This is a genomic window from Bacteroides sp. RTP21281st1_H5_RTP21281_210402 (assembly GCF_040918965.1).
In the GTDB taxonomy this organism is placed as follows: domain Bacteria; phylum Bacteroidota; class Bacteroidia; order Bacteroidales; family Bacteroidaceae; genus Bacteroides; species Bacteroides congonensis.
The window spans coordinates 1-57,671 of sequence record NZ_JBCOWR010000008.1; the positions used below are offsets into that span (position 1 = coordinate 1).

Here is a 57,671-nt window from a genome sequence, read left to right on the forward strand (position 1 = left end):
TAATATATTAATAACCAATAATATAGAAAAGAAATAGCAAATAAGAATATAGTAATAAATATAATGCGTCTGCCCTGGTTCAATAAGACATCTCTATCGTTGCACTCCAGTGAACAGGCTCGTGTACTAGAGTGCACAGGTCTATCTACTCGAGTACACCGATCTGTTCACTAGAGTGGAACAATACGGATGAAGGCAGGAAAACACAATAATGTCAGTTGTAAGAGATATCTTATCTACCGACCTAACATACAAACTACGGCTATATTGCCTTCTACATATTAGTCTCTTGAAACAAAGACAAGCATAATATGCAGCATGAGAAATGCAAAACGAAGCATGAGAAATACCTTCTTTAAAGGCATTTTACAGCTATAAACTATGAGAAATGCATGTAAACATTTTAATTCTCATTCATTATACATCTGGTAATCAAACGAATACATTTCGCTATGAGAATATGAGAAACGATTTTGTTTTTTTATTCTAGTAGGCGCGACAGGGAATAAAACACCAATTTATCCTTTTCCTAACCGCTGTCGAAGCCACATACCTAAAAAACGGTCGCTAATAGAATAAAGTCCATTATTCTCCATAGTAATCAAATCATTATCCAATAATCTCTTCGCCGCAGATTGTACAGAACTAGCTGAAGGCAAATTATATTTCTTAATAAATGCTCCAGACTGTATCTTATCGACTTTCCCTTCACAAGCCAAAGCCTTTAGTAATCCACGTTGCTTTTCAGGTATGCCATAATAAATTGATTCGTAGATTTCTCCATTGTCATCCAACTTCTTTTGGACAGCTTTCCGAATAATCTCACGGGTACAAACATCTATCGTCATATAATATGCCAAATAGAATACATTTTGCATGTACCAAGTATGCCCCTCAAACAACTCATAGACATACTCAATATCTTCCGCTGCAATCTGCTTACCGGCTTCATTAAAATGCCGGATAACAAATTCACTATACTTTTCCAAAGGAATAGGTTTCAGGCTCATTACGGAAGCACTATGATAAAACGGCTTGGAAACACTAAAAAACATATTTTGCAACATATGTCTCTGGCTGCCCGCAAAAATAAATGAAGCATTGGTGCAATGCTGAACATGTGTACGAAGCAAAGCCTCAGTATTAGTTTCAGGATACTTGCTTATTTGTTGAAACTCATCTATTGCAACAACACATCTTTTATTCGAACTATTGATATAAGAGAATATTTCGTCCAATGTCCGCTGGGGATCTTTGATATCTCCAATACCAAAAGAGGCTTCCAACTGTCCTAATGAATCAAAGCTGATACGAAATTCCAAAGAACGAACTATGCGACAAAACGCTTCTATAGCATTCTTTCCTTTTGGCTTCAACACCTCGCAGATTTTATTGCCCAAAAGTACAACAAAATCCGACAAATTCAGTGTAGAATAGATATCAATAAAAAAGCAATAATAGTTGTCACGAAGTACCGATTGATTGAAACAGTGAAGTATCAATCCTGTCTTTCCCATACGACGGGGAGAAATTAAAACCTTATTATTCCTACCCTCCACATCCATTATAACTTCTGCACTTTCTTGCTCTCTATCACAAAAATACTCCGATGACACATAGCCCGAAGTAATAAAAGGATTCTGATTCATAAAGATTACGTTTATTCTTTGCCTCAAAGATAACTATTTCTTTATTATCATGCAAAAAGAATGATGCAAAAAGAATGATAACCTATAATCGACAGGATATTATCTTACACTTCTTCACACACCGGCATATCCATCCCTTTATACACTACCACAATCTTATGCAATTTCGTAGTGCCGACAGCCCGTTTCACAGTCTCCGTTTCCGCATAGCGGTTGGCTTGTTCGATAGCTTCCTGCCGCAGCGCCTCCACACGGCTTTCGGAATCCTTATATTTTGCATACTTCAATTCAACAATATAACTATGCGTCATATCAGAATAGATATCCAACAAAGGGCATAGAAATATATCGGCATAGCCCGCCTGCGTGTCTTGCTCGGATATGGGACGATAAAAGCGGTTCTGCGCTGTCATGGCAAGGGTGAAGCCGTGGACAAAAAATTCACCTTTCTGTTTGTCACGTTGGGAAGCGTAGCGTTTCAGACAGTCGGCAATGTATCCGAAATAGGCTTTCCATTCGCCATCGTAAGCAAGTCGACTGGCAAGTTCACTCTTCTCATAACTGCTGAAACTTAGATCTGCGTCATTGTATGTATTCAGCAGATAGGTATAGAGTTGTTCCTGAACCACTTGGTTAGGGATGGTCAGCTTAGTCTCTCCTCTATGTAATCCGCTGATAGTAAGCATACCGAAATAGTAGAGCAGGCTCACAAAGTTGTCAGGATTGGTGATGCTGACAGCAGGGAAACCTTTCTTCAACTCTCCGGTGATATAGCCCTGACTTACTAAAGTCTGGACAACAGAAGCATCGTGGGCAAACTCCTTGTCCTTACGGATAAGCATACGCAATTTTTCGTAGTCGATACGGATATTATCTTCTACCATATCCCGTGGCGCCTTACCACTCATAATATAGTTCTTAACAAAATAGAGTACCATATTAGAGTTATACATCGTGGTATCACCGTAACATTCCTGCGCAAAACAATAGTTGTCATACCACGGTTTCATTATTCCTATCAGTTCATCTACAGTATGTCGGAAAGGACTGTTTGTCGAATAGTAAGTCAGCATTTCGCGCACTTCCTCTTCAGTGAATCCCATCATTTCGTTAAATTCGGATGTAAGCGAATAATTGGTGCCGATATTGAATCCGCTAGTCAAATCGTCCATCGTCACGGGGCTGACGCCCGTTATGAAACAACGCTTGATACTGGAATAAGTACCTGCTTTTATCTTGTTGAAGAAAGCGCGGAGATAACCTTCGCCATGTGTTTCGTTGGTATAACGATACAGGCTTTCGGGGTCGGCAAGTATGGCATTGGTGAAGTGGTCGTACTCATCAATAAAAAGATAGATATCCTGACCGGCACGTTCACACTCATGACAAAGGAAGTCGAGCTGATTGACCGCCCCATCCTTTTCGTCCAGCCTTTCTTTAATACCTTGTGGCAGAAGGTCGGCATAAACTTCACAGAAATAGTCAAAACAGATTTGACAATGCGCATCCAGTCCTTCACGGTAGTTACTCAGTTCGCCGACAATGCCGGAGAAATTAAGATAAAGCACCAGATAACTATTACGGTCACGTGTAGGATACTTGCCTATATATAAGTCTCCGAAGAGTTCGTCAAACTTGTCTTTAGTACGTATATCATAATAGTGTTGCAGCACATTCAGCGTCAGGCTTTTGCCGAAACGTCGGGGACGGATGAAGAAAAAGAAACGGTCTGCCTGTTCTATCAGAGGTATGAAGTGGGTTTTGTCAACATAATAATAGTCCTCACGGCGAATTAATGCGAAGTTCATCATACCGTAGGGAATGCGCTTTCTGTCCGGAAACAAATATTTTTCCATTACTTTATGCTTTAAAGAAATAAGTACCTTGTAAATGACAGAAACAAAGATAATCTCTTTCTGCCATTCTCACAAACAAATGCACTTCCTTTTTGGTTTGCTCTTTCACAAAGGGGGAAATTATTCCAGACATGGTTTGTTTTTCATTTCGTAAGCACAAGCTCTCCCTTACGTCCGCCGCCCCGAAGAAACAGTTCATAAGTATTATTACCAGAATCTTTTACTTCCAGTATATCCAAATCCGTTGTTTTGGTTTGTTCCCCCCGGACAATTGTCCTAAGGATAGCGTCCGACTTCTTCCCGGTCGAAAGTCCGCCTTTCCATGTCAACAGATATTGTTTGCCTTCCACGATATTGGTAATGGCAACCTTTTCAGAAAATACGGTTACAGACCAGTTATTCGGCTGTTCCAGTTCTATGGTAATGTCCCAAATGAAATGGGGATTTATATTTATATCTGTATCCGTTCCTTCCGATAGAATTTCCTCTTTACTGCATGATATGGTAAAAGCACATAGCAGTAGCATGGCTGTCATTGTTCTCCAAAGCATATTCAATTGTCCGGTTATCATTGTTCTACTATTTTATAAGTCTGTATATTCCAGTATTATCTGACAATTTTCAGTTTGGCAATTCCACCATTATCTGTTGTCGCTTTTAAGTCTATCTCCCCGCTATATGAGGACAAATCTATCTGTCCTTCAGATAATGAGCACTCTTTTCCATTGACATAAAACCGGGTGAACGCTTCCGCCCCGACGCCTACTACTTTAGCTATATTTCCTTCAACATGGATAGCGGCTTCTTCCAACCAGTCGTAGGCAGTATCTTCATTTTCTTTCCCTATGAAACAGCCGAGTCCGGCATTACTCAATTTACTATCCGACTTTAACCGTAGAAAATCTATATCCGGAAGACTTCCGTCCGCTTTACGCGACAAAGTAAGTTGACCGGCATCCAAACTGATAAAATCATCATCTGTCACAGTCATTTCTATCGGAAGAAAAGAGTTATTGGCAATCTCACATTCCACCTGATTAACATCTATGATATGTTTTCCCGATGACCTCGGCTTATGGGACAAGTTGTTCTTTATGATATGTCCATATCCCGGCACGTCAACCGCTTCCAACGCAGTTTTCCTGTTCAGCATACAAAAGTTGGAAGGATTCTGATAACCGGTATTATTATACCAGGCTATTCCACCCAAGTGATGGTTCGCATAGAAACCCTTATTCTTATTCATATACGCAAGGCAGTATTGAACCACATGCATGGGAATCACAGCCGGCGCTTTCGGATTATCACTCATTCCATAGCCACCTGATTTAAAGCCGGTTCCGTCACCCGCCTTACCACCATCTTTCGTATATCCGTTCAAGAAAGACCAGCAATTCTCGATAGTAAAAGCTGCCTGACAGTTTATCAAATCGAATCCGTCGTCACTATTATACCATGCACGGCATCCTCGAAACACATTGCCTGTATATTGGGGAGAAGTGAGATGTCCACCGAATCCGTCGACGTTTCCACCTTTACCGCCGTCGGATATAGGGTCGTAATTATTATACGCATCACAATTCAGTATCAGATTATCTTTGCCTGTCACTATATAAAAACCGATAGCCATGCCGTCATGCATCGACAAATGCTCATAAATATTATTGCTTCCGCCTTCATTACGAAAACATTCGGACTGGGTATGACCTACGATAGTCACTTGCGTGCCTATGACCTCCATATTCCTGAAATGCAAATAAGAGCCGCTTACATAAAACACGATGACACGCTCATTATCGGGTTTTACTTCCGAAAGGTCAAATACAGGACGTTCATTCTTATAACCGGAATAACAGATTCGCTTATCCGCCCCTGTCCCACTTTTTGACATTTTAAATACCCGACTCCAGGTAGTGCTACCTGCCGTATAATGTTCCATTATTTCGGTTTCCGACACTTTGTATGTCCCTTGTCGGATATAAACCGTGTCTCCGGGCACTACTTTCGATTGCGCTTTGCCCAACGTAGCAAAAGGCTTGTCAATCGTTCCGCTGTTCGAATCATTTCCATTGGTGGCAACAAAGTAGTTTGTTGCCGGAAGACAAAGGTAGTATCCTATAAAAAGAAGAAAAAGAGTGATGCGTTTCATAGGTTGATGGAATTACTTGTAATTAATCTCAATCTTGCTGTCTATATTATCCATTTGCTGCAATTTGCTCTTATCTTTTACAGTCAGACGGATGTCCTGCAACTGGAAATTCTTTCCATACGTTATTTTTCCGACGGATTCGACTTCTGCGTCAATGTTGGACAGATAGAAATTCTCGATACGATGATTCTCATTCCAACCCGACGCAGAGATGAAGCGTTTCGCTCCGTCGGCTTTTATATGCGAAAAATACACATTGCGGAAATAAGGATAACCTTTTTCTTTCGGTTCGACAGGAGTCAGCATTGTAGTCCAGTGTGCGGGGATTTCTTTTCCTTCATACTCTTTGGGTAAGGCGGAATAGCTGTATTTCGGGTTCCAGTTCAAGTCGACAGCCAGGATACGGATTACGCTGTCAGCCTCAACACGTGTCATGTAGATATTTTCAACTGTTCCGCCACGGTTCATGGACGATTTCAAGCGTAAGGCAGTACCCGTTCCACAGGCTTTGAGGTCATATGCCAGTACGTTACGGATAGAGCCGGAAGTTTCACTTCCGCAGGTCAGCAATCCTGCGCCTTTGCGGGCGATGCAGTTGCGGACTACCACATTTTCCGTCGGACGGTTCACACGCAAACCGTCCGCATCACGGCCTGCCTTGATACAGATATTGTCGTCGTTGCAATCCACGTCGCAGTTTTCTATCAGAATATTGGTGGATGAATCAATGTCGATGCCGTCCGTGCTCGGGCCGTGTCCGCCTACATTATTATTAATGGTAAGTCCGCTCACCGAACAATGGTCTGAATAAAGTATTTGGCAAGCCCAAAATCCGGTACGTACCAATGTAAAGTCTTTCAGAGTAATATGTTTGCTGTTGGAAACAAGGATTCCCCGCACCCGCTTGCAGTCGTAGTCCACAATCCAACGCAAGTTTTTCTTTTCATATTCTTCGCGCATTGCCCAGTATTTATCCCAAAACACCTTTCCACGGCAATCAATGAAGCCTTCGCCCGTCAGAGCGGCATTTTCCGCATCCATTATATTGATAACGGCCGAAGGCCACGCCATCTCAATACCGGCAATGCGGGAAGGAAATTCCGGATAATCCTCTATATCCTCGCTTGCGAGTAAGGTTGTACCTTTACTAAGATGCAGGTTCACTCCGCTCTTGATGAACAGGGCGCCTATCTTATAGTATCCCGATGGAATAACTACCGTACCCCCGCCCTGTTGGTGGCAAGCGTCAATAGCTGCTTGAATGGCACGGGTACTGAATACTGAGGTATCATTCTGTAGTCCGAATTTCCCGGCATCCCATTCTGTGTTTCCCGGAGTTGTTTGTGCTCCTACCTGATCAGCCCATGATAAATCCGGTTTGGCGGACACACTTCCCCAATCATAAACGGGAGCTGCTTTTTCCGGAGCCGTAAAACCAATCAATGCCAATAGTACAATAGATAAAAGATATTTCATAATCACTTCTTTTAGTTCACGTTGCAAAATTATCGCATATCATACAAGAGGGCATGGACGGATGTACGTAAAAGATAGAAATTTATGTAGAGCAGACAATAAACATCAACAGATGCACAATTGTATATAGTCTTTGTACATTTCTCCATTACATGGATTCAAAAAAAGAGTAATTTTGCGGGAGAATAAAAAGACCGGATAATTAAAGTCCCAACTAAAGAAATAACTATCTTTGCCTGTATATAACACATATAAATCCACTATGAAGAAGAATGCATGGCTTATATTTTCACTTTTATTTCTTTATCTGTACCCGCTGTCAGCCTCGGTTGAAATCCGTTCGAACAAGCTGACCACCGGAGACGGGCTGGCAAATAATTCTATCCGCTACATGATGCAGGATAGTAAAGGGTTTATCTGGTTGGGGACTCTCAACGGATTAAGTTATTATGACGGCAATTCTTTCGTCAATATCTATCCGGACATCAACAATCCGCTTTCACTCGCCGACTCCCGCATCCGCAGCATGGAAGAAGACCCGAACGGATTCATGTGGATTTCGACGATTTCTTCTTTTATCAGTTGCTATGATTTGCGTCACGGTTGTTTCGTGGATTTCACAGGAAAGGGGGAATACAAGGAAAACTATTCCAAATTCATTATCAGTTCCGACAACTCGATATGGTTATGGCATAATCAGAACGGTTGCCGCAGGGTTGTTTACCAGAACGGCAAGTTCTCATCACAAGCATATAAGGAGAAATCGGGAAATCTTACGTCCGACCGTGTACAGTTCGTTTTGGAGAGCGCCAAAGGAGAAGTATGGATTGGCACAAACAAGGGACTGTTGAAGTATCACGACGGACAGACAGCCAATCTCGACCCGCAGGGGCAAAGTTGGGAACATATCATTTCCTATGACCAATATACCTGTATCATCACCAACAAGAACGAAATCTACCGTCACACCTATTCTGCGGACAAACTGGAAAAGGTAGCGTCACTGGCGGAAACGTTTGATGATGCCAGCCACGTCACAGGCAACTTCCTCTTGCAGGACAAATGGGTATTGTTCACAGCCAACGGCAGCTATATATTGGATATTCCTACCGGAAAACTAAGCCGTTATTCCGAACTGAATATCAGGAACGGAGCCGTCACCCGTGACAACAAGAAAAATGTATGGGTGCACAATTATACCGGAGATATCTGGTATGTCAACATAAGCACCGGAGAAATCAAGCCTTTCCGCTTCCTTTCTTCCAAACATATCGGCTACATCGACGTGGAACGTTACAGCATCGTGCACGACTCACGGGATATTCTTTGGATATCGACTTACGGCAACGGACTTTACGCTTATGAATTGCCGACAGGCAACTTGCAGCACTTCACCTTTGAAGTCAACCAGTCCAGCCATATCAATTCCAATTATCTCCAGTTTGTAATGGAAGACCGTTCCGGCGGCATTTGGGTAAGTTCCGAGTTTTCGGGATTGTCGCATCTGGAGATTCTGAACAAAGGCACGCAACGCCTTCACCCTAGCGGTGAAAACAGTTCCGACCGCTCCAACACCATCCGTATGCTCTTCCAGGCTCAAAACGGTAGTATCTACATGGCAAACCGCATGGGCAGCCTTTACGAATACAACCCTACCCTGACCAAAATAATCCGACAGGAAGACTTCACACACAACGTATATAGCATGAATGAGGACTCCGAAGGCAACCTGTGGTTGGGAATGAGAGGAATAGGGCTACGTATCGGCGCAAACAAGTGGTACAGGAACGACAGCAAAGACCCTCATTCACTATCCAACGACCAGGTTTACTCTATCTATCGGGACAAAAAAGGACGTATGTGGCTGGGCACTTTCGGCGGCGGACTGAACCTAGCGGTAAAGACAGCCGATGGTTATGAATTCAAACATTTCCTACAGGATAATTATGGCGAGAAGCGTATCCGTGTCATCGAAGAAGACAAGAACGGGCACATGTGGGTAGGAACCAATAATGGTGTCTACATCTTCCATCCCGATTCACTGATTGCTTCGCCCAAGAATTATGTGATATACAATCATGCCAACGGTACATTCCCCAGTAACGAAATCCGTTGCCTGATGAATGACGATAAAGGCAATATGTGGATTGGGACTGCCGGAGCCGGATTTGCGGTCTGCCGTCCGGAAGGCAATTATCAACATCTGACGTTCGACTGTTATGATATAAAAGACGGATTATCCAATGCCGTGGTGCAGTCTATCGTACAGGACAAGGACAACAAGATGTGGATTGCCACCGAATACGGAATCTCCCGCTTCACTCCGGCAACCAGACAAATCGAGAATCACTTCTTCTCCTCTTATACTTTAGGAAATGTATATAGCGAGAACACTGCCTGCGTCAGCAACGACGGCAATTTGTTGTTCGGGACAAACTACGGACTGGTGGTGTTGGATGCCAATAAGATAGAGAACCTCGACAAACCTGCTTCCGTCATCTTCACCGGACTTCAAATCAACGGTGCACATATGCTTCCGGGTGTAGAAGACTCGCCTTTGCAGGAAGCCATGCCTTATATCAACGGACTGAATCTGAAATATTATCAGAATTCATTCATTATCTCTTTCTCCACTTTCAACTATCTCGATGGTATATCCAAATACTCTTACAGCCTGCCGCCATACGATACGGAATGGAGTTCGCCTTCCAGCCTGAACTTTGCCGGTTACCGGAACTTGCCGCCGGGCAAATACGAACTTCACGTGAAAGCCTGCAATGCCGCCGGCATTTGGGGAGAGGAAAACATCATGGAGATTGTGATAGCCCCACCCTTCTGGAAGACCGGTTGGGCGTATCTGATTTATGCGATTCTGATTGCCATAGCAGGTTATTTCAGTTTCCGCATTATCCGGAACTTCAATGCCTTGCGCAACCGTATTGCCGTAGAGAACCAGTTGACGGAATACAAACTGGAATTCTTTACCAACATTTCCCACGAATTCCGCACTCCGCTGACACTGATTCAGGGTGCTTTAGAAAGAATCGTCAATATGGGGAATCATTCCAAGGACATGCAGCACTCCCTGAAGATTATGGACAAGAGCACGAAACGGATGCTGCGGCTTATCAACCAGTTACTGGAATTCAGGAAGATGCAGAAAAACAAGCTCGCCCTTTCACTGGAAGAGACGGATATTATCGCTTTCTGCTATGAGATATTCCTTAGTTTCAAGGACGTGAGCGAATCCAAGAACATGGACTTCCGTTTTGAGCCTTCATTAAACTCTTATAAGATGCCTGTTGATAAGGGAAATCTCGACAAGGTGATTTACAACCTGCTTTCCAATGCCTTTAAATATACTCCTTCCAATGGCAAGATTGTATTCAAGGTAGACGTGCAGGAACAAAAGAAACAACTCTGCATCCAGGTGACAGACACAGGACTGGGCATTCCGAAAGAAAAGCGTGCGGAACTGTTCAAACGCTTCATGCAAAGCAGCTTCTCACACAGCAGTGTGGGCGTAGGCCTGCACCTGACCTACGGGCTGGTCAATATGCACAAAGGAACGATTTCTTATAATGAGAATGAGGGCGGCGGTTCTGTCTTCACAGTCGAACTGCCAACCGATGCCGGCGTTTACGAAGAAAAGGATTTCCTTGTCCCCAACCAGCTATTGATTGAGGAAGAAGAACAACGCCACAAGGAACTTGTCACAGACGAGAAGACGGATGAAGAGCCGGCTACTCCTGCTGCACCGTTGAACAAACGGAAAGTATTAATCATCGAGGACGACAACGATGTCCGCGAGTTCTTGAAAGAGGAAATCGGACAGTATTTCGAAGTAGTGGCGGAAGCGGACGGTATCAGCGGATTCGAACGTGCACAGACTTACGATGCGGACTTGATTATCTGTGATGTATTGATGCCGGGCATGACCGGATTCGAGGTGACCAAGAAACTGAAGAACGAGTTTGCCACCAGCCATATCCCTATCATTCTGCTGACTGCCCTCAACATGGAAGAAAAGTACCTGGAAGGTATTGAATCCGGTGCAGACGCTTATATTACCAAACCGTTCAGCATCTCTCTGCTACTGGCGAGAATCTCCAAACTGATAGAGCAACGGGACAAACTACGCGAGAAATTCTCCAACGAGCCGGGAATGGTTCATGCGGCTATCTGTACGAACAACAAGGACAGTAAATTCCTCGCGAAGCTGAATGATATGCTGAACGAGCATATGGTAGAAACAGAATTTTCCGTGGATGACTATGCCAATCTTATGGGATTGGGACGTACCGTGTTTTATAAGAAGGTGCGTGGCGTCACGGGATATTCGCCCAACGAGTATCTGCGTGTCATCCGGCTGAAGAAAGCTGCGGAGTTATTGCTGACCGAAGACTTGACCATTGCCGAAATATCGTACAAGGTAGGTATCAACGACCCTTATTATTTCAGCAAGTGTTTCAAGAACCAGTTCGGGATAGCTCCTTCGGTTTATCAGAAAAACGGTGGTAAAGCTCCGGCTTCCAGTGATTCATCGGACGATACGGAGCAATCTGCCAAGGAAGAAAACAATGAAACGGATGCCTGAAAAAGATACGCGATAACTGACACACAATAGTATCACATTCCCCTTTTCATCGGGGAATGTGTACTATTATCCGAAATTGTGTACAAATACCCGTTCCGCTTTTTTCACCGGAAGATAAAAATTACATCCTTTCTGTACGGTAGTATAGGTCTATTTTCTTTCAATGCACTTTCTTTGCAGCAGAACATTTTAATTGATTATCATGAAACACAAATTATTTCTTTTTGTATTTCTATTGGCTGCACTGCCTATTATCAAAGGACAGGCATCCGAACGTAAAAAATACAATTTCAACAGTGAATGGAAACTGCGGACAGGAGACTATCCTAAAGCTAAAGATGCTAAATTTGACGACAGTCAATGGAAACAAGTAACTTTGCCCCATGCTTTTAACGAAGATGAAGCATTCAAAGTATCTATCGAGGAACTTACAGATACCATAACTTGGTATCGTAAAAAGTTCCAACTGCCCGAATTAAAAAGCAACCAGAAAGTTTTCATAGAGTTTGAAGGAGTACGTCAAGGCGGTGATTTCTATATCAATGGACACCACTTAGGAAAACATGAGAACGGAGTCATGGCAGTAGGCTTCGACCTAACTCCATACATTAAACAAGGTGAAAACTTAATTGCAGTACGCACTGATAACAGTTGGACCTATAGAGAAGCTGCTACAAAATCAAGATTTCAGTGGAACGACCGGAATTTCAATGCCAATTACGGCGGTATTCCTAAAAATGTTTTTCTCTATGTTACTGACAATGTTTACCAAACTCTTCCTTTATACAGTAACCTAAAAACAACAGGCGTATATGTCTATGCCAAAGACATTGATGTAAAAGGACGCAAAGCAACGATTCATGCTGAATCGGAAGTCAGAAATGATAGTAAAGAACCTCGCCTATTCAGCTATCAGGTAACCGTATTCGATGCTGACGGTAAACAAGTCAAAAGCTTCCAAGGTGACAAAGTGACTCTAAAAGCCGGAGAAACAGGGATAGTAAAAGCTTCTGCTCTTATAGGCAATCTTCATTTATGGAGTTGGGGATACGGTTATCTGTACACAGTAAAAACAGCACTAAAAAATGAAAACAACCAAGTTTTTGATGAGGTAAATACACGTACAGGATTCCGTAAGACACGCTTCGCTGAGGGTAAAATATGGCTGAACGACCGTATTATCCAAATGAAAGGGTATGCACAACGTACAAGCAATGAATGGCCTGCTGTAGGCATGTCTATTCCGGCCTGGCTTAGTGATTACTCAAATGCTCTAATGGTGAAAAGCAACGGAAATTTAGTTCGTTGGATGCACGTCACACCATGGAAGCAGGACATTGAATCTTGTGACCGCGTAGGTCTGATACAAGCAATGCCTGCCGGAGACTCTGAAAAAGACCGTGAAGGACGCCAATGGGAACAACGTGTCGAATTAATGCGTGATGCAATAATCTATAATCGTAATAATCCCAGTATTCTTTTTTATGAATGCGGCAATGAATCTATCAGTCGTGAACACATGATAGAAATGAAAGCTATCCGTGACAAATACGATCCTTTCGGTGGACGAGCTATCGGTTCACGTGAAATGCTGGACATTCGTGAAGCTGAATACGGGGGTGAAATGTTATATATTAATAAGAGTATGCACCACCCGATGTGGGCTACTGAATATTGTCGCGACGAAGGACTACGCAAATATTGGGATGAATACAGTTATCCTTTCCATAAAGAAGGTGACGGACCGCTCCACCGTAACCAACCGGCCACTAGCTATAACCACAACCAAGACGAATTTGCCGTCGAACTTATCCGCCGTTGGTATGACTATTGGCGTGAACGCCCCGGAACAGGTACCAGAGTCAATTCCGGTGGAGCTAAAATTATTTTCTCCGACAGTAACACCCATCATCGGGGAGCCGAAAATTACCGGCGCAGTGGTGTAACAGACCCAATGCGTATTGAAAAAGATGGTTTCTATACCCATCAAGTCATGTGGAATGGATGGGTAGATACAGATAGGTTTCAGACTTATATAATCGGACATTGGAATTATCCTGAAAATACTACAAAACCTGTATATGTTGTCTCTAATGGAGAAGATGTAGAACTTTTCTTAAATGGCAAATCTTTAGGAAAAGGAAAACGTGAATACAACTTCCTCTTCACTTTCGACAAGGTTTCTTACCAACCGGGAAAACTGGAAGCTATCAGCTACAACAAAGCTGGTAAAGAAGTCAGTCGTTATATGATAAAAACAGTAGGAGAACCCGCGAAATTAAAACTCACCACCATTCTGAATCCGGAAGGTTTCCACGCTGACGGTGCAGACATGGCATTAATACAAGTGGAAGTAGTAGACAAAAACGGGAACCGTTGTCCGCTGGATAACCGTACAGTACAATTCACACTAAAAGGCAATGCAGAATGGCGAGGAGGAATTGCCCAAGGAGAACACAATCATATCCTCGATACCAATCTACCGGTAGAGTGCGGCATCAACCGCGCCCTTATCCGCAGTACAACCACTGCAGGAAAAATTATTCTAACAGCACAAACGAAAGGGCTTCCAGCCGAAACTATTACATTGGAAACCATTCCGGTAAAAGTAAACAAAGGATTAAGCACTTATCTTCCGCAAGCAACTTTGAAAGGTAGGCTAGATAAAGGAGAAACTCCATCTACCCCATCTTATAAAGATACCAAAAAGGGAATACGAATAGTATCTGCAAAAGCAGGTTTCAACAATGGAGAAACAGAAAAAAGCTTCGATGATAATGAATTGAGTGAATGGAAAAATGATGGTAAACTAAGTACAGCATGGATAACCTATACACTCGAGAGAGAGGCTAAAATAGATGATATTTGCCTAAAATTACAAGGATGGCGTACTCGTAGTTATCCTTTGGAAGTATTTGCAGGAAACAAACTAATATGGAGTGGAAATACCGACAAAAGCTTGGGATATGTCCATCTGACTATAGACAATCCTATAAAAGCAAGTACAATCACAATCCGTCTGAAAGGCAACACAAGTGATAATGACGCTTTTGGAGAAATAACAGAAGTAAAAGCAAAAGTGGCGAACGAAATGGAATTGGAAAAGAATAAAAGCAAAAATACTCTTAGAATTGTAGAAGTTGAGTTTCTTGAATCAATCAACTGATCCAGTTTTCAACAGGCATTAGATTTCAAATAATATTGTTAGTTTTGATAGAAAGTCCTTCTTACGTTTATTTTATCGTTTAGAAGGACTTTCAACAACATAACTTATCTCAATAATATTCCCATATGAAGAATTTATTTTTTATTTTAGTCTTTGTGTTCAGTTGCAACTGTTATGCAAGCAAAAATGAACCTGCACACGTTATTATTACAGCCGGGCAATCAAATACCGATGGGCGAGTTCCCAATGACCGGCTACCGGATTACATCAAAGTTATGGCAACAGACACAGCCTTCACTACAGGTGCTTACAAATATTGCAAAATAGCCCAAAACCGAACAGACGGAAAATTTCGCCCCTATTGGCCAAAAAGTAAAAGAAGAGCCAAACCGAATACATGGGGATATGACGCTGTTACATATTATTGGCTGGAACAAATGTGGCAGGAACCTTTCTACGTCATCAAATGGGCTATCGGCGGAACTTCCATCGAGCCTTCCACAACTTCGGACAAATCGGTTCACTGGTCGGCAAATCCAGAATGGCTGGCAAATAACATATCCACCAACCAAAAAGGACGTTCATTACTTCTATCTTTTATTAATAACATAGATGGTTGTATTGACAATACATTATCAAAGCTAAAGAACGGTTATCAAATTGATGCATTCTTGTGGCATCAAGGAGAAAGCGACCATGCCCATGGAGACAAATATTACGAAAACCTGAAAACAGTAGTCCTGTATATACGCAATCATTTAAGTGAAAAAACAGGAAAGGATTATTCCGAACTTCCATTCATCTTCGGCACAGTAGCCAAGAAAAACAAGCAATACGGCAGCGAAGTGGAAGCCGCTATGAGACGCTTTGCCAAAGAAGATAAAAATGTCTGGCTAATAGATATGTCAAATGCAGAGCTGATGGGTGACCGTTTACATTTCAACCAAGATTCTGCAGAATATTTGGGTAAACAGATGTATGAACGTATAAAAGCACTTCGCTGAAATGGTTATATTTGTACTATCATAAAGGATAGTGTACAAATACCAAGTATATTTTTCAGTAATTAGTATGAAATTACATCTTTTCCGTACGAATATTTAGACGTAAATTCTTCTAATGCACTTCCTTTGCAGAAGAAGTCAGACAAACTACAGTCTGTCTGCTTCTCTAAAATTATTAATTTAATCACTTAGATATATCAACATGAAAAACATTTTGTATGGAAAATGCAGTTGGAGAAGGAAAATACAATTATTCCTTCTCATAACTTTACTACATTCAGCAATGTCGTTTGCACAAGAGCGAACAGTAACTGGTGTTGTAGTCGATGAAAAAGACGAACCAATAATCGGCGCCAATGTAAAGGCGAAAGGTGCTAGCAAAGGAACTATTACAGACTTGGACGGAAAATTCATTCTGTCATTACCTAATAGTATTAGAACACTGGAAGTATCTTTTATCGGTTTTAACACTAAAACTGTTTCCATTACCGACACCCCCCTTCATATCAAACTGGATGAGTCTTCTATCCTATTAGACGAAGTTGTGTCTATCGGTTATGGCACTGCCAAAAAAGGAAATATTACCGGATCTATAGCTAAAATAGATGCAGAAAGTTTGGAAGACCGAGCCACAACAAACATCGCGTCCGCTTTACAAGGCCAATTGGCAGGAGTAGAGGTACGTACCACTACAGGCGAACCAGGATCAGAGTTGCAAATCCGTATTCGTGGAGCCGCTTCTATCAATGCCAGTTCAGACCCGCTTTATGTGATTGATGGAATACCCGCAGACGATTTAGGCAGTATTAACCCCAGTGACATCCAGTCTATTGAAGTACTAAAAGATGCTTCATCTTCTGCCATCTACGGTTCACGCGGTGCGAACGGTGTAGTGCTTATCACTACCAAACAGGCAGCGCAAGACTCTAAAGTAAGAGTACAATTTCAGGCTTCATACGGTGTCCAGTCATTGGAAAGGAAACTTGATGTACTGTCTCCGGAAGAATGGATTGACTTTCGCACCTCATACAATAACCAAAGATATCTGGAGAAATATGCCAGCATGGGAGCAACTGCAAACGACGATATGGCAACCCGCATAAAACTGATAGGGAAAATGAACTACAATTATGTTAATGACGACCGTTGGACACAACCGAACTACGGCGGTTTGTTATTAGTTGACTGGCAAGATGAATTTTTCCGTTTGGCACCTCTGCAGAATTACCAGTTGTCTATCTCCAGCGGAAGAAATAATACCAAATATCGCGTATCCTTAGGGTATGTAGATCAACAAGGAATTGCCATTACCAGCGGATACAAACGCTTGACTCTGCGCGCCAATATAGAATCTAAAATATTAAACCGTATCACTATAGGATTCAACCTGGCTCCCAGTGCGACATGGAGTGAAGGCGGGCGCGTAGACGGCAAAGACCAACAAGCCAACAATATGCTTACCATGTGCCCGATAGTAGAACCTGCATCAGGGTTATACACTGGAGCCGAAGGCCACCCGCCTTATGCATGGACAAGTTCCAGCAAAGTAAGTCCGATTGCTAACATGGAACAAACAGTCAGGGATTCTGAGAACGCCCGTTTTAGCACCTCTGCCTATGTCAAAGCAGACATTTGGAATGGTTTGTCAGCAGAGCTAACCGGTTCTTATAATTTCAACAGCAGTCAAAGCCGTAATTTCAAGCCTAGCAATATTACATCCAAATGGAGTAACGGAGAAGGTTATGAAACGACCGGCAGTCGTTCAGACACCCGAAGTCATAAATTCCTGCTACAAGCATTATTAAAATATAACAGAACATTTGACAAGCATACTGTAAGTGGAATGGCTGGTTATTCTATGGAAAGTTCCAACGGCTCTTCAAGTAACTTATCTGCCAAACAATTTCCTGATAATGCACTAGAAATTTTTGATATGCAAGACGTAGTAATGCAGAGGGCGGCAGCCAATCTGTCCACTCCTTCTCGTTTATTGTCTTATTTTGGACGTGCACAATATGAATATGACGACCGATACTTATTGACAGCAAGTATCCGCCGGGATGGCTCTTCCCGCTTCGGTAAAAACAGTCGTTGGGGTATTTTCCCTGCCATTTCCGCTGCATATCGAATTTCTAACGAAAATTTCTGGTCTAAAGATTTCATTGTCAACTCACTAAAAATACGTGCCAGTTGGGGAATGAACGGAAATAACTCTATACCATCCAACGCTTCACTTGCTGTTTTAGATAATGCGAATTATACATCAGGTGGCGTTATCAACGGATTTGCTCCTATTTCGTTGAACAATCAGGAATTGGGTTGGGAAAAGACTGACAGTTGGAACATCGCTCTCGATATGGGATTATTTAAAAATCGTATTTTTATATCTGCTGACTATTATATAAAAACCACCAAAGATTTATTGTATAAAGTAAACGTACCAGCTTTATTAGGCTTTACAAAAGCTTGGGGTAACATCGGGTCCATCAGAAACAAAGGATTTGAAGTTGAACTTAGTACTAAAAACCTTGTTGGAAAATTAAAATGGAATACCTCATTCAACATAGGATATAATCAAAATAAAGTAATCAGTTTAGGAGACGATAACAGTTCTTATTTTACCGGATTTGAAAACACTCAAGTTTTCATGGTTGGTCAACCCGTCAAATCATTCTACTTATATGACGCAATCGGTGTTTATCAAACACAAGCCGACCTTAAGAAATATCCGGTCATGCAACAAACCGTGGTAGGTGATGTACGTTTCCGAGACACAGACGGTAATGGATATATCAATGATAACGACCGTACACTAGTTGGTAAACCGGATCCTGACTTTACGTTCGGTATGACAAATACATTTAAATATAAAAACTTTGACCTGTCAATCCTGATAACCGGACAAACAGGCGGTAAAATATATGGTTTGCTTGGCCGTGCCATGGACAGACCCGGAATGGGAGTAAGTATCAATGTATTATCCCGATGGAAAAACATGTGGCGTTCGGAAGAAGAACCTGGTGACGGGAAAACACCCGGAATCGGAAATTCAAATACCGGTCAGTTATATGATACCCGTTGGTTGTACAGTTCGGATTTCATCAAAATAAAAAATATAACTTTAGGATACAAACTACCGTTAAAAAAGATAGTACAGAACGCACGTGTCTATGTCACCGCAGAAAATCTTCTCATGTGGGACAAATACGACGGAGGTTTCTCTCCTGAATCCAGCAACGGGTCATCTGGTGATTATGATTATGGAGCTTACCCACAAGCCAGAGTAATTTCTTTAGGAATTAACGTTACATTTTAAATATTTATTTTATGAAACTATATCATTATATTATAAGCGGCACAATAAGTTTAGGTTTGTGTTTTTCATCCTGTAATGACTGGCTGGATGTCACGCCTGTAGACACTCGTACTAGCGAAAATTTCTATCAGACCCCATCACAATTGGAACAGGCCATTATCGGTATTTATAACGGCCTGATGCCTCTATCTGAATATTCATGGATGATGTCTGAAATACGTTCGGACAACGTATGGGTACCTTACAAATTAGGAAAGCAACGTGATTATGTGGATATCGCTTGCTTCAATTCGAATATCACTACTATTTCGACTATATCCAGCGCTTGGAATGACTTATATGAGATTATTGCACGAGCCAACCTATTTTTATCCAAAGTTGATCAAGTGGAATTCTCAACAGACCTGGATAATGTAAAAAAACAATTTATCGGAGAAGCTAAGTTCCTAAGAGGTCTTGCCTACTTTGAATTGGTGCGCTATTTTGGCAGGATTCCCGTCATATTAGAACCGATATCAATCGAATCCGCAATGACAATCAAGCAATCCGAAACAGTCGAAGTTTATGAAAATGCAATTATTCCAGATTTACAGGATGCAATAAGATTTTTAGTGGACGAACCTTTAGACTACGCTGGAAAATCCGCAGCAGCAGGACGAGCTACCTTAGCTGCCGCCAAATCTTTACTAGGACGAGTTTATCTGACTATGGCAGGTTTTCCGATTAAAGATGACTCTAAAAAGGAGCTAGCAAAAGGATTATTTAAAGAAGTTATAGACTATTCCGACGCAAACAACCAAAAATTTTGGGCGAAGGATATGGATGAATGGAATAAAATGTGGATTAGTGAAAACGACAATAAATATCATATTTTTGAGATTCAATATATTGCAGCCAATGGGTATGGTAACCCAATGGTTCCGGCTTCAGTTCCTTCTGTTTCACCAGTCTATACAGCTGTCAAATTATTAGGCAATACAGTTTACTGCGAAAAATCACTAGATAAAATCTTCACACAGAAAGATGAAAATGATGAATACATCGACCAGCGTTGCCATGGCACTATTGAAACTGGGAACATGGTTGACGAAGACGGAAGACCATATACGGGAGAAGACTTTTATGTCAAGCTATTCGAACATAATGTAAAAAGGAAAGAACTAGGTTATTCAGATATTAGCAGCCAGATAGTCGACCGTAATTATTTTCCAACCAATTATCCCCTCATCCGTTTAGAAGATATCATGCTCATGTATGCCGAAATCACCGGACCTGCGGAAGGAAAAGAATATGTTGACAGAATACGGACAAGAGCCGGGCTTCCCAAATTAGACGAGAATATAACTCCTGCTAATTTTGCTGATTCTGTCGATATAGAACGCCGTAGAGAACTGGCTAGTGAAGGAATCCGCTGGCATGATATCGTACGCCAAGGACGATTCAAACAGTTACTGCAAGATATGTTCAAACGATATGGCGACGAGGGGAATGAAACATACAATTTATATCTTCGCGTAAGAGACGATACTTACTTGTATCCTATTCCTGATGCACAAATGAAAGTGAAAGAAGGGCTTTATGAACAAAATACCGCATATAAGTAATCAACATACCTAGCGAATAGACAATGATATAATCAAGCAATACCATACTATTTATTTTTAAACAAGTAAAAGTCCTCAGGTGGCAGCCTTGAGGACTTTTACTTGTATATACAAAAAAGTTTCAGCAATGTTGTTTATTTGCCTGCCATCAAGTATCTTTGTTCATAAACTGAATTATAACGATTATGTGTAAACAACCGGATATCCTAGAAAGTGAAAAGATTCACTTTGCAGTCATGGCAATAGAAGCTGGAGCACGAGAAATGGGAATCTCTCCTATGGAAATGCGCCGACGTTTAGAGAAAATGAACCTAATCAAACGTCTTCTATTAGACAATTACGAGGTGATGCACACGCAAAGCCTGAAACATGTAGGCGAGGATGTGGCCGAGGCCTTGAAAAACTGGGAAGCACAGGAGGGAAGTACTATATGAAAATAACACTTTATATATGAGAGAACAAGTACTTTGGAGAAAAATCAGTCGCATCATCCTATTATTATCGAGCCGATTGGAGATAAGCCCGGAACGGGCATTAAATCTGTTTTATGAAACAAATGTATGTGCTATGTTGCATGATTTCCGTTACGGTCTGCATCTAATGAGTGATACCTATATTATAAATGATGTATTACGTGAATTGCAGGATAGGCAGTAATCTTAATAATCTGCCATTACTTAAAGAGGGGGAAAGTTGTCTGCAATGCAACTTTCCCCCTCTTCTTTTAACAGATTAATCTATCCTACTATTTTCCAACAGCACCTGCCCAGTCTTTCGCAAAGCGGAAACTACCGATATTTCCTTTGAAACCACTACGGTTTCTAAACGAGATAGCTTTCAGACCGGCTTTCAAGGCACCTTCTTCACCAACTACCACTGCATCAGCTTTCGGTTCATTCTGACTTAATTCGGGGTCAACGAATAAAGAGACCTCATTCTTGTCATAATCTACTTTCAATACCAGCAGATGCGTTGTGTTATAATCATATACCATAGGAGTCTCGTTGCGTTCTTTCAGCAAGCCGACAGCAAATTTGATTTTATCATTTCCTTCACGTCTGACATATACCTGCCCACGATTTCCCCCGCCAACATAACTTGCGCTTGCAGCCAAAAAGTCTGCCAGATTACTTGACCCGACTTTAGCAAAATTCACCAGACAAGCCAGATAATAAGTTCCTTTGGAGTACACTTTCCCTGATTCAACCAAGGAATACACACTGACACGGGAACCTTTCACACCCTGTGGAAAACCAAAGTTAATAGATAGGCCTGCTTCATTATATCCTGCATAGGATAAAGCCTTTCCGACAGTAGGACTTACCACCCCTTCTACCGGTTTGGCTGTAAAGCCGCCGCACCAGGTATCCACGTTAATGGGAGCCCGTTTATCATCATAAACCGTTTTCTCCAAAGTATCGCCTACCTTATAACCTTTCAACAGGTCATTCTTCAAAACTTGCGCTTGGCTTCCCAATGCAAGTACCGCCAACGCCATTGATACAAAAACTTTTCTCATAATTCCTCTTTTATTTTATGCTTTTAATCCGTGTTATTTATATTAATTACCGTCCGGTTTCTCTATTTCCGTAAACGGACACAGATTCCATTTGAAATCTTCAAATCTGTCGGGATGAGCAGGATTGAATCCTTTATAATCCTTTTTCAAGAACTTCACCGCATCCAAATCAGCTTTCTTCATTCCTTCAATAATACATTTAGCCAGTTCATAAGCACCGAAAGTATTGGAGTGGGAATTATCTTTCAATTCCTTCGTCTGTCCCGGATAGGTATTGACCGGATAATGCACGAACGCATGTTTAGAGCCGTCTTCGCCCATTGCCTCATAAAGCGTACGGCTGATTTCATTCAAATCAATCAAAGGTACGTTTTCTTTTTCTGCCAACCAACGAATCGCTTCAGGATAATCAAGATGAGTGTTCATTATCTTGCCATTCTTATCGAAGCGACGGCGTTGTGTCGGAGTCACTAATACAGGATACGTACCTCTTGCACGCGCTTCATCAATATAAATCTTCAGATTATACATGAAAGAATAGAAAGCTCCTTTGCCGGGGCCTTTCTGCTTCTGGTCATTGTGCCCGAACTCCATAAAGAGATAATCGCCTTTCTTCATCTGTGTCAGGGCTTTCTTCAAACGTCCGGCACCGATAAAGGTATTGGCGGATTCTCCGGATTCGGCATAATTGGCTATAGCTATCCCGTCGGTGAACCAACGTGGAAACATTTGCCCCCAGGCAGCCCAAGGTTCGTTGTCATAATCTACTACAGTGGAGTTGCCGCAAAGGAAAATGGTGGGAACTTTATCTTCACGCTCGATAACTAAGGAAGTTATGCGCGGAGCATCACCGTTGAATTCAAGTGTCAGTTTCTCATCCCAGTTCAATTTATTCTTTTCACGCGGTTTGATTTTGACTTTTTGCTTCCTGTTGATATACATGTTCCGTTTGTTGACGGTGAAAGATTCAACAAGCGTTTCTCCTTTCTTAGTTGGAAGATTCTCTATAAACAAACGGCGGGATTCGGCACGTACCGTCGTATTTCCGGCTGAGTCCTTGCTGCCAAGAGTAACGGTTACTTTATAATTACCGTCGGGAACATTGACGGAGAAGAAAAAAGGTTGGTTGCTTTTTCCGTCCCATGCCGGTTGCAGGTCGTATCCGTAACCTTGTTCTTCGTTGAACAAGGTTTCGGATGTCACTTTGGTATATCCCTCTTTTACTTTCTTGTCAGAAGTAAAGTCGAATTTATAGACTTGTGCATAACTTGTTAATACAAGAAACACCGCCAATATCATTGATACAATTACTTTTTTCATAATCCTTTATGCTTTATGCTTTCAATATACAATACCTCAAAAACATCGAATTAAAAAGCAAGACCAAAACGATATAAATATTCTGTCGTCTTATTTTTCGTCTTATTTGTTTCAAACCGACTACCATTATATATTGCATAATAGGTCAATTCTTTTCTTCTTTCAGTACTAGTCCAATACTCCTTATTAGAGTGTAATCCAATACCACCAACTTTTTCAATTTGTCTATTCAGAAGTGGAAATAAATTATTTGTACTAGTAGCAATTAGACCATTAAAGTCACCTATCGAAGGCAAATACCACTTTGTACTCGTACTTGGAGTATCATATTTATTCTGATATTCTCTTATTTGTTGAAGTACAACATAAGAATCACTCTTATCAATATTAAGCTTTACATACTCTTCAATCACCCTCACATTATTATATCCCAATCCAAACCGAGTTTCAATATTCTTCGCATTATCCTTTGCATTATCAAAATAATATCCACTTAATGAGGTAAAATGAGACTTTGCATCAAAAGTCAAGAACCATTCATGCATAAAAACAGTTGCATCTCCCCAACTATCTGCAACATCAGTCCCCAATGCCAATACAAGACCATGACAACAATTAGGATATTCTTGTTTCAAGATATCCATTTCCGGAGTAATTTTATAGTTGCTTACATCACCATATCGAGCAGATGGTTGCGGATTACCAACATAATAAACTACACCAATACAGTTTTTAGAAGAAGGAGTTTCTTCCTCTACAGAAATAACACTACCGTCCGCATAATACAAATCGCCCACCTGCAAATGATGTGTCACCTCTTTATATCCACCATCAACAATGAAACGTTTGTACTTTCCTTCTTTCATCTTTTCCGCCGTATCAAGCGTACATTGCTTGTCATTGTAATGACCGATAATCTGATTCTCCGATGACGGTTTCCTTAGCAAACGGTATTCATCCTGCTTTGCATCATAATAAGGAGCTATTTTATTTCCTTCGTCCACATTGTCAAGATAGAAAGCTACATCAACAGGCATAGCAACATAAGGAGTTTCTTCCGGCATTGCCACTCCTTCGGCATCCGTAAAGATATAACGGGTGGAAGGCAGTTTCACAACAACCAGACTCATGCGGTGTGTCAACTGAAAACTTAATGAGTAGTTTCCGTTCTCACTAATCAATGCGGTTGCATTTGAGGTCATCAAATCCTGTTTCGCATATACTTTTTGGTCACTCTGCTCTGCAGTCAACTCCCAACCGGCTACCAAAGGAGCAAAGAAATCGTCGCCTGCCAAATCTGTTTTATCGCTCATATCCGGTTGATAAGGATAATAAGCATAGAAAGTCACTCCCGCCAGGCGGTCATCATATAATATCGGTTTTCCCGACCAACTCGAACCATTGAAAGTAAAGGGCATATTATTGATTTCGTTCAATATCGCACCGTCTTTCACGGCAAACAATCCGATTTGGTCGCCCTGAGTAAAGGTAGTGACGAATCCCACATCTTCCGTACGTGTAGACGGTTCATTGCTAATCAGACCTGTGTCAGTCACATTCAGTACAATTCCGTTCCGTGCATTTCCCGGAACTTCTTCCTCAATCTGAGAACAACCAGCCCAACCGAACAACAGGATTGCCAGCAAAGCTACTTGTATAAGTTTATATTGTTTCATCTTCGCTTCAAATTTTGAATATTATTCCTTATCAGTTCCTTCCACTTCTTCATCATCACCGTCCCACGAAACAGAATCTTTCTCTATGGTCACTTTCAGTCCCGGCTTACCAACTCCTACATTGTATGTATATTGATATCCGCCTTCCAAGATTCCCTCTCCATTGCCCGGTGTATGCCCGAAAGTCCTGCCGTCTTTCAACACCACCTTAAAGAACAACTTACCGGACATATCCTGCGGAATCATCAGTAACTGGAAAGAATAAGCATATCCCTCTCTAGTATTCTCTAGCAGATAAGGTTTCATCACTGCCGTTTCAACATCTGCGGTGGATTGCAATTTACCCTCTGTCATTGTCCCCTTTGTCACTGCACTTACAGTAAACACAACATCTTTCAAATCTTCTTCTGATACCGTATCCCCGTCACCTTTCACGTTGATAATCAATTTCACCGTTCCATGACGGAATTTAAGCTTCCGTTCGCTGCGGAATTTCATCTTCTCATAGGCATAAAGAAAATCAGAGTTTTGATAGGCTTCATCGGTAGTCTGATCGGCAGCTACCGTCCATTCCGTCAATAAGGTTTCCGAAGCCGGATACCAGGCAAACAAAGTTTCTTCCTCTGTGGTCGTGTACCAATAAAGAGGATCGTTATTCTTGGCACTCATTTCTCCCGATTGAGAAACCTCATACAGTTTCTGTGAGAAACCGTCATAAAGGGAAACGGATTCTCCCCCGTCCCATTCAGTCTTTTCACCGATGCCGCGCGTGAAAGTCATACCGGACTTTTCCGCCGTCAGCTCCAGCGGATATTTATTATTCTGTAACTCGTCTTCCGCTACATTGGTGCATGCCCCGAAGAAACCTGTCACCGTCAATAAGCTGCCGAGCCATAAGTCTTTCCTTTTCATATCGTTCCTTTTTGAATCCTTACCACTCGTTTATTCAGTAACCGAAGCTGTCACATCTTTATCATCTTCGACTATCCAATCTTCAATCTCCGCTTTGGTGATTGTCATTGCCGGATTTTCGAATGTCACATTATAAGGATAGGCATGTCCGCTCTCCAAATTCTGAACAGGCATATATTGAGTGTATGTTTCATCATTCATCCTTACTTCCAGCAATACTTTCTCCGGCATATCTTGCGGGAAGAGAATAATGGACGTAGTCATTTCACCTTCCGCCGGTTTGGCAATATCCATGCTTAATTCCGAGTTAGGGGTAGCGACGCCCTTAGCAACAGCCTCACCGGTAGTTACGTTGAAAGTTCCTTCGAGTTGCAGGCTTTTCAGATAAACTTTCATATTGTTCAGTGTGGCACCGTTGGTCGCCTTGAACTTCAGTATTATCTTGGTCATTTTGTGTGAGAAGTCAAATGTAACGGGAGCCTCAGCACGAATCCCGGTAGCCTTCGCGAACAAGAAGTCTATTTGAGGCTGTTTGTCCGCTGCCTGGTCTGAGCCGCTTATCGTTTTTGCTATCACACCTTCCGTACCCGGCAAAGTTCCATTCTCACCCTGATAAGGATAATAAGCATTCAACGTAAACTCACCTTCTCCTTTCAGACGGATATTATTGTCTGTCGAACCTTCGTTCACAACACGAAACGCATTTCCGTTTTCATTGCGGTACTGGATATTAATATAGGTGTCCACTGCATTAGGCGTCGCATTATTCTCGTCCGCTTCAACAGTCACTCCGATACGGTCGTCCGTTGTCCATGCCGCGCCGACAGCACGGGATTTCTGAACATTGTCCAACACTTCGTCGATATTTCCAAAAATTTCGATGGGCTTATAGGCGCGGTCTGCTTTTCCCGATTCTTCGTCACTACAAGCAGAGAAAGCTAATGACACTAGCATAACGGCTGCTAAATACATGTTTTTCATTGATGTCTTCATTTTAAGTTATTGTTCTTTGATTTTTTACTTCCGCAAATGTAGACGTACTTATTGGAGTACACAATGGACGATTGTACGCAAATACCTTGGCAATTATTCATTCAAGGGAAGTAAGGTCATCGGAGTATAATTATCTATGGAAAAGTGTATATTATTCTATCTAAAGCTTACTTTGATTTTCCCTGCATACGGATTGAAATCAAAAAGGAGTTTGTCTCCGGCAATACGTATCGGCAGCCGTTTTTTTCCTTGTTTCACGGACACCCCTTTCAGTTCCCTTTTCACTTCCCTGCCTTCAACCACCATTGTCAACGGTTCTGTAAACAGTTTCCTGTTTAATGTCATTTCAGGAGTAATCGTCAAGCCTTTCTTTGTTTCCGAAACTTTCAACTGAATATCGTCCTTCTCCCTTATATAAGCGGCCACTTCACGGAACGTACCTACCCAAATCTTATCTTCCAAGCTTTTCACCTTGTCCAAATGTTCCCAAAACAAGGACGGTTCCTTGAAAGCATCATATCCGTAATTGATTCCATGCGTCATACCTACTCCCCATTCCCCTTTTTTCAACAAATCATCCAGCCATTTGGCAAATCGTTGGGGAGTCGATTTGCTACCGATTGAAATCTGCCTGGTACGTGTTCCTACCCTGTTTTTGGAAGCCAGTTCTACGATTTCATCGGTTTTATAATTATAGGGATAGCAATAAGTGACGGGCATCACGCCTATATTGGCAAAAATTGCACTGTCATTCTTTTCTATTTCCATCCTCACTTGTTCCAGTGTCAGACGTTTCGCATTCTTATGCGTCCAGCTATGATTGGAAATCTCATGCCCGTTTTTTGCCATTTTCCTTAGTTCGTCCCAAGTCATACGGGGTAATTTGGACGATGCCCCCTGTTCCGTATAATAACCGCATACCCAGAATGTACCTCTGAAGCCACGCTTTTCCAATTCCGGTGCAGCTACCGTGAAATGTTCCGCCAGACCGTCGTCAAAAGTATAGGAGATGGCACAAGCTTTGTCCTGCCTGTATTTGGCGACATGGACTTTCCAGTCTGCTGCTGACAGGATACTACCGGTACAGAAAGCGCTAAAAAAAGAAGCAAGAATAAAGAAAGAAAGTGTTTTCATGATTCTGACAAATGATTAAATATATTGGATATATGGATACAAAAATCCAGTTACGCACTATTTACTTTGCAAAAGTAGGCGTACTTCCCCTCTTGTACAATAGACTATTGTACACAAATACAAGGAAAATTATCCAATATGTTATATTATCGCTATGAATCCGATTCTTGTGACTCCGAAGAAGCAGTATCCGTATTCACCCCACGCTGATAAACAGACGGTGCCACGCCGAACTGCGCCTTAAAACATTTGCTGAAATAGAACGGGTCGCTGATACCAACTTTATAGGATACTTCCGCAACAGTCAGGTTGTCTTCCGAGAGCAGCAGTTCCGCTGCTTTCTTCATCCGGACTACCCGCAGGTATTCATTAGGTGAATATCCGGTCACACCGCGCAGCTTCCGATAGAAGACCGTCCGTCCCAACTTCATCAACTGTGCAAACTCGTCAATAGAGAATTCAGGACGAGCGAGGTTCTGTTCAAGGATAGCAGCCAACCGGTCGGCAAATTCCTTATCCCGGTCGGTAGTGCACATGGCAGGACGCACGATACCCGGTTCACTGGAGAACTTCTCACGCAGTTTGTCACGTTGCTCTATCAACCTGAATACACGTGCCAACAGTAATTTTACGCTGAATGGCTTTGCAATGTAGGCATCCGCCCCCGCTTCAATACCTTCCAGATGTTTTTCGGGTGAGCTTAATGCAGTCAGCAGGATGATAGGGATATGGCTTGTATCGAAATCCGATTTCAGTTTCCGGGTTACTTCAAATCCTGTCATTCCCGGCATAAGCACATCGCAGATTATCAAGTCCGCTTCGGACGTGCGTGCCTTCTCAAAGCCGGATGTTCCGTCAGCAGCCACTTCTACTTCAAAATAGGCTCCGATTTCTTCCTTCAGGAATTCACGAATATCGTTGTCGTCCTCAATAATCAGGACTTTCCGTTTGTTTAAAGGAGCAGGCAACTTTTCCGGATCGGGCAGTTCTTCCGAGAGTTGCAGCAGATGATGCGCCTGTCCGTCCGCTTCTTTCAGTAATACATTGCCGGGAATCAGAAAGTCTTTCTCCGAATAGACCGTCTTGTCCGTTGGGATACATACGGTAAATACGGAACCGCCGCCTTCGTTGTCCTTATATTCAATCGTACCCTTATGCACCGACACCAATTCATGGCTCAAATGCAGACCTACACCGATACTGTCACCGGAGAAGTTGCTCTGCATAAAGCGTTTGAACAGTTCATTCTGCTTCTCTTTAGGAATACCGACTCCGGTATCCGAAACCTGAATCTGCAATGTTTGTTTCCCTTCATCCACGTTCACCGAAAGGATGATAGTGCCGTTGGAAGGTGTATATTTAAATGCATTGGAAAGCAGGTTGTAAGTCACTTTATCCAGATTTCCCTTGTCGATGAACATCTTATAGGAAGGCACGGAAGGCAGGAAACGGAAATTCATGTTCTTCTGTTCCGCCACATCCCCGAAGCTCAGGAATATTTCATAAAGGAAAGAGATGACATCGGTTTCTTCCAAAGAAAGTGCCAGTTTATTGTTCTGCATCTTACGGAATTCGAGTAACTGGTTGATAAGCCTCAACATACGTTGCGTGCTCTTATCCATGGTCTTCAACGGGTATATCAGTTCACGGGGAATATCCGTGACGCGCTGTATTTTCTCCAAAGCTCCCTGAATCAATGTAAGCGGAGTACGGAATTCGTGGGAGATATTGGTGAAGAATACCAGTTTATATTCGGTCAACTGCTTTTCTACATTGATACGGTTGCGCAGCCCGTTAAAGTTGCGGACAATGCGGAAGGTAAAGTATAAAGCTACAATCAACAACAACACATAGCACAGCATTGCCCAACTCGTCTTCCAAAATGGCGGGACAACCACAATCTTCAAGGTAGTCTCGCTATCGTTCCAAATGCCCGAACCGTTGCTCGACTTGACATGAAGCACATACGTCCCCGGATTCAGATACTTGAAAGAAGCGAAATTCAGGGGAGAAGGCGCACTCCAACCTTTATCGTAGTTCTCCAGCCAGTACATATACTTCGTATGCCCGCTATCAGAATAATCAAAGGTAGAAAAGTCTATCAGAAACGAATTCTGGAAGTATTTCAGAGTAATTTCATCCGAGTAGGCAAGAGACTGCTTCAACGGGGAGTCTTCCATTTGCGGATTCATCTGTGTGCCGTTGACATACAAGTCGGTGAAGACCACTGGAGAGAAAGTTTCGCTATCCTGTATCTTTTCAGGATCGATGACAATCAGACCGTAGTTTGTTCCGAACAACAACTTTCCGTCTTCACGCATGCAGGCGCTATTCTCGCTATACACATTTCCCAAGGTGTAGGAAGAAAAGAAGTAGTTCTCGAAAGAACGATTAGCCGGATTAAACTTGGAGATGCCATATTCGGTAGCCACCCAGATATTTCCTTTCTTGTCTCCCAGGATAGATTGAATCACATCATTGACCAGCCCTTCGGAAGTGCCGTAATGCTCGTACTTCAAAGAATTGTAATTATCCTGCGGCTCACAAAGATTCAACCCCGAACCGGATGTGCCAATCCACATCCGCCCTTCCATATCCCGGTAGATGCACTTGATTTCGTTACTGCAAAACTTGCCGTTCGTGTAGCTGAACAGGTGATAATTATCCGAATCGGCTATCAATGAATCGGGATGAAAGATGCAGATACCCTCGCTGGTTCCTACCCAAACCATTCCGTTCGCGTCTTCCTCTATCACACGCACCATCCGCGTTCCGAATCTCTGCTGGAAGAAATGGCGGAATTTATATTTGCCGTCGGGCGCAGGTTCCGCCAGTTCAAGTCCGCCACCGAATGTCCCTATCCACATACGGTCTTTGCGGTCGCGGTAGATGGAAAAGACATTATTGTCGGACAAAGCCGTGAGGTCGGAAGGATTATTATAATACCAGGTATCTCCCACTTTCAGCCCGTTTCCACGGGTTCCTGTCCACATTCGTCCCTGTCCATCTTCGGCAATGGCATAAATATTGGAATGGAAATACTGATTGTTCATCTTCGAGCGGAGATTGGAATCAAAGGTGTAAAGTCCCCCTTTACGTGTACCGACACATATATCACCATTCGACATCTTAGTGAGCATACGGATGGTATTCGAACGGTCGAACAAATCACGGGATTCGGGATAGATACGGGAAGTTCCTTCATTCAAGACGGAGATGCGGGATAAGCCTGAATACTCGGAAGCCACCCAGATACCGCCGGCACGGTCTTCCATGACATAGAGCAGGAAGTCCGAACTGATATGGCTCTGGTCATTTATATTTGCCATGAAGTGTTCCAGTTTGTCTTCGGCGGTATTATAGGCGAAAAGACCGTTGCCGTAGGTTGATATCCATATAATTCCACGGGAATCATGGACAATATGATAACGTTCGAAGTCGATGTAGCTTATCTTGTCCTGCGGAATCAACTGGAAGTCTTTGATTTCCTCCGTTTCGGCAAGCACATAAGTAAGGTGTCCCGTATGGTTGTATATCCAATAATCACCGTGATTGTCACGTATCAGTTCGCCTTTCTTGATATCCATGCGGGAATCCGCCTGAATGTCACCGGTGTTAAAATCGTACGTATATACTCCGGTAGTTGTCAGAATCACCCATTTATCCTTTAACAGGAAATTGCCGGTCGGCGAAGTCTTTCCTGCTACAACGGTAAGGGAAGCCAGTTTCTGCATCTTTTGTGTGGCAGACTGATAAAGGTAGATGTCCCCGTCGGCAGTCAGGAAGTACATATCATCCTTGTAAGCCAGTGAAGACGTGAAATGGATCAGACGGTCTTCTATTTGGTATTGTCCGTTGGTGACAGAGATTAGGCCGCATTGAGTTCCAATCCAAATACGACCACTGGCATCCTCATTAACAAATTTCACTCTGTTATCCGGCAGGTTTCCGCGTTCGGTTCTGAATACAGTAGAGGTCATTCCGCCGTCCGGTTGATGGTTCATTCGGCGACAGCCATTGCCCGAATGATGCAGCCACACATCTCCGTTGGCGGCTACGAATACCTTCGAATAGTTCTGTCTCGACTCGCCACATCCGGTATAATCAATAAAACGGGCACGTTGCAAATCGTAACAGCTATATAATTCCGGTGTAGTGGAAATCCACAGGAAACCGTCTTTATCTTCGGTCAGGTCGTAAATCCGGTTGTCCGCCAAAGAGACTTTGTCTCCGGCTTCCGGACGGAAAGTCAGGAAAGAGTTGCCGTCATAACGGCTTAATCCGTTCAAGGTAGCCAGCCACAGGAAGCCTTTGCTATCCTGATAGATATAACGGACAGAGTTATTGGGAAGACCGTCACTGGTTCTCATTTGCGTGGAACGGAGTTCTATTGCGCTATAAGCATTCAGCACAAAGCAAACGAGAAAAAGGAAGAGTGAAAGGTGTCTTTGAGTCATAATAGATTCCAAGATTAAGAATTAATGTTGGACAAAAATAGTCAAGATAGTTGGAATAAGAAAGAAACACTTCATTTAAATAGTATGAGGAGAATGCTTGTATTTCCTACCAAACATTCCCCTACACTATCAATTCAACCTAATTATAAAAATCAATCCATGTGGAACACTTCCGGTAAAGGAATGGATACCGGCGAATTATCCGGATTCACTTCCATGATGTCCGCCATATAATCCCACCATTTCTGTACAATCTCCGTATTACCCAAGTCTTGCGAACCTGCGTCCCCTTCCGTTTTCTGGAAAGCAAAAAGGATATTCGTCTCCTTGTCCCAGTAGATGGAGTAGTCCGACACGCCGTTCTTGGAAAGCAATGCTTTCAGTTCGGGCCAGATGGCAGCATGCCTTTTTTCATATTCGGCTTCGCAGCCGGGCTTCAAATACATCTTAAATGCTTCTCGTTTCATGGTCTTATTTATTTTAAAGTTAATCGTTCGTTTAAAAGTTAATCGTTCCGCTCTTCTGTTTCGACAGCGAAGATAGGAGCCGTTGTCTTTTGTTTCTTTTGATAGTACTGAACGGCACTGTCATTCATCTGCGGATACTGATTTTTCAACAGGCGAATCATTTCCGCCCCCGCCCAAAGTACCGGGCCGTATCCATGTGCCGCATATACATTGACAGGGCGATAATAGTAAAAAGCAGGATCGAAAGCCATACCTGTACCTACGCAAGTGCCTTCCACCTGACCTTCCGCATTGATTTTCCCTGCCACGGCGTGCCATCCCAAATGGGCGACAGGACCGTAAGCGATAGCGTCAATCCAGCCTTTATTAATGGCGTGTGCCAGACAGTAGACATAAATTGCGCTAGCGGAAGTTTCGAGATAAGAATCGTTGCGGTCGAGCAGTTGATGCCAAAGCCCTTCGCCACTCTGCAAGGCTGTCACACCACGTACATGGGCACGGAAATAGTCCATCACTTTGGAGCGTTGGGGATAATTTTCCGGCAATACGTCAAGCAGTTCGCAAGCCGTCAGCATAGCCCAACCGTTGGCACGTACCCAACAGAAGGCAGGGTGGTCGGTACTGCTTTCCACCCAACCGTGGCGATACAGTCCTTTTTCAGGAATAAACATACGGTCGGCAAATTGCAGGAATTGTCTCACAGCTTCTGCAAGGTATTTCTCCTTCTTTGCCTTATCATAGCAACTCATCTGTGCTACTGCGGGGATTCCCATAAACATATCATCCAGCCAAAGCGTATTGTGCTGCGGACGGTTACGGGCGAAAGTTCCGTCCGCCAAGCGGTATTCTTTGTTTATGATAAAGTCAAAATAGTTCCGTATCAGTTCGTCCACAGGAAGGGACGAGTCTTTCAGGCGTAGCTTCACCATCGCCGCACATACGGCTCCGGCATCGTCCAGTGCATGAGGGGTGAGGATTTGCAGCAGTTGAGGGTCTGTTGTACCTTTCTCCTCATACACTCGTTTGAAATGAGGGGCTACTTCCGCCAGAAAACGGAAACGGCTTTGTACATAATCCGTATAACGTTGGTCACCTGTGGCTTCGGTTGCCGCTATCAAGGCGGAATAAGTTACTCCCCATTCGTAACTTGCCAAACGGAAAGCGCCGCGTTCCAGTTGGGCTTCTTCTCCCATGGTGGTGTAGTCGGTAATCTGTTTGCCTGTATTTTTGTCTACTACACGGGCGGGAGTCTCCTTATTTATATAGGTAAACACACGGTCTACGTCTTTCTTCACCTGTTCAGGAGTCAGGTCACCATACGTACCCTGATAGGCAGGTTGCAGCAAATGTAAAGGTGTATTTGAGTCATTCACTACAGGTTTCTTTTTCTGTGCACTGACAGGCAAGGCTATCAGTAACGAAGCAACGGCTATGATACGGATATTCATATTTTATTTTTTAGGTATTTTACATCCTCTGAACACGGTACCCTTCAATTCGGGGCCGAAATAAAATCCCGGTTGCGTAGGTTGGTTATAAGCGACATTCTGTGTTGCAATACTGATACGGTACACGGGGTCTTCCAGGAAAGTATGGAAGCGGTAGTCAGTGGGAATGGTAGAAACGTAAAGCCTCAAAGCTGTGTTATCGGCTGTACGCAGCAGCACTTCTTCACGCCAGTCACCGATGATATCCCCTTGCAGGCAAGGAGTCGCTTTCGTTCCGTTATTGGAGAGAGCTCCCTCGAAAACGGCGATGCGTTCGCAGATACCTTTTTCCCAGTTGTATTTGCTCACGATGTTCTTGTCCAGCAATTCACGCAATAAATCACCGTCCCACCAGACAGCCATATTGCAAGACAATCCTCTCACCCGTTCCTTTACAACTTCGCCTTTTACGTTTCTGATTCCGCCGGAAGCTAAAGACCACATTTCAACGCCCGGGCAAGTCGGGTCAATATCAGCCGCCATACAACGTCCGACATCGGTATTGCTCTTGATTTGAAACAACACTTCACCGGTTGCCGCATCCCTGTAAGTAGATCCGTCGCGCTTGTTCTCGTGGCAGTCCCATACTTGCAGACCTTTGCGGGAAGGGTCGAAATGAGTCAGGTGAAGAGCGTCTCCATGTCCCATTTTGGTAGAATACAATCCTTTGCCGTCATGGTCAATGGCACATGAACCATAGATGATTTCATCGCATCCGTCACCGTCCACATCACCTACCCGCAAGTTATGATTCCCCTGTCCGGCATAGTCTTCGCATCCTGGATTATTGCTGTCGAATACCCAACGTTGTTTCAGGTCTTTCCCGTCCCAGTCAAAAGCAGCCAATACCGTACGGGTATAATAGCCGCGACACATCACGACGCTTGGATGAATTCCGTCCAGATAGGCCACACAGGCAAGGAAACGGTCACTTCGGTTTGCACGGTCATCTCCCCAGTCCATCAGGTTACCACGTTCGGGGATATAGTCAATGGTGTGTAGTGCTTCTCCTGTAAGACCGGAGAATACGGTTAAATATTCTTTTCCTTTCAAAATACGTCCCTGATTGACAAGCCTGTTTCTTTTCTTATCAAAAGTGCCCGCTTCGCGATAATCCACGTCGGGATTCCCTATCATTTTCCCTTTTCCGTCCATTGTTCCGTCTCCGGTTTTCATCACCACTTCCGCACGACCGTCGCCATCCAGGTCATAGACCATAAATTGAGTATAATGCGCTCCGGCACGTACATTCTTTCCCAAGTCGATACGCCACAGATGCTTTCCGTCCAGTTTATAGCAATCAAAGATTACAGGCCCCGTATAGCCGTCATGCGAATTATCGTGCGCATTGCTCGGATCCCATTTCAGAATAATCTCATATTCGCCGTCACCGTCCACATCACCGATACTTGCGTCATTCGGGGCATAAAAATAGCTTTGTCCCGACGGAGTTGTTCCGTCTTCCGGACGATTCAACGGGATATTCAGATAACCCGCCGGAGCATTTGCCGGCAGTTGGTAACTGCTTTCAGTCTTTCCTTTGATGGCTTTGACGGTATAAAGGGCAGGCTCTGTCCCTGCATACGTGTCCTGAAAGAAAGTGGCGTTTTTCACCGGATGCTTGTTTATCTTTTCACCATTCCTATATATATCAAATGATTCATTCATCGGGTCGGAAGAGAGATAGCGCCAGGAAAGGGCTACCGTAGACGGGTTCTCACGAACGGCAATCACGCCACGTCCCAAATGTTCACGTTTCAACTTCGTAAAGTCGTAGTTCGGCTGGGCTACTAAAGAAGCAGTCATCAGGAACAGACTAAAAAAGACAGTAATATACTTCATAGTTTTATCGATTTTCAAATTACATCACAAAAGTAAGGAACGCAGGGGATTGATAAAATAGAATATCGTACAGATATATGTAGAAATATACTTTTAAAGCAGATTTCAGGCACTTTGTGAACAAATTTAAAGTTATATGCACAAAAATCCATTGATAAAGAAAAGAACGTCCCTTACCTTTGCGATTAGAATTTATTATAAACAGTGAACTAATAAAACAGAACTATTGCACCATGAAGAAATCACTACTCTCATTTTTTACAGTAACACTTCTTTTCTGTCTGATGCCCGTACATCCGGTCGCAGCACAAGAGTTGCCTGCACAAGAGGAAACGTTAAAGACTATTATAAAGGTAAACGACTACTTTATGAAAAAGTATGCCGATTATACCATTCCCAGTTTCTACGGTCGTGTACGTCCCAGCAATATCTGGACACGGGGCGTCTATTACGAAGGACTGATGTCCTTATACGGCATTTACCCGCGCGAAGATTATTACCGCTATGCCTATGACTGGGCGGACTTCCACAAATGGGGAATGCGCAACGGCAACACCACCCGCAACGCGGACGACCACTGTTGCGGACAAACTTATATCGACCTATATAATATATGTCCGTCCGACCCGAACATGATTCGGAATATCAAGGCGAGCATCGACATGGTGGTGAATACTCCGCAAGTAAACGACTGGTGGTGGATTGACGCCGTACAAATGGCAATGCCTATCTTCGCCAAATTCGGCAAAATGACCGGAGAGCAGAAGTACTACGACAAGATGTGGGATATGTATTATTATACACGCAGCCAGCACGACAAGACGGGCATGTTCAATCAGAAAGACGGTCTGTGGTGGCGCGACCAGGATTTTAATCCGCCGTATAAGGAGCCGAATGGTGAGGATTGCTACTGGAGTCGTGGAAACGGTTGGGTATATGCCGCTTTGGTACGGGTACTGGATGAAATCCCTGCTGACGAGAAACACCGTCAGGATTATATCAACGACTTCCTGACCATGAGCAAGGCATTGAAGAAGTGCCAGCGCGAAGACGGTTTCTGGAATGTCAGCCTTCATGACCCTACAAACTTCGGCGGGAAAGAGACTTCCGGCACGGCACTGTTTGCCTACGGAATGGTTTGGGGAGTCCGCAACGGACTGCTCGACCGCAAGGAGTATCTCCCGGTTGCTTTAAAGGCATGGAATGCAATGGTGAAAGATGCTGTTCATCCGAACGGATTCCTGGGATATGTACAAGGCACAGGCAAGGAGCCCAAAGACGGTCAGCCCGTTACTTACAAGAGTGTGCCCGACTTTGAGGATTACGGTGTAGGTTGTTTCCTGCTTGCCGGAACGGAGATTTACAAATTAAAATAAAGATAGTTTTCAATAAGGTTAAGAATAATCACCCATTAGGTTTTAAGTAGAGGTTAGTTTGTAGTTAGTTCCCTCACTGACAGGTATCGACCAGGTCAGTGAGGGATTTCAAAGAAAACAGAAAATGAAAAACAAGTTGTTCCAATATGCATGCGGATTGATAATCATCGCATGCAGTCTGCAAATGCAGGCACAGAATAAGGTCGCTGCTCCCATGAAAGATGTCAACCAAGTGGTTGACAATACACTGGACAGCCTGAACAAAGCACGTACATCAAGACCGGAAGCGGGTTCGAGCCGCAAAGGCAATAACCCTGTATTGTTTCTGGTAGGAAACTCCACCATGCGCACCGGAACCTTAGGAAACGGCAATAACGGACAATGGGGCTGGGGATATTATGCCGGCGATTATTTCGATTCGAACCGGATTACGGTAGAGAACCATGCGTTGGGCGGAACCAGCAGCCGTACTTTCTACAACCGTCTTTGGCCGGATGTAATCAAGGGCGTTCGCCCCGGAGACTGGGTAATCATCGAACTGGGACATAATGACAACGGCCCTTATGACAGCGGACGTGCCCGTGCCTCTATTCCGGGAATCGGCAACGACACGCTGAACGTGACTATCAAAGAAACCGGAGTCAAAGAAACCGTATATACTTACGGCGAATATATGCGCCGTTTTATCCGCGACGTGAAAGCGAAAGGCGCTCACCCCATTCTGTTCTCCCTCACTCCGCGCAATGCTTGGGAAGACAAGGACAGCACCATCGTCAAACGTGTCAACAAGACTTTCGGGTTATGGGCGAAACAGGTTGCCGAAGAGCAGAATGTTCCTTTCATTGATTTGAATGATATCACTGCCCGCAAGTTCGAGAAATTCGGCAAGGAGAAAGTGAAATATATGTTCTATATCGACCGTATCCATACCAGTGCTTTCGGTGCCAAAGTCAATGCCGAATCTGCCGCAGACGGAATACGTGCGTATGAAGGACTGGAATTGGCCAATTATTTGAAACCTGTTGAAAAAGATACCGTGACAGGTTCCAGCCGTAAGGAAGGCCGCCCGGTATTGTTCACTATTGGCGACAGCACGGTCAAGAATAAAGATAAAGATAAGAATGGAATGTGGGGTTGGGGAAGCGTGATAGCTGACGAGTTCAATCCGGATAAGATTTCCGTAGAAAATTGCGCCATGGCAGGACGTAGTGCACGTACTTTCCTGGATGAAGGCCGTTGGGATAAGGTTTATAATGCCTTGCAACCGGGAGATTTCGTACTTATCCAATTCGGTCACAACGACGCAGGAGATATAAACAAGGGGAAAGCCCGTGCCGAATTACGTGGTTCGGGAGATGAAAGCAAGGTCTTTCTTATGGAAAAGACAGGTAAATACCAAGTTATTTATACTTTCGGCTGGTATCTCCGCAAGTTTATCAGGGACGTTCAGGAAAAAGGGGCGACCCCTATTGTGTTAAGCCATACCCCACGAAACAAATGGAAAGACGGGAAGATAGAACGCAATACGGAATCTTTCGGCAAATGGACACGGGAAGCTGCCGAAGCCACGGGGGCTTACTTTATCGACCTAAATAAAATCAGTGCTGACAAACTTGAAAAGAAAGGTGTGAAGAAAGCTGCGGCTTACTACAACCACGACCATACACACACTTCTTTGAAAGGAGCGCACATGAACGCGAAAAGTATTGCGGAAGGGCTGAAAAAGACAGATTGTCCGTTGAAAAAATATTTGAAGTAAGCATAATAAAGGAAGGCTACGCTACTTATCACTCAATCTATTAATACTAAAGTTACTCTTACCCCTTTGCAAACTTCTCTTGGGTTAATCCTAAAGTTTTGTTTGCCTAAGAGTAAACTATAAACGCAAGTTCCGTTTATAAAAATGCAAGCTTTGTTTTTATAATCAAAGGCTTCATTTATAAAAACGGAACTTGCGTTTATAGTTTGCAATAAGTTGATTGCAAGTTTGGTAGTAAGGGAAAGGAAGTTTACCTTTAATGCATAAGAACTTTTCTATTAATAGATTGGGGGACAGCTAGTGCTACTTTGTACGAAAACAAATAGCCACCTTTCCATAATACAACCACAAATCATTGATTTATTCCACAGAATAGATTAACTTTGCCTATACAAATTAAAAGCCTGTCAATATGAGTCAAGTGAAAGGAATACCATACGGAATATCCGACTTCAACCGGATGCGGAACGAAAACTTCTATTTCGTCGATAAGACCATGTATTTGCCCCTTATCGAGGAAATGCCCAGTTATCTTTTCCTTATTCGTCCGAGACGTTTCGGAAAAAGCCTGTTCCTAAGCATGATGCGTACTTATTACGACATAGCACAGAAAGATAACTTCGACAAGTATTTCGGTGATTTATGGATAGGAAGTCATCCGACTAAAGGACGTAACAATTACCAAGTCCTTTTCTTCGACTTCTCAAAAGCAGGCTGTTCTCTGCCGGGAGCAGACTTGATGAGCAGCTTTAATGAATATTGCAGTATCATCATCAACCAGTTTGCCCATGCATATGCATCTTATTATGATGAAGATTTCAAGCCAACAGTAGAAAGTATTGAAAGCGCTAAAGCTAAATTATCGTATATCGAAGTAAAGGCCAAAGAAAAGGGATATCCCCTCTATCTGATAATCGACGAATATGATAACTTCACCAATGTCATATTGAGCGAACACGGGCAAAAAATGTTCCATGACCTGACTCATGCCAGCGGCTTCTATCGTGAATACTTCAAGCAGTTCAAAGGTATGTTCGACCGGATTTTCCTAATGGGAGTCAGCCCTATCACATTGGATGATTTGTCCAGCGGGTATAATATTGACTGGAATATATCGACTGACGAAACATTCAACGCAATGATGGGATTCAGTGAATCTGAAGTGCGTGAAATGTTCCGTTATTATCAGACTCACGAAATGTTAACAGGAAATATAGATGCAATGATAACAGAGATGAAACCGTGGTATGATAACTATTGTTTTGCACGAATGAGTCTAAATGACGACCGGATATTTAACTGCGATATGACACTCTACTACTTAAGTTCTCAAGTGCAAAAACAACGTCCGCCCGAAAACATGGTAGACAAGAATATCCGTACGGATTACAGTAAACTGAAAATGCTGGCACGCATTGACCACGATAACACTCATGAGGGAAGCCGCATGAGCACTATCGAAGAAATAGCGGCAAAAGGTGAAATACTGGTAGACTTGCATACCTCATTCCCGTCAGAGAAGATAGCAGATATTGAGAACTTCCGAAGCCTGCTCTATTATTATGGCTTACTCACCATGTGCGGAACCCGTGGCGACCGTCTGAAAATGTGCATACCTAACAATTGTGTACGCGAGCAGTACCTAGGATTCTTACGCGACTACTATCAACAGGCCCATACTCTGAATCTTTCACATCTGAAAGACCTGATAGATGATTTCGCCTTCGACGGTCATTGGAAACCATTCTTCGAAACCATCGCCCGCGCCTATCGGGAGAACTCTTCCATACGTGACGCAATAGAAGGGGAAAGAAACCTGCAAGGTTTCCTGAAAGCCTATCTTGCCATTGCTTCCTATTATCTCGTACAACCGGAACTGGAAATGAACTATGGTTATTGTGACTTCTTCCTGTTGCCGGACAAAATGCGTTATTCCGATATAGAACACAGCTATATCCTGGAACTGAAATACGCTACACGTACGGCTACCGATGCCGAGCTTGAAACCCAGGCAGAAGAAGGAAGACAACAACTGTTACAATACAGTAAGGATAAAGTTGTGAAGAAACTGGCTACTGGAACGACACTTCACCTATTATTAATTCAGTTCCAAGGTTGGGATATGGTGAAATGTGAAGAAATAAAAGAATTGCCACTTATTACTTCATCGAACTCTCAGAAGTAATAAATGGCAAGACTTATCTTAATAAAAAAATTATAAATCCACTTCTATTTCAAAGTTTCCGCACCAACATAATACCCTAAGTTAGTACCTTGATTATATCCGATATTTTGCATAGCCTGAGACATATCATAAGTATGGTCAGTCATCAGGTGGCGAAGACGGTGGGTAGTAGGATGATTAGTAGAGAAAATATAGATAGACCTATTATCGTTCGAACCTAAAATAACTTCTTCGCGATAGTCACCCAAGAAATCTCCATAATAACAAGGATTAAATTTCGTTCCATGGTTTCCGTCATTACTTCCATAGTGTCCGAAATATACCAAACGATTCTTATTCGTTTTATTTACATCCGGATTTCCCTTATAACTTACAATACAAGCACGGTCATACATTTCCCTTGTCGGTTGACCGCTCCAATAAATAGCGGCATTGTACATCACACCACTACCAATCCCTTTCGGATAGTCGGTTGAGACAACACGGCCACTGCTGCAACTATACATTCCCGACTGTAAAGACGAATAATACTCAAAATCGGGACTGTCCGGATCTACATCCGCTACGATACAACGTCCCACATCCCCGTTTTTACCTGCTCCATGCCCGGCAATCAAGCTCCCTGTTTTCGCATCAATCACCTGACAAGCATATCCTAATCCCTGTGTGCTATATGTATCCTGCTCTTCAAAAGAAGCTACAATCTGTTGTTTGCCGAATAATGGATTTATCTGCTGGGGATTCTGAATAAACCGTCCCACATACAAACAGTCTCCATGCCCGTTCCCAGTACACCACAGCTCACTTCCATCATCATCAATAGCAGCCGAACCATACAATATTTCATCCTTTCCATCATCATCCAAATCCGCCACACGGAAGGAATGTGAACACATTGCCAGCCATTTCTCACTATGGTCGGCAGTGTCAAACTTCCAACGATTAACCAACTCGTTTCCTTGTAGGTCAAGTGCCCACACTTGCCAGTTTTTATAAATGCCACGAGAAATAATCAAACTTGGATTACTTTTTCTTACACCAGTCGTCTCATCAGGTATACCATCCAAATAAGCTGCTCCAATGAAGAAACGATCCATACGGTTTCCGTAGTCATCTCCCCAATAAGAATTCCAATATTGGGCACGCGCTACCTTTGATTCGTCCTCATGGCCACGAGGTATATTGGGAGTACGGGTAATCTCACAACCGTCAAATCCACGACAGATAGAAATGTATTCAGGACCTTCCAAAACTAGTCCGGCAGTAGAATACAGACTTTTTCCGGAATACCACCCCACACCGTTCGTATCCCGCAAACGATAATCATTCACCAGCCCATTGGCATCGGTAATTATTCTTCCATTAGGAAATTTAGTTCCTTCAGATGAACGGAATGCAATTTCACACAAGCCGTCTCCATCAAAATCATATAAAATATAAGAAGTATAATGTGAGCCGGAACGAATGTTAAGACCTAAGTCTATACGCCACAAAAAGGTACCGTCCAGTTTGTAAGCCTCTAAAAGAGTGGTTCCATTGCGCCATCCTCCTTGATTGGCTCCATCATACGGCTCTCTCTTAATTACAATTTCCAGTTCTCCGTCTCCATCCAGTTCACCCAATTGAATATCGTCAGGAGCATATGTCAATGCAGCATCGGGCACATCACTTCTTAGTATAATCTCCCGATAGAATTTTGTCGCCATCTCAGAAGTAAACGTGTAGTCACAGATTGTTTCCTCTTGACCAGCCAATGTCACCCGATAATAATTTGTTTTTGCGGGATTAATATTCTCATCTACCCAACAAGTAGTCTTCGCTATCGCCTCTTCATTTAACTTGACTTCTTCACCCCCATCTTCTGACTTATAAATATCGAAAGCTATATTTTCCGGATCGGTCAACAGCAATCTCCAACTAACTAACGCCGAAGAAATTCCTGTGGCATTATGTTGATCAGTTTCAGACATAGGGTCATAGCTCACCCACATAGCACGGCTTCCCGTAATAACCTCCGTAGGCAGGTCTTTCAACGGTTCTTCCTTAATATTATTATTAAATTCCGGTTCTTCATCCACTACCGGATCAGTATCCGAGCATGCTCCAAATGTCAACAATCCAAACAGTCCTAATGTATATAATATTTTCTTCATATTCTGTCTTTAGTATTAAATAATCATTTTTCAATTCCGAGGTTAGTTCTACCACCCCGGATTCTGCGTCAAATTAGGATTCTTGGCTTTTTCACTTTGCGGAATAGGAAAGAAATACATTTTATCATCCCATTGCCTATCCACAGTGACACGCCTATATGAATATGAATCCCCACTCTTATATATTTTCATTTCATCAATGCTGCTGAAATGCTTGTCTCCTTCCTTCCAACGACGTACATCCCAAAAACGGTGTCCCTCGAATGCTAACTCTACCATGCGCTCATTCTGGTATTTCTCCCACCATAGCTGATTATTCAGGCCTGCGGGAAATTTAGGCATATTCACCTTCGTGCGCTGGCGAGTTTTATTCACCATCTCATTGGCAGGAATAGGAAATTCGTTATTGGTAGCGTAAGCAGTACCTAAATATTTGAATAATGCTTCTGCATAATTCAGGTAGAACTCTCCTAAGCGATATATAATCCATGTATGATTATCTGTAGTAGGCTTCGCTGTCGTCGTATTAATACTTGTCTGACAATACTTTTTCAGATAATAGCCGGTAGGCGTTCCTCCACTCAGTGGTTCAGCATTTGCACCTCCCTGATAGGTTTCTAACGCAGTTTCATTCCAATTCGGCCATTTTGTATCACCATTCTTAGCAATCGTTTTTTCAAATCTAGGATCACGCCCCTCGTAATAAGGTTTATTTTTATCATAATCCGCCTTTTTATCTGGTCTTTCACCACCATCCTTCAACTCATAGGCATCCACCAATGTCTGTGTAGGGCAGTTTCCACCTCGACAGTTTTCCAACCCGACAGGAAAATTATATTTTTCAAAAGAGTTGGTAGCACGTATGGCACGACAACCGAAAATGAGTTCATCGATGGCACTACTGTAACTCTTTGCATCCCATAAATTCTCGTAGTCGTCTATCAATCTCATACCTGCTTCTTCGCAAGTCTCGATCACGTCTTTATTAGCCTTGGCTGCACGATACCACAGTTCCTTGTACTCTTGGCTACCTTCCTGATGAGAATTGAACAACGGACTGGCCGCATACAAAGCCGTACGCGCTTTTAATGCCAATACTGTACGCTTGTTAGCTCGCCCTGTTTCCGCTGATTCGCCGGCAGGAACCAAAGCCCCCAAATTATTATAATCCGGTATAATCAGATCTTTTATCTCGTCACATTCCTTAATAATCCAATCGAATACCTCTTGAGCCGGTTTACGTGTAAGCGTATTCACCTCAGAAGTTGACAAGACATGGTCGGTAAAAGGTACATCTCCGTATTGTCTTACCAGATTAAAGTAGAAATATGCCCGCAGAAAACGAACTTCATATTGATAATTATTATAGCGATACATCTCAGCTTCATAATCGGAGATTTGTTCATACTCCGAGAACGTCAGTCCTGTAAATTCCTCCAGATAATTGTTACAATTGGCAATTGCTTTATAACTGGAAGTCCACATACTGCTCTGCGCATTCACCGGACTCCATGATCCATTGTAAAAAGTCTCAATGGCATTACCTGTATAAGAATATTGCGATTCATCGGTAGCAGAACCCAAAATAGCACCACTATAATTTCCAAAATCAGAGTCTAGTGATTGGTAAATGTTAGATACCAACCCGCCTACATCATAAAAAGTACGCTTTACATAACCTGCGTCATAAGGATTATACTCTGAATAGTCCATCTGATCCGCACAAGAAGAAAAAGCGAAGATGGTCAGAACGCCATATATCAATTTATTCAGTTTCATTCTTTACCTCGTTTTTAATGATTAAAATCCTATCTTAACACCTACTACCACACTCTTCGTCAATGGATTTGTCGCACCGTAAGATTCCGGATCCGCCACGTCGATATGATCAAAACAAAGCAAATCCACTCCTCGTACATACAATTTAGCACTACCTAATATTTTTGTCCGTTTCATCAGATGTTGGGGAAATTTATAATAAACCTCCACATTACGTAATTTCAAGAACGAACGGTCGGCAAGCCAGATCGTGTTAGTCTGATAATTATTGGCATTACTCTGCGAGCTCAGACGCGGATATTTTGCATTCAAGTTTTCGGGAGTCCAACGGTTTTCATAATAGTGTGTGGAAAGTGATGTATTGTTAATCAACGGCCAAAACATACTCTTGGTATTCAAGACGGCAGAATAGTTTCCTGTCCCCTGAAACATGGCATCCAATCCGATTCCTTTCCATTCGGCTCCCAAATGGAAAGAATAATAGATTTCCGGGGCAGCCGTACTGTATCCGATAGCCGTCACGTCGTTAGCATCAATCACCTTATCTCCGTTCACATCCTTATATTTGATATCACCAGGAACTACCGTACTGAAGTTCTGTGCCAGACTGCTCTCAATCTCTGCCTCATCTTTGAAAAAACCTTCTGCAACCAAGCCGTACACCTGATTCAACCGGTGTCCCGTCCGTTTCAGGTTATCATATAAACGCGGTTCTTCCCGTTGTTCCTTGATTTCGTTTCGGGTAAAAGCAAAGTTTCCTCCAACATTAACAACCCAATCACCCCACCGTTTCGTATAATCCAAACCGAACTCAGTACCCCAGCTATCCACAATACCTGCGTTTTCATAAGGAGAATCCATACCAAGTACTGTTGAATATTGACCGCTAGAATCCACCCAAATATCTTTCCGACGTTGATAATATCCTTCTATCGTCAAATTCAATCCTTTGAACATCGTTGCATCCAACCCTACATTATATTTATAAGCTTTCTCGTGTGTCGAGTTTAACGTAGCCAATCGATTCATGTAAGTGGTTCCGAAATTGGATCCATAACCGACATCAAACAGATAGCGTGTACCCGTTGTCGTATAAATTTGTTCCCAATAGTTATATACCGAATTATCACCGTCTTTAGGTAGGTAATCAGCATTAATCACACCAAACGAAGCCCGTAACTTCAAAAGATCAACCCAAGAAAACGCTTTCATAAAGTTCTCTTCCGAAAGTACCCAAGCCGCAGAGATGGTAGGTGAGAAAGCCCATTTATGTCCCGGAGCTAATAAATTAGAAGCCGATCCGACCAATGCCAAATCTACATAATAACGCTTATTGAAGCCATAGTGAGTATACCACGATACATTTTGGCGGTAGATACTGGTATTTACTCCATAAGTGTCACGAAACTCATACTCCCATTTCAACTGTGAATAAATATCATGTTTTCCGAATGAACGATTATAATCAAAACCTCCGGAGAAATTGAACTGACGTGCCCAATCATTCGTATCGGCACCGGTCGCCATTTCACTGGGTTTACCGCCCGTAACAACTGTATACAACGGACCACCGGCACTTGAATCCTGCCAGCTAGGCGTATATCCCCTATAAGCATATGTCTTACTGTGATCTTCCCAAATGGAAGAGTAGTTGTCGTATGCCAAACGGAAATTTACACCTAATCCTTTCATTAATCCGGACAAGTCCTGTGATAAGGTCAAGTCCGCCAACAAACTACGCGTATGTCCCTTGCTATAGGCTGCTCCTTGCGATTGCGCCACCGGGTTCAGCGTACCCGCCCAAGTGGAGCTTCCTCCCCACGAACCGTCATCCGATAGTATAGGAAAGGCGGCGGAAGGAATCGAATAAACCATATCCCACAAATCCGTACTGGAAGTTCCCGGACGACTTGATTCGGACAGTGAACCGAGAAGATTTAATTTCAGTTTAGTGGTACTCGTCAAGTCAATATCCAAATTTGTACGCAAATTAGCACTAGAATACTTGTCTTGTGTAGAATAACCGTCATTCATATTAGCATTGGCAACGAATCCCTTATCTGTTATCAACCCTAACATCGCATAATAACGAAATTTACTACCTCCTCCTGTAAACTCTATATTATATTTATTAGAGACTCCCATGTCACGGAAAGTTTCGTCAATCCAATCCACATTCGGATAAAAATAAGGTAATTGCGCATTGATACGATCACCCAACCCCTTCACTCTCCCATAACGGAAAGCATGAATTTCAAGAGGGGTATAACGCACATCTAATCCTTCGTAACCTCGTGCCTCGTTCACAGCTTCGGCATAGGTAGCAGCATTCACAAAATCAGGGCGACGTGACTGGAAGTTGATTACATGATCATAAGTAAACTTTATTTCCCTTGAATTGTATTTTCCCCGTTTGGTAGTTACCAAAACAGCTCCATTAATACCTTTATAGCCATATAACGCAACTGCTGCGGCATCCTTCAGTATAGATACCGATTCTACTTCTTCCGGTGACACAAGGCTCATGTCACGTTCCAACCCGTCTACCAAAATTAATGGCGAACTACTAGACAGACTTTGCAGGCCACGTACATAAAAAGTAGGCTCCGTACTAGAAAAATTACCCGCATTCTGCAAGGCGGTCAATCCCAGTCCCTGTCCGAAAAGAGAGTTAGAAATATTCTTTGAAGCCCTCTTATCAAATTCTTCATTATAAACGGTAGAGACTGCCGCAGTCGATTCGTGGCGGCTGAACACCCGGTTAGCCCCTACATCCACAGTGACGGAATCTCCAGACACTCTTCCTTTATTATCTATATTCTGCGCTCCTATCGGCATACCCAAAGATACCAACAGAATCAGTACCAGCATTTTATTATTTTTCATATCACTGTTCTAAAATCAATTTTACTCATGTTTCTCATCACCAGCCGGGATTTTGAATCAAACCGTATCCTTTGTTGATTTCATTTTGAGGAAACGGAGATAAATACCATTTCGAATCGAATCCTTGTGTCCACCAAACACGTGCTCTGTTATGCAATTCGAATCTTTCATATTCAAATCTCGTAGGCTGAATGGCATTTTTTCCGAATTCATCAGTTCCGTCTCTCCAAGGTTTCTCTATACGCTTACCCGCATCATCCAAACGATAAATCAATAAGCCATGCAGTTTCTTTTCAAAACGGTCTGCACGTTTGTAACGAATCAAGTCGAAATAACGGCTGTCTTCCATGCCTAATTCACAAGCACGTTCACGAAGTATTTCCTCTAACAAAGCATCCTTATCAGTCGTCAGATTCTTATTCGGGATACATTCCTCCAATTTACCCAAGCCTACACGGGCGCGGACTTCATTTACCCAATAAAGAGCATCTGTGAAATTATTTTCGGCTTGCAGCAGAGCTTCTGCATACGTCAGAAAGAGATCGGACAAACGAAGATATGCCCAATGGATAGGTTGGCGTTCATAATCACTGTCGCTCAAATAATATTTCATGTTATCATATCCAGTAGCAAAACGCATATTTTCCAATACAGGAGCTGTCTTTGCATCCGTACCTCCCACCCATAATTCCCATGGATAGTCACTCATTTTAGGAGAAGACCATCCTAAATTTCGAGGTATATTGTTCACGATGACAGATTCATATAGTCGCGGATCACGGGTTAATATAAGATTGGAAAGAGTATTTTCTCCATCAGCAAATTCGCCGGTCAGAAACATATCGTTTAGCCTGCCTTCTGCTTCCGTCTCATTCCAGTCAAACGGGGTTCCGTCTGCCCAAGGAAACATCTCAACATACTCTTGGGTCGGAGTATAAGAGTTACGTCCATTGTTACACCAAGTACGCCATATATAAGTAGTCGACCCGCCCGGACGTTCATAGCCCGCTACACGTACGGAGTGTAATACTTCAGGACTATCCAAAAGGATGTACCCCATCCGGTAAGCATACCGATACTCAGTGGGAGTAGGATTGCTGCCTGCTGCTTCCCGTAACTTATAAAAACCGTTTGCCGCTACGGCATTGAAAAACTGCCTGCAATATTCAAGACATTTATTCCACAATTCGGGACGTTTACTTCCATACCACACTAAATGTTGCTGTTCCGCTTCACTACGTCCACCAGCATATCCTTGAGTGTCGTTAAACAAAGGAGAAGCGGCAAACTGCCATAGTTTACATCTCAATGCCATAGCCCCAGCCAATGTCCAATGACCACTATCGGAATTAAAATCAGCTCCTTCATATGCCCATTTCAAACCACCGGATTCGATAGCTTCCTCCAGCATTTTATCCATATAGTTCACAGTTTCTTCCACCGTAGCACGTGGTAATTGATAGTTGGTCTCCGTTCCCATGAACGAAGCATAAATAAGCGGTAATCCGCCATAGTGACGGAACATATCAAAATAGCGAGCGGCAATAAGGCATTTCGCCTCCGCTTTCATCTTTACTTTTTCATCCTCTCCCATACCAGGCACTCTGTCTACATTTTCCAACAGCAGCCAGCACCACCGCACAGTCTGCCAGACACCTTCACGAGTATATCCGAAGATATCACCACGAATACCGTAATTAGCGGTATGCGTACCACTATAGTAACTGTTATAAACCGTAGTTCCCGAATAGTGAAGTTGCCAACAATCAGTCAATGCATCGAACTTTCCTGTATAGGGATTGGAAGAATCCGGAAAGTCATCAACAGAAGAATTTACATAAGGCAAACCATAATATTGGCGGCTATAACAGGTATTCAAAAATTGCCGGGTATAAGTGACGCTGTTGAATATAGTATCTTGAGTAGCAGAGCCACCCGGCGCTTTTTCGAGAAAGCTGTTACCGAACTTAATCTCGTCTACACAAGAAGTAGTTCCTATACCAAACACTCCTGCCATCATTACTCCGACAAACCATTTATATTTTTGTTTCATAATAATCAAATTTTAAATCTGTTGTTAGAATCCCAGTTTCAATCCCAATGTATATGTCTTTGTCAACGGGTACGAAGGTGCATTACTAGCTCTTGCTTCCGGGTCGCCCCATAAATAAGGTGTGAGAGTCCACAAATTATAGCCACTGAACGATAGCTGACAAGTACTCATTCCCAATTTCTTCATCAAAGGGAATTGAAAATTATAAGCAATTGTCAGAGTCTTTAGACGCAAATATTTGGAATCCTGTTCATAAAGAGTTGATTCTGCATAGTTATTATCAGCGTTCTTCCATGTAGCACGTGGATATTTCGCATCTTGCGACGGATTTTCTTTTGTCCATGTATTTGCCAGATGATAGGCAAGCAAACCACCTGCAACATTACCTGAACTAGATAAAAATGGCCGACGGAACACATCCGAAATCATTCGGCTCACATTCCACGCACCAGTCCATTGCGTATTTACTTCCAAATTCTTCCAAGAGAATCCGAGATTCATACCTACCATGTATTCCGGATCATCCGTAAATCCATAATCATACCCCATATCATTTGCGTCAATCTTCCGGTCGCCATTTAAATCGACATAAACAGCATCTCCATTTTGTAATACAACCGAATGAGTCGGAAACGGACGATGGAATGTCTGTTCATACAGTACCGGTGTTTGTTCATCGTAATAGCGCCAGAAAGCATATTGCTTGCGTGAGCCGATACGATGTCCTTTCTCGTACAAATAGTCGTAATCCTGAGGAGCTTCCTTACGCTCGATGATTTCATTCTGATTATAAGAAAGGTTTATACCCGCCCAATAGCGAAAGTTTTTCCCGACCTTATCGTTCCATTTCAACGAAAGTTCCCATCCCCAGTTATTTACTTCCCCTAAATTAGAGAAAGGTTGGGTAAAACCTAACATACCGGGAGCTGTTCCGTCTTGCAGAAGGATATCCCAACGGTGTTCCTTGTAATATTCTACAGTAGCAGATAAACGGTCGTTAAAAAAGTTGATATCAATACCATAGTTCTGCTTGAATGCTTTTTCCCATGTCACATTCGCATTATTAATCGCCCACTCATGTGCTCCTAAACTAACAGTAGAAGTTTGTCCTCCTTGCCCGAACAAGTATCCATAAGAGCCCTGTATCTGAGCAAGATTACCGCTTCCATAACCGGAATTACTAACATAACCGTTCAGATTAACATGATAAGGATTGGCAGTATACATAAAACGGGAGCCACCGATTTTATCATTACCTACCAAACCGAAGCTGGCACGTAGTTTCAGGAAGCTTATTACCGGTTTGATAGATTCCCAAAACTTTTCTTCACTAGCCACCCACCCTACGGATGCTGCCGGAAAGAGGGCAAACCGATTATCCGAAGCAAAGTTCTCCGAACCGTTATAACCCATATTAGCTTCTACCATATAACGGTTTTTCCAGTCGTAAGTTACACGTCCAACCAAACCGACATATCCTCGCGGAACATCCGAATATTCTTTTGGGTAATATTCTTTGGACTGATTATAAAGCACTAATGCCCCTATGTTGTGATTACCAAACGAGCGATTATAGTTCAGTGCAGCTTCCATATACCAGTTACGCGACTGTCCCCGAGAAACTCCATAACTCACATCAGTGTATTTACTACCGTCTACCGGACGTAGTCCTACACTCCCATCACTCTGTAATACCGGTGTATAAGTCATTTCCGTACCACCGGACAAATTCTTATTAATGGTAAATGAGCTATTGTACGAACCTTTTAACTTAAATGAAAGTCCTTTAGTGATAAAATCCAGTTTCTGATTCAAAATGAGGTCGGCATTCAATGAATTGTTGACACTATGGGCAGCTCCGCCTCCATAATAAGTGAATGGATCTGCATCACCGACAAAAGGCAAGCTCAATCCGTCAGACTGTGAGTCAGTAGTAGTATATACCAACTTATTATTTACAAAACCGGCACTTCTAAACGGAGTTGAATAATAGATATTCTTAACCATTCCGGATGATCCTTGGCTGGTACGTGGCTTTTCGGATGAATTAACGTTTCCTGCCACATTGAATGAGATTGTAGTGGTTTTCGTCACGTCTATATCCAAGTTACTTCGGTAATTAAAACGACGATATTGATAGCTGATACCATAAGGCAGACTAAACTCATTGAAAAGTCCGCCTTGTGTATAAGCACCTGCTGAGATAAAATAACGCACCTTATCCGTACCTCCGGAAATATTCAGATTGTGCTGACTCTGCAGAGTAGCATCCCCCATAATATAATCAATCCAATTGACACTCGGAAAACGCAGGGGATCAGAACCATCCCGAAATTTTTGAATAACTCCATCTGAGAATGTCTTGGCTGGTATTTCCCCCACAGGTGTATCATTAGCTATCATTTGATTATAAAACATAGCATATTCATAAGAGTTAGCAGTTTCCACCATTTTAGTAGGCATTTGTATAGAAGCAGAAGTGCTGAAAGAGATATGTGCCTTTCCTTCCCTACCGCGCTTGGTAGTAATCAGAATAACTCCATTGGCTCCGCGTACACCAAACACAGCTGTGGCGGAAGCGTCTTTCAAAATGGATATAGACTCTATTTCATTGGGATCTATATCATTCATGCTACGTTCTACACCATCCACCTGAATCAATGGAGACGCATCTCCCCATGTCGCTTTACCACGGATAAAAACCTCTGCGGCATCTGCACCCGGCTCACCGGATGTTTGAATGGTAGTCAGACCTGCCATCTGCCCTCCTAATACATTAGAGACAGAACCGATGGAAGTACGTGTCAGGGCTTCGGTCTTAACACTTGCCACAGCACCCGTCATGGTTACTTTCTTCTGCACACCATATGCCACGATTTCCACTTCTTGCAAAGTGGTAGCATCTTCCGATAAAACCACCCGCATATTATTTTTGGCAACTAACACTTGCTCAGTATATCCGATAAAAGTAACTTTCAGCTTCGTCCCTGCTTTCGCATTGATTTTAAACATACCGTCGATATCGGTAATAGTACCGACAGAAGTACCTACAACAAGAACATTAGCTCCAATCACCGGTTCGCCTTTATCGTCCACCACCGTTCCCTTGATAATGCCTTGTTGCTGAACTATATCAACAGCAGCTATAGCCTGTCCTTGATTGCCGAAAGTCGGTATTAGGGCGAAAGAGAAAAACAGGGCAATAGGTAAAGTTGTTCCTTTTATTAAGTTTTTCTTATTCATATATTTCTATTTTCATGATAGAGGAGTTATGAGGCGGCGAAATATATCCATGCCGCCTTATTTTCTTTATTTGAATATAATTATCTGTTTAGAAAGCAAGCATCAAACGACATAGTTTGCCACCGGAACCGCGCTCACGCAACGTTATATCCTGACCATTCTCTGAAAGTTTATGATACCACATATAAGTTACAGCACGCTCATTACTGCTAAAATATCCGGCATCAGTTGTCAATGCTGTTCCTTTTGCGGAATTGATGCTTGTATTAATAGCATTTAATGATTTAGCCACTTGTTCTAACTCTACAATGCTTGGAATATACCAGTCGGTAACCATAGAAGGAACAGTTACTTTCGAACGGTAATTGTTAAGATTAACATAAGCATTGTCACAAGGGAACTGCCGTATATTTTCATAACAGTAAGTCAACAGGAATGTGTTGTTGTAACCCATAAATCCCGGAATAGCAGCATAAGGAGCACCACCCTTATTTGATTCATTTAAATTGCTTACAAGGCGATTCTGCCATTCTTCGTCAGTCTTAAACCAATCACCGAACAATGCATCAGCAGCCCCGGTAGACGGATTTTTAGTTCCCCATTGAAAAGCAGATTCAGTCATATCTTCCAACGCTATAACCAACCCGTGGCTACAAGCCGGATAGTCGTTATGCAGAATATCATTAGTTTCCGTATAGGTACTGGAATGTGTTACCGATGGTTGCGGATTTCCCACATAACATACAATACCGATTACATTTTCAGGAACAGTTTCAGTATCTTTGCTGACAATTGAACCATCTGCACAATAATAATCCCCTACGGCAAGTATATATTCGTACTTATTAGGATCATTGATTGTATATACTTTAGCCATTCCGTTATTCAATGTAGCAGTAGCCGCATATGACATCTCCTTTGTTCCTATATATGTACCTTCAATAGTAAACTCTGTTCCCGGTTTCACCAAAAAGCGATAAGTATCTGTACTTTCTTGATAAAAAGGAGTCACTTCATTACCATTCAATTTGAAAGAATTAGCAGTAACAGGCAATTCATAATCATCAAGGGTTACGTCCGTATTGGCAAAGTCATAAACAAGTTTAGGCATTTTCAATACAGTCAAAGCCATACGGTGCATCATTTTAAAGTTGATTTCACCTTTAAAACGATTGTCTACCACAGCACTACCGGAACTTGTCATCAAGTCGTATTTGGTATATTCTTCGTTGGACTGATTATTACCCAGCACCCAACTATCAACATATTGAGCAAACGGATCTTCTTGACCGACATTAAATATCACATCTGCGTTATACGGATAATAAGCATAAAAATCCATATCTTTAAAATCGGCACCTTTATATTCGATGGGAGTTCCTTCAATTTCCCAACTGCCGTTCTTCATCGTAAACTTCCGGTTGTTAATATCTGTCACTATTCCGCCGGCATCTACTCCAAAGACACCGATCGCATCGCCTTCAGAAAAGGTAGTAGTATATCCGTTTTCAATTGTACGTGTTCCCGGAGTAGTATCTATAAATCCACCATCGGTCACACTGATGCGGAAACCATTAGAAGAACCTGTTTCGTTTACATTCAAATCTTCTTGCGAACAAGAAGAGAAACTTGCAATACCTGCAATCAAAAGTGCTGATATATAATTATATATTTTCATATTCGTATTTTTTATTTATTGAATGATTAATGCGTCGTATATATTAATATTGGTATAAAAGAACAGCTATTTTTTTTCTGCAGCAGTAATATCTTCCTCTTCTACTGTCCAATCCGGATTTTCGGTCGTAGCACCTGTATCAGGAGAAGTAGACTCAGATTTTATCTCCTCTTCTTCTGTAGCCCAGTCATTGATCTGTGTTCCCTCTTTCGTGATAGTAAATACATAATCCTTTTGGTCTACCGACATGCTGGCCTTAATAGTATAGTTATAGGAAACTCCCGTATCTAACTTAGTCAAGTTAGGGAATTGCACTTCATATAACCGCCCTCCCATTCTGGCCTGAATACTCACTTTGCTGCTCACAGTCTGTGGCAACAAGATAGCTTCCATCGTATGATTATTTACTTCACCTACATTTCCCCAATAGATATCCTCAGTCGTCGCACTCTCGCTGACAGTCGTCGCTCCTGTGCTTGTATTGAATGTACCCTCCTGCTTCAATCCGATAAGATAACAGTCTATATCAGAAAGTGAAACTCCATCGCCTGCTTCAAATTTTATCTTGATGCGACTCATCTTATGGTTAAACACTAACTGTACATTTGGCTGAGCGGCACTTGCCGTAGCCGTAGCATAAAGAAAATCAAGATATTTTCTTTTTTCTGCCGTTGCTTGATTTTCAGTGTCAGTCAATACACTTACAATTCCCTCGGTCACTCCAGACGTACCCATAAACGGACAATAGGCTATCACATCATATTCTTGTGTTCCCAAAACCCAAATTTCTTCTCCTACACCTCCTTTGGCGGCAAACATATTATTCGCATCACCTATGTATTTGTAGTGGATATTCTGTTGATTACCTCCACAGGAAATTCCTATTGAATCTCCAATTTCCCATTCTGTATCAGTAGCTCGGGTTGGTGTCAAAGGAGTTCCGGTCTGACTGTTTATCACTGCGTTGAAAGAGACCTTCACACCCGCCTCTCCTGCAAACTTGATGTCAGATTCTTTAACATCAGTGCTGCATCCCGCCAACAGCGACAGAACCAAAGCAGCCATTACATAGTTTTTCTTCATACCATGTTTTTTAAAGTTAAACAAATATTTCTTATTAATTAAATTCTCTATAAGTGCTAAAGGGTAACTACCGAACTCATTCTTTCCGACAGCCATAAACGAAGGGTAGTGTTTTCCATTATTTCTCATACCTCAATATCTTGAGTTAAACAAAAGTTAGATTCTCTTTTTTGTTAAGTGCCTTTTCACATTATAGCTGTGAAAAAGTGTTGCAAACATAGCGAGTAAATCAAAATATAGCAATGCAGAATCGTACATATGCATGGAAAATACCGTCTTTTGCACGATATTCCATGCTACAAGCCGGATTTTTAATCTGCGGCTAATAGTTATGAGACTTTATGTTTCTATTTTATTGTATGGGAAATAGTAATTTATAAACCTAAAAATGATATGGCGAATTTTTCAATTGTAATTGTTCCAACTAAAAAACTATCAAACGGTAGACATCGAATAAGGATAGCAGTAGCACATCATTCGCAAACTAGATACATATCTACTCAGTTTACTTTGGATTCTACCAGTCAGATAAAAAATGGTAGAGTTATCAGGCATGAGAACGCTGCGAATATGAATGCTTGTTTACGAAAACTGATAAACGAGTACGAAGAAATAGTTACATCAATCAGTTATTTACCTGCAATATCATGCACTGAACTGATACGTATCATTAACTATGAACAGAAGAAAAAAGGAATAACTTTTCAATCTGTCGCAAGAGAATACATGAATTTCATGAAAGGAGAAGAACGGGAAAAATCTTATAAACTTTATATGATAGCTTCCGATAGGTTTATTAAATATATGAAAGGAGATTTTCCCTTGATTCAGTTAACCCCTCTGCATATACAA

General features: G+C 42.5%; 33 protein-coding genes (1 of these 33 running past the window's edge). 11 read left to right on the forward strand and 22 right to left on the reverse strand.

Features of this window, described 5'->3' with window-relative positions; translation table 11 throughout:
• Positions 1-518: 518 nt before the first annotated feature.
• The 5 genes from AB5443_RS13090 to AB5443_RS13110 form a co-directional block, all read right to left on the reverse strand.
• Positions 519-1,649, reverse strand: coding sequence for an ATP-binding protein (locus tag AB5443_RS13090; RefSeq protein WP_083589305.1), 1,131 nt, complete (start codon positions 1,647-1,649; stop codon positions 519-521).
• A gap of 104 nt (positions 1,650-1,753) precedes the next feature.
• Positions 1,754-3,505: an AAA family ATPase gene (locus AB5443_RS13095; RefSeq protein ID WP_044655256.1), complete on the reverse strand. Its 1,752-nt coding sequence runs from the start codon at positions 3,503-3,505 to the stop codon at positions 1,754-1,756.
• A gap of 143 nt (positions 3,506-3,648) precedes the next feature.
• Positions 3,649-4,077: a hypothetical protein gene (locus AB5443_RS13100; protein ID WP_277135452.1), complete on the reverse strand. Its 429-nt coding sequence runs from the start codon at positions 4,075-4,077 to the stop codon at positions 3,649-3,651.
• 35 nt (positions 4,078-4,112) lie between these two features.
• On the reverse strand, positions 4,113-5,654 hold the full coding sequence (locus tag AB5443_RS13105) for a DUF4990 domain-containing protein (protein ID WP_277135451.1): 1,542 nt from the start codon (positions 5,652-5,654) through the stop codon (positions 4,113-4,115).
• 12 nt (positions 5,655-5,666) lie between these two features.
• On the reverse strand, positions 5,667-7,130 hold the full coding sequence (locus AB5443_RS13110) for a glycoside hydrolase family 28 protein (RefSeq protein WP_368113891.1): 1,464 nt from the start codon (positions 7,128-7,130) through the stop codon (positions 5,667-5,669).
• A gap of 262 nt (positions 7,131-7,392) precedes the next feature.
• Between AB5443_RS13110 and AB5443_RS13115 the strand changes: the two genes are divergently transcribed.
• From AB5443_RS13115 to AB5443_RS13145, 7 genes are all read left to right on the forward strand, one after another.
• On the forward strand, positions 7,393-11,727 hold the full coding sequence (locus AB5443_RS13115; protein WP_368113893.1) for a two-component regulator propeller domain-containing protein: 4,335 nt from the start codon (positions 7,393-7,395) through the stop codon (positions 11,725-11,727).
• Between the two features lie 202 nt (positions 11,728-11,929).
• Positions 11,930-14,893 carry a sugar-binding domain-containing protein gene (locus AB5443_RS13120; protein WP_073347712.1) on the forward strand — a complete coding sequence of 988 codons (2,964 nt, stop codon included), beginning with the start codon at positions 11,930-11,932 and terminating at the stop codon, positions 14,891-14,893.
• 125 nt (positions 14,894-15,018) lie between these two features.
• Positions 15,019-15,897, forward strand: coding sequence for a sialate O-acetylesterase (locus tag AB5443_RS13125; RefSeq protein ID WP_044657054.1), 879 nt, complete (start codon positions 15,019-15,021; stop codon positions 15,895-15,897).
• A gap of 202 nt (positions 15,898-16,099) precedes the next feature.
• The gene (locus AB5443_RS13130; RefSeq protein WP_368113895.1) at positions 16,100-19,213 is read left to right on the forward strand and encodes a SusC/RagA family TonB-linked outer membrane protein; all 3,114 of its coding nucleotides are present in this window, start codon (positions 16,100-16,102) and stop codon (positions 19,211-19,213) included.
• An 11-nt stretch (positions 19,214-19,224) separates the two neighbouring features.
• Entirely contained in the window at positions 19,225-20,817 is a 1,593-nt protein-coding gene (locus tag AB5443_RS13135) for a RagB/SusD family nutrient uptake outer membrane protein (protein WP_044655134.1), read from the forward strand.
• A 185-nt stretch (positions 20,818-21,002) separates the two neighbouring features.
• Entirely contained in the window at positions 21,003-21,251 is a 249-nt protein-coding gene (locus AB5443_RS13140) for a DUF3791 domain-containing protein (protein ID WP_044655133.1), read from the forward strand.
• A gap of 16 nt (positions 21,252-21,267) precedes the next feature.
• Positions 21,268-21,474: a DUF3791 domain-containing protein gene (locus AB5443_RS13145; protein WP_044655132.1), complete on the forward strand. Its 207-nt coding sequence runs from the start codon at positions 21,268-21,270 to the stop codon at positions 21,472-21,474.
• An 88-nt stretch (positions 21,475-21,562) separates the two neighbouring features.
• Here AB5443_RS13145 and AB5443_RS13150 read toward each other — a convergent pair whose 3' ends face one another.
• From AB5443_RS13150 to AB5443_RS13195, 10 genes are all read right to left on the reverse strand, one after another.
• Positions 21,563-22,336: a hypothetical protein gene (locus AB5443_RS13150; protein ID WP_044655131.1), complete on the reverse strand. Its 774-nt coding sequence runs from the start codon at positions 22,334-22,336 to the stop codon at positions 21,563-21,565.
• Positions 22,337-22,378: 42 nt separating this feature from the next.
• Positions 22,379-23,656 (reverse strand): rhamnogalacturonan acetylesterase, encoded by a 1,278-nt coding sequence (locus tag AB5443_RS13155; RefSeq protein ID WP_368113898.1) that lies wholly within the window; start codon positions 23,654-23,656, stop codon positions 22,379-22,381.
• A gap of 50 nt (positions 23,657-23,706) precedes the next feature.
• Positions 23,707-25,332 (reverse strand): fimbrillin family protein, encoded by a 1,626-nt coding sequence (locus AB5443_RS13160; protein WP_368113900.1) that lies wholly within the window; start codon positions 25,330-25,332, stop codon positions 23,707-23,709.
• A 21-nt stretch (positions 25,333-25,353) separates the two neighbouring features.
• Positions 25,354-26,244: a fimbrillin family protein gene (locus tag AB5443_RS13165; RefSeq protein WP_368113901.1), complete on the reverse strand. Its 891-nt coding sequence runs from the start codon at positions 26,242-26,244 to the stop codon at positions 25,354-25,356.
• Positions 26,245-26,274: 30 nt separating this feature from the next.
• Entirely contained in the window at positions 26,275-27,225 is a 951-nt protein-coding gene (locus AB5443_RS13170; protein WP_277135440.1) for a fimbrillin family protein, read from the reverse strand.
• Between the two features lie 168 nt (positions 27,226-27,393).
• The gene (locus AB5443_RS13175) at positions 27,394-28,371 is read right to left on the reverse strand and encodes a polysaccharide deacetylase family protein (protein WP_277135439.1); all 978 of its coding nucleotides are present in this window, start codon (positions 28,369-28,371) and stop codon (positions 27,394-27,396) included.
• Positions 28,372-28,523: 152 nt separating this feature from the next.
• On the reverse strand, positions 28,524-32,828 hold the full coding sequence (locus AB5443_RS13180) for a two-component regulator propeller domain-containing protein (RefSeq protein ID WP_277135438.1): 4,305 nt from the start codon (positions 32,826-32,828) through the stop codon (positions 28,524-28,526).
• Positions 32,829-32,980: 152 nt separating this feature from the next.
• A complete protein-coding gene (gene rhaM, locus AB5443_RS13185) occupies positions 32,981-33,295 on the reverse strand; it encodes an L-rhamnose mutarotase (protein WP_022138180.1) in 315 nt (104 codons plus the stop codon).
• A gap of 38 nt (positions 33,296-33,333) precedes the next feature.
• Complete coding sequence (locus tag AB5443_RS13190; protein WP_277135437.1) at positions 33,334-34,743, reverse strand: glycoside hydrolase family 105 protein; 1,410 nt, start codon at positions 34,741-34,743, stop codon at positions 33,334-33,336.
• A 3-nt stretch (positions 34,744-34,746) separates the two neighbouring features.
• Positions 34,747-36,624 carry a rhamnogalacturonan lyase gene (locus AB5443_RS13195; RefSeq protein ID WP_277135436.1) on the reverse strand — a complete coding sequence of 626 codons (1,878 nt, stop codon included), beginning with the start codon at positions 36,622-36,624 and terminating at the stop codon, positions 34,747-34,749.
• Positions 36,625-36,857: 233 nt separating this feature from the next.
• On the opposite strand from AB5443_RS13195, the gene AB5443_RS13200 reads away from it, so the two are divergent.
• The 3 genes from AB5443_RS13200 to AB5443_RS13210 all read left to right on the forward strand — a co-directional run bounded on the left by AB5443_RS13200 (position 36,858) and on the right by AB5443_RS13210 (position 41,944).
• Positions 36,858-38,000 (forward strand): glycoside hydrolase family 88 protein, encoded by a 1,143-nt coding sequence (locus AB5443_RS13200; RefSeq protein ID WP_195663079.1) that lies wholly within the window; start codon positions 36,858-36,860, stop codon positions 37,998-38,000.
• 184 nt (positions 38,001-38,184) lie between these two features.
• A complete protein-coding gene (locus AB5443_RS13205) occupies positions 38,185-39,759 on the forward strand; it encodes a rhamnogalacturonan acetylesterase (protein WP_277135453.1) in 1,575 nt (524 codons plus the stop codon).
• A 412-nt stretch (positions 39,760-40,171) separates the two neighbouring features.
• Positions 40,172-41,944 (forward strand): ATP-binding protein, encoded by a 1,773-nt coding sequence (locus AB5443_RS13210; RefSeq protein ID WP_277135435.1) that lies wholly within the window; start codon positions 40,172-40,174, stop codon positions 41,942-41,944.
• A gap of 44 nt (positions 41,945-41,988) precedes the next feature.
• Here AB5443_RS13210 and AB5443_RS13215 read toward each other — a convergent pair whose 3' ends face one another.
• The 7 genes from AB5443_RS13215 to AB5443_RS13245 form a co-directional block, all read right to left on the reverse strand.
• The gene (locus tag AB5443_RS13215) at positions 41,989-44,097 is read right to left on the reverse strand and encodes a hypothetical protein (protein WP_277135434.1); all 2,109 of its coding nucleotides are present in this window, start codon (positions 44,095-44,097) and stop codon (positions 41,989-41,991) included.
• A 48-nt stretch (positions 44,098-44,145) separates the two neighbouring features.
• On the reverse strand, positions 44,146-45,876 hold the full coding sequence (locus tag AB5443_RS13220) for a RagB/SusD family nutrient uptake outer membrane protein (RefSeq protein ID WP_044655845.1): 1,731 nt from the start codon (positions 45,874-45,876) through the stop codon (positions 44,146-44,148).
• Between the two features lie 21 nt (positions 45,877-45,897).
• Positions 45,898-48,762: a SusC/RagA family TonB-linked outer membrane protein gene (locus AB5443_RS13225; RefSeq protein WP_277135433.1), complete on the reverse strand. Its 2,865-nt coding sequence runs from the start codon at positions 48,760-48,762 to the stop codon at positions 45,898-45,900.
• Positions 48,763-48,799: 37 nt separating this feature from the next.
• Entirely contained in the window at positions 48,800-50,815 is a 2,016-nt protein-coding gene (locus AB5443_RS13230) for a RagB/SusD family nutrient uptake outer membrane protein (RefSeq protein WP_022138171.1), read from the reverse strand.
• 24 nt (positions 50,816-50,839) lie between these two features.
• The gene (locus AB5443_RS13235) at positions 50,840-54,058 is read right to left on the reverse strand and encodes a TonB-dependent receptor (RefSeq protein ID WP_044655842.1); all 3,219 of its coding nucleotides are present in this window, start codon (positions 54,056-54,058) and stop codon (positions 50,840-50,842) included.
• Between the two features lie 88 nt (positions 54,059-54,146).
• Positions 54,147-55,736 carry a fimbrillin family protein gene (locus AB5443_RS13240; RefSeq protein WP_368113906.1) on the reverse strand — a complete coding sequence of 530 codons (1,590 nt, stop codon included), beginning with the start codon at positions 55,734-55,736 and terminating at the stop codon, positions 54,147-54,149.
• Between the two features lie 66 nt (positions 55,737-55,802).
• Entirely contained in the window at positions 55,803-56,819 is a 1,017-nt protein-coding gene (locus AB5443_RS13245) for a fimbrillin family protein (protein WP_195405882.1), read from the reverse strand.
• A gap of 393 nt (positions 56,820-57,212) precedes the next feature.
• Between AB5443_RS13245 and AB5443_RS13250 the strand changes: the two genes are divergently transcribed.
• Positions 57,213-57,671: the 5' portion of a tyrosine-type recombinase/integrase gene (locus AB5443_RS13250; protein ID WP_368113908.1), read on the forward strand. The gene runs 720 nt beyond the window's last position; the window shows 459 of its 1,179 coding nt (coding positions 1-459); it begins with the start codon at positions 57,213-57,215; the stop codon falls past the right edge of the window.

What these genes read in the sequence shown, in the direction of transcription:
- AB5443_RS13210 (WP_277135435.1), top strand. Translation starts at nt 40,172, where the DNA reads ATGAGTCAAGTGAAAGGAATACCATACGGAATATCCGACTTCAACCGG.
- AB5443_RS13240 (WP_368113906.1), bottom strand. Translation starts at nt 55,736, where the DNA reads ATGAAAATATATAATTATATATCAGCACTTTTGATTGCAGGTATTGCA.
- AB5443_RS13090 (WP_083589305.1), bottom strand. Translation starts at nt 1,649, where the DNA reads ATGAATCAGAATCCTTTTATTACTTCGGGCTATGTGTCATCGGAGTAT.
- AB5443_RS13215 (WP_277135434.1), bottom strand. Translation starts at nt 44,097, where the DNA reads ATGAAGAAAATATTATATACATTAGGACTGTTTGGATTGTTGACATTT.
- AB5443_RS13140 (WP_044655133.1), top strand. Translation starts at nt 21,003, where the DNA reads ATGTGTAAACAACCGGATATCCTAGAAAGTGAAAAGATTCACTTTGCA.
- AB5443_RS13100 (WP_277135452.1), bottom strand. Translation starts at nt 4,077, where the DNA reads ATGATAACCGGACAATTGAATATGCTTTGGAGAACAATGACAGCCATG.
- rhaM (WP_022138180.1), bottom strand. Translation starts at nt 33,295, where the DNA reads ATGAAACGAGAAGCATTTAAGATGTATTTGAAGCCCGGCTGCGAAGCC.
- AB5443_RS13105 (WP_277135451.1), bottom strand. Translation starts at nt 5,654, where the DNA reads ATGAAACGCATCACTCTTTTTCTTCTTTTTATAGGATACTACCTTTGT.
- AB5443_RS13225 (WP_277135433.1), bottom strand. Translation starts at nt 48,762, where the DNA reads ATGAAAAATAATAAAATGCTGGTACTGATTCTGTTGGTATCTTTGGGT.
- AB5443_RS13145 (WP_044655132.1), top strand. Translation starts at nt 21,268, where the DNA reads ATGAGAGAACAAGTACTTTGGAGAAAAATCAGTCGCATCATCCTATTA.
- AB5443_RS13180 (WP_277135438.1), bottom strand. Translation starts at nt 32,828, where the DNA reads ATGACTCAAAGACACCTTTCACTCTTCCTTTTTCTCGTTTGCTTTGTG.
- AB5443_RS13160 (WP_368113900.1), bottom strand. Translation starts at nt 25,332, where the DNA reads ATGAAACAATATAAACTTATACAAGTAGCTTTGCTGGCAATCCTGTTG.
- AB5443_RS13155 (WP_368113898.1), bottom strand. Translation starts at nt 23,656, where the DNA reads ATGAAAAAAGTAATTGTATCAATGATATTGGCGGTGTTTCTTGTATTA.
- AB5443_RS13175 (WP_277135439.1), bottom strand. Translation starts at nt 28,371, where the DNA reads ATGAAAACACTTTCTTTCTTTATTCTTGCTTCTTTTTTTAGCGCTTTC.
- AB5443_RS13200 (WP_195663079.1), top strand. Translation starts at nt 36,858, where the DNA reads ATGAAGAAATCACTACTCTCATTTTTTACAGTAACACTTCTTTTCTGT.
- AB5443_RS13115 (WP_368113893.1), top strand. Translation starts at nt 7,393, where the DNA reads ATGAAGAAGAATGCATGGCTTATATTTTCACTTTTATTTCTTTATCTG.
- AB5443_RS13220 (WP_044655845.1), bottom strand. Translation starts at nt 45,876, where the DNA reads ATGAAACTGAATAAATTGATATATGGCGTTCTGACCATCTTCGCTTTT.
- AB5443_RS13190 (WP_277135437.1), bottom strand. Translation starts at nt 34,743, where the DNA reads ATGAATATCCGTATCATAGCCGTTGCTTCGTTACTGATAGCCTTGCCT.
- AB5443_RS13195 (WP_277135436.1), bottom strand. Translation starts at nt 36,624, where the DNA reads ATGAAGTATATTACTGTCTTTTTTAGTCTGTTCCTGATGACTGCTTCT.
- AB5443_RS13120 (WP_073347712.1), top strand. Translation starts at nt 11,930, where the DNA reads ATGAAACACAAATTATTTCTTTTTGTATTTCTATTGGCTGCACTGCCT.
- AB5443_RS13235 (WP_044655842.1), bottom strand. Translation starts at nt 54,058, where the DNA reads ATGAATAAGAAAAACTTAATAAAAGGAACAACTTTACCTATTGCCCTG.
- AB5443_RS13130 (WP_368113895.1), top strand. Translation starts at nt 16,100, where the DNA reads ATGAAAAACATTTTGTATGGAAAATGCAGTTGGAGAAGGAAAATACAA.
- AB5443_RS13095 (WP_044655256.1), bottom strand. Translation starts at nt 3,505, where the DNA reads ATGGAAAAATATTTGTTTCCGGACAGAAAGCGCATTCCCTACGGTATG.
- AB5443_RS13170 (WP_277135440.1), bottom strand. Translation starts at nt 27,225, where the DNA reads ATGAAAAACATGTATTTAGCAGCCGTTATGCTAGTGTCATTAGCTTTC.
- AB5443_RS13165 (WP_368113901.1), bottom strand. Translation starts at nt 26,244, where the DNA reads ATGAAAAGGAAAGACTTATGGCTCGGCAGCTTATTGACGGTGACAGGT.
- AB5443_RS13205 (WP_277135453.1), top strand. Translation starts at nt 38,185, where the DNA reads ATGCAGGCACAGAATAAGGTCGCTGCTCCCATGAAAGATGTCAACCAA.
- AB5443_RS13245 (WP_195405882.1), bottom strand. Translation starts at nt 56,819, where the DNA reads ATGAAGAAAAACTATGTAATGGCTGCTTTGGTTCTGTCGCTGTTGGCG.
- AB5443_RS13150 (WP_044655131.1), bottom strand. Translation starts at nt 22,336, where the DNA reads ATGAGAAAAGTTTTTGTATCAATGGCGTTGGCGGTACTTGCATTGGGA.
- AB5443_RS13110 (WP_368113891.1), bottom strand. Translation starts at nt 7,130, where the DNA reads ATGAAATATCTTTTATCTATTGTACTATTGGCATTGATTGGTTTTACG.
- AB5443_RS13135 (WP_044655134.1), top strand. Translation starts at nt 19,225, where the DNA reads ATGAAACTATATCATTATATTATAAGCGGCACAATAAGTTTAGGTTTG.
- AB5443_RS13230 (WP_022138171.1), bottom strand. Translation starts at nt 50,815, where the DNA reads ATGAAACAAAAATATAAATGGTTTGTCGGAGTAATGATGGCAGGAGTG.
- AB5443_RS13125 (WP_044657054.1), top strand. Translation starts at nt 15,019, where the DNA reads ATGAAGAATTTATTTTTTATTTTAGTCTTTGTGTTCAGTTGCAACTGT.